Source organism: Prosthecobacter sp., assembly GCF_044226605.1.
Lineage (GTDB): Bacteria > Verrucomicrobiota > Verrucomicrobiia > Verrucomicrobiales > Verrucomicrobiaceae > Prosthecobacter.
Genome location: NZ_JBGAGS010000013.1, coordinates 57672 through 114047 on the forward strand (window position 1 = coordinate 57672; position 56376 = coordinate 114047).

The 56376-nt window shown below is 60.5% G+C and carries 51 protein-coding genes (2 of these 51 running past the window's edge); 26 read left to right on the plus strand and 25 right to left on the minus strand.

From position 1 onward, the window contains the following. Nucleotides 1-754: the 5' portion of a hypothetical protein gene (locus ACILSO_RS18600; protein WP_395738949.1), read on the minus strand. The gene continues 113 nt to the left of window position 1, outside the view; only the first 754 of its 867 coding nucleotides appear in the window; the start codon lies at nucleotides 752-754; its stop codon lies beyond the left edge, outside the window. A 54-nt stretch (nucleotides 755-808) separates the two neighbouring features. Between ACILSO_RS18600 and ACILSO_RS18605 the strand changes: the two genes are divergently transcribed. Together ACILSO_RS18605 and ACILSO_RS18610 are read left to right on the plus strand one after the other, a co-directional pair. Beyond that, nucleotides 809-2107: a PQQ-binding-like beta-propeller repeat protein gene (locus tag ACILSO_RS18605; RefSeq protein ID WP_395738950.1), complete on the plus strand. Its 1299-nt coding sequence runs from the start codon at nucleotides 809-811 to the stop codon at nucleotides 2105-2107. A gap of 47 nt (nucleotides 2108-2154) precedes the next feature. Beyond that, the gene (locus ACILSO_RS18610) at nucleotides 2155-2397 is read left to right on the plus strand and encodes a hypothetical protein (RefSeq protein WP_395738951.1); all 243 of its coding nucleotides are present in this window, start codon (nucleotides 2155-2157) and stop codon (nucleotides 2395-2397) included. A gap of 46 nt (nucleotides 2398-2443) precedes the next feature. Here the strand turns inward: ACILSO_RS18610 and ACILSO_RS18615 are convergent, their stop codons facing one another. Continuing rightward, on the minus strand, nucleotides 2444-3568 hold the full coding sequence (locus tag ACILSO_RS18615) for an SGNH/GDSL hydrolase family protein (RefSeq protein ID WP_395738952.1): 1125 nt from the start codon (nucleotides 3566-3568) through the stop codon (nucleotides 2444-2446). 54 nt (nucleotides 3569-3622) lie between these two features. Then, the gene (locus ACILSO_RS18620) at nucleotides 3623-4189 is read right to left on the minus strand and encodes a hypothetical protein (protein ID WP_395738953.1); all 567 of its coding nucleotides are present in this window, start codon (nucleotides 4187-4189) and stop codon (nucleotides 3623-3625) included. On the opposite strand from ACILSO_RS18620, the gene ACILSO_RS18625 reads away from it, so the two are divergent. Then, a complete protein-coding gene (locus ACILSO_RS18625) occupies nucleotides 4188-4697 on the plus strand; it encodes a hypothetical protein (RefSeq protein ID WP_395738954.1) in 510 nt (169 codons plus the stop codon). The genes ACILSO_RS18620 and ACILSO_RS18625 overlap by 2 nt on opposite strands. Before the next feature lie 111 nt (nucleotides 4698-4808). Here the strand turns inward: ACILSO_RS18625 and ACILSO_RS18630 are convergent, their stop codons facing one another. From ACILSO_RS18630 to ACILSO_RS18640, 3 genes are all read right to left on the minus strand, one after another. After that, nucleotides 4809-5186 (minus strand): hypothetical protein, encoded by a 378-nt coding sequence (locus ACILSO_RS18630; RefSeq protein WP_395738955.1) that lies wholly within the window; start codon nucleotides 5184-5186, stop codon nucleotides 4809-4811. A 25-nt stretch (nucleotides 5187-5211) separates the two neighbouring features. After that, nucleotides 5212-7431 (minus strand): DUF1549 and DUF1553 domain-containing protein, encoded by a 2220-nt coding sequence (locus tag ACILSO_RS18635; RefSeq protein WP_395738956.1) that lies wholly within the window; start codon nucleotides 7429-7431, stop codon nucleotides 5212-5214. Nucleotides 7432-7499: 68 nt separating this feature from the next. Beyond that, nucleotides 7500-8105 (minus strand): single-stranded DNA-binding protein, encoded by a 606-nt coding sequence (locus ACILSO_RS18640; RefSeq protein ID WP_395738957.1) that lies wholly within the window; start codon nucleotides 8103-8105, stop codon nucleotides 7500-7502. Between the two features lie 24 nt (nucleotides 8106-8129). On the opposite strand from ACILSO_RS18640, the gene ACILSO_RS18645 reads away from it, so the two are divergent. After that, complete coding sequence (locus ACILSO_RS18645) at nucleotides 8130-9083, plus strand: site-specific tyrosine recombinase XerD (protein ID WP_395738958.1); 954 nt, start codon at nucleotides 8130-8132, stop codon at nucleotides 9081-9083. Nucleotides 9084-9176: 93 nt separating this feature from the next. On the opposite strand, the gene ACILSO_RS18650 is transcribed toward ACILSO_RS18645, so the two are convergent. Next, nucleotides 9177-10079: a phosphatidylserine decarboxylase gene (locus ACILSO_RS18650; RefSeq protein ID WP_395738959.1), complete on the minus strand. Its 903-nt coding sequence runs from the start codon at nucleotides 10077-10079 to the stop codon at nucleotides 9177-9179. A gap of 103 nt (nucleotides 10080-10182) precedes the next feature. Here ACILSO_RS18650 and ACILSO_RS18655 point away from each other — a divergent pair, with 103 nt between their 5' ends. Further along, on the plus strand, nucleotides 10183-12078 hold the full coding sequence (locus ACILSO_RS18655) for a hypothetical protein (protein ID WP_395738960.1): 1896 nt from the start codon (nucleotides 10183-10185) through the stop codon (nucleotides 12076-12078). Between the two features lie 294 nt (nucleotides 12079-12372). Here the strand turns inward: ACILSO_RS18655 and folP are convergent, their stop codons facing one another. Together folP and ACILSO_RS18665 are read right to left on the minus strand one after the other, a co-directional pair. Then, nucleotides 12373-13221 (minus strand): dihydropteroate synthase, encoded by an 849-nt coding sequence (gene folP, locus ACILSO_RS18660; protein WP_395738961.1) that lies wholly within the window; start codon nucleotides 13219-13221, stop codon nucleotides 12373-12375. Further along, the gene (locus ACILSO_RS18665) at nucleotides 13218-14048 is read right to left on the minus strand and encodes a histidinol-phosphatase HisJ family protein (protein ID WP_395738962.1); all 831 of its coding nucleotides are present in this window, start codon (nucleotides 14046-14048) and stop codon (nucleotides 13218-13220) included. Before ACILSO_RS18665 ends, folP begins: the two co-directional genes overlap by 4 nt. 54 nt (nucleotides 14049-14102) lie before the next feature. Between ACILSO_RS18665 and ACILSO_RS18670 the strand changes: the two genes are divergently transcribed. Then, nucleotides 14103-14756, plus strand: a complete 654-nt coding sequence (locus ACILSO_RS18670; RefSeq protein ID WP_395738963.1) for an HAD family hydrolase — start codon at nucleotides 14103-14105, stop codon at nucleotides 14754-14756. 86 nt (nucleotides 14757-14842) lie between these two features. Then, entirely contained in the window at nucleotides 14843-15703 is an 861-nt protein-coding gene (locus tag ACILSO_RS18675; RefSeq protein ID WP_395738964.1) for a L,D-transpeptidase family protein, read from the plus strand. A 335-nt stretch (nucleotides 15704-16038) separates the two neighbouring features. On the opposite strand, the gene secD is transcribed toward ACILSO_RS18675, so the two are convergent. The 3 genes from secD to tgt are packed head-to-tail and all read right to left on the minus strand — an operon-like array spanning nucleotide 16039 to nucleotide 20003. Next, on the minus strand, nucleotides 16039-18456 hold the full coding sequence (gene secD / locus ACILSO_RS18680) for a protein translocase subunit SecD (protein WP_395738965.1): 2418 nt from the start codon (nucleotides 18454-18456) through the stop codon (nucleotides 16039-16041). Between the two features lie 42 nt (nucleotides 18457-18498). Then, on the minus strand, nucleotides 18499-18840 hold the full coding sequence (yajC, locus tag ACILSO_RS18685; protein ID WP_395738966.1) for a preprotein translocase subunit YajC: 342 nt from the start codon (nucleotides 18838-18840) through the stop codon (nucleotides 18499-18501). After that, entirely contained in the window at nucleotides 18837-20003 is a 1167-nt protein-coding gene (tgt, locus tag ACILSO_RS18690; RefSeq protein ID WP_395738967.1) for a tRNA guanosine(34) transglycosylase Tgt, read from the minus strand. Before tgt ends, yajC begins: the two co-directional genes overlap by 4 nt. 72 nt (nucleotides 20004-20075) lie before the next feature. Between tgt and ychF the strand changes: the two genes are divergently transcribed. Further along, nucleotides 20076-21191, plus strand: a complete 1116-nt coding sequence (gene ychF / locus ACILSO_RS18695; RefSeq protein ID WP_395738968.1) for a redox-regulated ATPase YchF — start codon at nucleotides 20076-20078, stop codon at nucleotides 21189-21191. A 35-nt stretch (nucleotides 21192-21226) separates the two neighbouring features. Here the strand turns inward: ychF and ACILSO_RS18700 are convergent, their stop codons facing one another. Both ACILSO_RS18700 and ACILSO_RS18705 read right to left on the minus strand, forming a co-directional pair. Further along, the gene (locus ACILSO_RS18700) at nucleotides 21227-21781 is read right to left on the minus strand and encodes a hypothetical protein (protein ID WP_395738969.1); all 555 of its coding nucleotides are present in this window, start codon (nucleotides 21779-21781) and stop codon (nucleotides 21227-21229) included. A 76-nt stretch (nucleotides 21782-21857) separates the two neighbouring features. Beyond that, on the minus strand, nucleotides 21858-22535 hold the full coding sequence (locus ACILSO_RS18705) for a hypothetical protein (protein WP_395738970.1): 678 nt from the start codon (nucleotides 22533-22535) through the stop codon (nucleotides 21858-21860). Nucleotides 22536-22675: 140 nt separating this feature from the next. Between ACILSO_RS18705 and ACILSO_RS18710 the strand changes: the two genes are divergently transcribed. The 5 genes from ACILSO_RS18710 to ACILSO_RS18730 all read left to right on the plus strand — a co-directional run bounded on the left by ACILSO_RS18710 (nucleotide 22676) and on the right by ACILSO_RS18730 (nucleotide 31773). Beyond that, the gene (locus tag ACILSO_RS18710) at nucleotides 22676-24055 is read left to right on the plus strand and encodes a DUF1501 domain-containing protein (RefSeq protein WP_395738971.1); all 1380 of its coding nucleotides are present in this window, start codon (nucleotides 22676-22678) and stop codon (nucleotides 24053-24055) included. A gap of 39 nt (nucleotides 24056-24094) precedes the next feature. After that, a complete protein-coding gene (locus tag ACILSO_RS18715) occupies nucleotides 24095-26287 on the plus strand; it encodes a DUF1549 domain-containing protein (protein ID WP_395738972.1) in 2193 nt (730 codons plus the stop codon). A 51-nt stretch (nucleotides 26288-26338) separates the two neighbouring features. Then, entirely contained in the window at nucleotides 26339-29908 is a 3570-nt protein-coding gene (locus ACILSO_RS18720) for a c-type cytochrome domain-containing protein (protein WP_395738973.1), read from the plus strand. Nucleotides 29909-30061: 153 nt separating this feature from the next. Further along, nucleotides 30062-31435 (plus strand): Gfo/Idh/MocA family protein, encoded by a 1374-nt coding sequence (locus ACILSO_RS18725; protein WP_395738974.1) that lies wholly within the window; start codon nucleotides 30062-30064, stop codon nucleotides 31433-31435. A gap of 101 nt (nucleotides 31436-31536) precedes the next feature. Then, complete coding sequence (locus ACILSO_RS18730) at nucleotides 31537-31773, plus strand: hypothetical protein (RefSeq protein WP_294398876.1); 237 nt, start codon at nucleotides 31537-31539, stop codon at nucleotides 31771-31773. Nucleotides 31774-31786: 13 nt separating this feature from the next. Here ACILSO_RS18730 and ACILSO_RS18735 read toward each other — a convergent pair whose 3' ends face one another. Next, nucleotides 31787-33031 (minus strand): glycoside hydrolase family 71/99-like protein, encoded by a 1245-nt coding sequence (locus tag ACILSO_RS18735; RefSeq protein WP_395738975.1) that lies wholly within the window; start codon nucleotides 33029-33031, stop codon nucleotides 31787-31789. 52 nt (nucleotides 33032-33083) lie between these two features. On the opposite strand from ACILSO_RS18735, the gene ACILSO_RS18740 reads away from it, so the two are divergent. Beyond that, complete coding sequence (locus tag ACILSO_RS18740) at nucleotides 33084-34133, plus strand: serine hydrolase domain-containing protein (RefSeq protein WP_395738976.1); 1050 nt, start codon at nucleotides 33084-33086, stop codon at nucleotides 34131-34133. 10 nt (nucleotides 34134-34143) lie between these two features. On the opposite strand, the gene ACILSO_RS18745 is transcribed toward ACILSO_RS18740, so the two are convergent. Then, on the minus strand, nucleotides 34144-35523 hold the full coding sequence (locus ACILSO_RS18745; RefSeq protein ID WP_395738977.1) for a DUF4038 domain-containing protein: 1380 nt from the start codon (nucleotides 35521-35523) through the stop codon (nucleotides 34144-34146). 84 nt (nucleotides 35524-35607) lie between these two features. Between ACILSO_RS18745 and ACILSO_RS18750 the strand changes: the two genes are divergently transcribed. From ACILSO_RS18750 to ACILSO_RS18760, 3 genes are all read left to right on the plus strand, one after another. Then, on the plus strand, nucleotides 35608-36048 hold the full coding sequence (locus ACILSO_RS18750; RefSeq protein WP_395738978.1) for a RidA family protein: 441 nt from the start codon (nucleotides 35608-35610) through the stop codon (nucleotides 36046-36048). A gap of 75 nt (nucleotides 36049-36123) precedes the next feature. After that, nucleotides 36124-37482, plus strand: a complete 1359-nt coding sequence (miaB, locus tag ACILSO_RS18755) for a tRNA (N6-isopentenyl adenosine(37)-C2)-methylthiotransferase MiaB (RefSeq protein ID WP_395738979.1) — start codon at nucleotides 36124-36126, stop codon at nucleotides 37480-37482. After that, on the plus strand, nucleotides 37479-37988 hold the full coding sequence (locus tag ACILSO_RS18760) for a GNAT family N-acetyltransferase (protein WP_395738980.1): 510 nt from the start codon (nucleotides 37479-37481) through the stop codon (nucleotides 37986-37988). Before miaB ends, ACILSO_RS18760 begins: the two co-directional genes overlap by 4 nt. A gap of 5 nt (nucleotides 37989-37993) precedes the next feature. Here the strand turns inward: ACILSO_RS18760 and ACILSO_RS18765 are convergent, their stop codons facing one another. Beyond that, complete coding sequence (locus ACILSO_RS18765) at nucleotides 37994-38920, minus strand: FHA domain-containing protein (protein WP_395738981.1); 927 nt, start codon at nucleotides 38918-38920, stop codon at nucleotides 37994-37996. 270 nt (nucleotides 38921-39190) lie between these two features. Between ACILSO_RS18765 and ACILSO_RS18770 the strand changes: the two genes are divergently transcribed. Beyond that, the gene (locus tag ACILSO_RS18770) at nucleotides 39191-39862 is read left to right on the plus strand and encodes a hypothetical protein (protein WP_395738982.1); all 672 of its coding nucleotides are present in this window, start codon (nucleotides 39191-39193) and stop codon (nucleotides 39860-39862) included. Nucleotides 39863-39914: 52 nt separating this feature from the next. Then, complete coding sequence (dnaE, locus tag ACILSO_RS18775) at nucleotides 39915-43433, plus strand: DNA polymerase III subunit alpha (protein ID WP_395738983.1); 3519 nt, start codon at nucleotides 39915-39917, stop codon at nucleotides 43431-43433. Here the strand turns inward: dnaE and ACILSO_RS18780 are convergent. Next, complete coding sequence (locus ACILSO_RS18780) at nucleotides 43430-44083, minus strand: vancomycin high temperature exclusion protein (protein ID WP_395738984.1); 654 nt, start codon at nucleotides 44081-44083, stop codon at nucleotides 43430-43432. The genes dnaE and ACILSO_RS18780 overlap by 4 nt on opposite strands. 91 nt (nucleotides 44084-44174) lie before the next feature. On the opposite strand from ACILSO_RS18780, the gene rlmB reads away from it, so the two are divergent. Both rlmB and ACILSO_RS18790 read left to right on the plus strand, forming a co-directional pair. Further along, complete coding sequence (rlmB, locus tag ACILSO_RS18785) at nucleotides 44175-44753, plus strand: 23S rRNA (guanosine(2251)-2'-O)-methyltransferase RlmB (protein WP_395738985.1); 579 nt, start codon at nucleotides 44175-44177, stop codon at nucleotides 44751-44753. Next, nucleotides 44750-45472, plus strand: coding sequence for an NAD-dependent deacylase (locus ACILSO_RS18790; protein WP_395738986.1), 723 nt, complete (start codon nucleotides 44750-44752; stop codon nucleotides 45470-45472). The genes rlmB and ACILSO_RS18790 overlap by 4 nt, the downstream gene beginning before the upstream one ends. Here ACILSO_RS18790 and ACILSO_RS18795 read toward each other — a convergent pair whose 3' ends face one another. The 7 genes from ACILSO_RS18795 to ACILSO_RS18825 all read right to left on the minus strand — a co-directional run bounded on the left by ACILSO_RS18795 (nucleotide 45473) and on the right by ACILSO_RS18825 (nucleotide 53793). Next, nucleotides 45473-46270 carry an intradiol ring-cleavage dioxygenase gene (locus ACILSO_RS18795; protein ID WP_395738987.1) on the minus strand — a complete coding sequence of 266 codons (798 nt, stop codon included), beginning with the start codon at nucleotides 46268-46270 and terminating at the stop codon, nucleotides 45473-45475. Between the two features lie 77 nt (nucleotides 46271-46347). Then, nucleotides 46348-47886 (minus strand): alpha/beta fold hydrolase, encoded by a 1539-nt coding sequence (locus ACILSO_RS18800; protein ID WP_395738988.1) that lies wholly within the window; start codon nucleotides 47884-47886, stop codon nucleotides 46348-46350. Nucleotides 47887-47893: 7 nt separating this feature from the next. After that, nucleotides 47894-49204: a hypothetical protein gene (locus ACILSO_RS18805; protein WP_395738989.1), complete on the minus strand. Its 1311-nt coding sequence runs from the start codon at nucleotides 49202-49204 to the stop codon at nucleotides 47894-47896. A 25-nt stretch (nucleotides 49205-49229) separates the two neighbouring features. Then, entirely contained in the window at nucleotides 49230-50489 is a 1260-nt protein-coding gene (locus ACILSO_RS18810) for an MFS transporter (protein ID WP_395738990.1), read from the minus strand. Continuing rightward, nucleotides 50486-52228 carry an endo-1,4-beta-xylanase gene (locus tag ACILSO_RS18815; protein WP_395738991.1) on the minus strand — a complete coding sequence of 581 codons (1743 nt, stop codon included), beginning with the start codon at nucleotides 52226-52228 and terminating at the stop codon, nucleotides 50486-50488. Before ACILSO_RS18815 ends, ACILSO_RS18810 begins: the two co-directional genes overlap by 4 nt. Nucleotides 52229-52263: 35 nt before the next feature. Next, entirely contained in the window at nucleotides 52264-53310 is a 1047-nt protein-coding gene (locus ACILSO_RS18820; protein WP_395738992.1) for a formylglycine-generating enzyme family protein, read from the minus strand. A gap of 66 nt (nucleotides 53311-53376) precedes the next feature. Beyond that, nucleotides 53377-53793, minus strand: a complete 417-nt coding sequence (locus ACILSO_RS18825; RefSeq protein ID WP_395738993.1) for a c-type cytochrome domain-containing protein — start codon at nucleotides 53791-53793, stop codon at nucleotides 53377-53379. A gap of 113 nt (nucleotides 53794-53906) precedes the next feature. On the opposite strand from ACILSO_RS18825, the gene ACILSO_RS18830 reads away from it, so the two are divergent. From ACILSO_RS18830 to ACILSO_RS18850, 5 genes are all read left to right on the plus strand, one after another. After that, nucleotides 53907-54251: a nucleotide pyrophosphohydrolase gene (locus ACILSO_RS18830; protein WP_395738994.1), complete on the plus strand. Its 345-nt coding sequence runs from the start codon at nucleotides 53907-53909 to the stop codon at nucleotides 54249-54251. Continuing rightward, nucleotides 54248-55288: a 16S rRNA (cytosine(1402)-N(4))-methyltransferase RsmH gene (gene rsmH / locus ACILSO_RS18835; RefSeq protein WP_395738995.1), complete on the plus strand. Its 1041-nt coding sequence runs from the start codon at nucleotides 54248-54250 to the stop codon at nucleotides 55286-55288. The genes ACILSO_RS18830 and rsmH overlap by 4 nt, the downstream gene beginning before the upstream one ends. 36 nt (nucleotides 55289-55324) lie before the next feature. Continuing rightward, nucleotides 55325-55585, plus strand: a complete 261-nt coding sequence (locus ACILSO_RS18840; RefSeq protein ID WP_395738996.1) for an antitoxin — start codon at nucleotides 55325-55327, stop codon at nucleotides 55583-55585. Then, on the plus strand, nucleotides 55572-56015 hold the full coding sequence (locus tag ACILSO_RS18845) for a type II toxin-antitoxin system VapC family toxin (RefSeq protein WP_395738997.1): 444 nt from the start codon (nucleotides 55572-55574) through the stop codon (nucleotides 56013-56015). The genes ACILSO_RS18840 and ACILSO_RS18845 overlap by 14 nt, the downstream gene beginning before the upstream one ends. 67 nt (nucleotides 56016-56082) lie before the next feature. Beyond that, on the plus strand, nucleotides 56083-56376 hold the beginning of the coding sequence (locus ACILSO_RS18850; RefSeq protein ID WP_395738998.1) for a LamG-like jellyroll fold domain-containing protein. It continues 2880 nt past the right edge of the window; the window shows 294 of its 3174 coding nt (coding positions 1-294); its start codon is at nucleotides 56083-56085; its stop codon lies beyond the right edge, outside the window.

Consider the following 56376-nt stretch of genomic DNA (forward strand, 5'->3'; position numbering starts at 1 on the left):
ACTCCACCTGAATGGCGCTCACCGTGCCGCTCTTGCTGGAGCCATGCGCCGTGACGTCATAAGCGCCACTGAAGTAACCCGCCAGGAAAGCCGGGTTTGATTTTGACCCACTCGGCATGCAGCGGAATCCACGGAACTCAAGCAACGCCCCCAGGCTCTGTGGCCCCCGTAGCAACTGGGCAAAACTCTGCGGGGAGCGCTTGTCCAGGTCCCGAATGCTGGTGGAGGCGATCAGCGCCGCATCAGCATTGAGTTCAGCATCCGAATGCTTCAGCACCTCCGCTTTGACCAAGTAGCCAAGTTCAACCCGCTGATCGAGATGCCGGTGTCCATGAATGTCCAGCAGCAGGCCCATGCCGCTCTTCTTCATCACCGCATTGCAGGCCTTTTGCGCACTGTCATGAAAGCGATGCCACGCGGCGATGGCGGTAGGATCTCCCTGAGCCGCTTCTTCAAGATCCCGATTTGGATCAAGTTTCGACCGGCTCAGCCGCGAGATGATGACATGCGGCTTGCCGCCATAACGCGCCGCCAGTTCCTCAATGATCATCTCAGAGAGGGGGATCGTGTTGGAATCGATACCTGTGACACCATAACGACGCGCGAGGAGACTTTCGGGCTTCAAAGTGCCGCCATGAGGCACAGTCAGCACGATGGGCAGCGTCCCGGTGCGCACCTCGATGTACGTTTCCAGCTCCGGTGTCTGGGCCTGCAGTGCTGCGGCAAAAACAAAAAGAAAAAACGGGATGCGCATGGTCAGTGCTAGTGAAAGACAGTTCTTCGCCGCTCGCCACGTTTTTTCTCGCCCATGCATTCCCGTCTTTTCCTCCCGCTTCTCCTGCTTGCTTCGGTTTGCCACGCTGGCGACTGGCCCGAATGGCGCGGCCCTTCCGCCCAAGGTCAGGCCAGCGCCTCCGGCCTCCCCGAAACTTGGAGCGAGACCAGCAACGTCGCGTGGAGAACAGAGCTGCCAGGCCGCGGTCATTCGACGCCCGTCATGTCGGGCGAGCAGATCTGGGTTACCACCGCCATCGAAAAACCGGCTACGGCAGAAGAGGCCAAACGTCGTCTCGAGTCCAATACGGGCGACCAGCCGCTGACCGTTCTTGGTTCGGTAAGTCTGCACGCCCTGTGCCTGGACCGCAGCAGTGGCAAGATCTTGCATGACGTGGAATTGCTTAACGTGAAGGAACCTCAATGGGCCCATCAGCTCAACAGCTACGCCTCACCCACACCCGTGCTCGCAGCGGGGCGCCTGTATGCCCACTTCGGTTCCTTCGGCACCGTGGCGCTCGACACGAAGACTTTGAAGGTCCTGTGGAAAAACGAGGAACTGCACGTCATGCACGAGAACGGCCCCGGCTCCACCGCCGTTCTGCACGGCGACCGCCTTATCGCGCATTTTGACGGCAGCGATCAGCAGTTCATTGCAGCCTTTGACACAAACACCGGCAAGCTCGCCTGGAAAACACCCCGCAGCGGCGACATGGACCCCCGACCCCAGCAGCGCAAAGCCTACGGCACCCCGCTGGTCGTGACGATCAACGGCAAGCCTCAGGTCGTCAGCTCCGCCGCCAACAACATCTATGGCTATGACCCGCAAACCGGCGCTGAATTGTGGAAGGTTCACTACGGCGACCTCGGCTTCTCCATGTCCACCGTGCCCGTGGCCGATGACCAGCAGATCTATTTCAGCACTGCCTTCGGCAAGTCAGCAATGGTCGCCCTCAAATATGCCGGCCTGAAGACCCCTGAGGTAGCCTGGCGTAACAACAAGAACGCCCCCAAGATGTGCTCCCCCGTGCTTCACAACGGCCTTCTCTTCTACGTCGATGACGGCGGCATCGTCAGCTGCGTGGACACCAAAACCGGCGAAGCCTTCTATCGCGAACGCATCGGCGGCAAATACAGCGCCTCCCCGATTATCGCAGACGGCAAACTCTACTTCTGCAGCCGCGAAGGCGTTGTGACCCTTGTAAACGCCGCCAAGGAATTCAAAATCATCTCCCAAAACACCCTCGACGGCCCCATCATGGCCAGCCCGATAGCCGATGGCAGCGCCCTGTTCATCCGCACGGACAAGGCGCTGTATAAGATCGGGAAGTGAAATGCCGCCGCGCTTGCACCGAGTCTGGTGATGCATAGCTTCCCATCATGATGACGGTTGCCCAAATTCAGGATGCGATTCGTGCGCTGCCACCGGACAATTTCATGGAGTTTTTCGACTGGATGAACAGACGCTATGATGAGGTGATCGAGGAAGGGGGCTACGAATCTCCTGAACTCGAAGCAGCCATGCTCGCGGCGCTGGACAGTCCTAGCTACCCACTTGATGATGCCTTGCTGGATTCGATTCGAAAAGGCAGGCCTTCCAACAAAGCTGCAAAGAGTAGCTGACCTTCCCCGGCGATTGCTGGAACCGCCGGGGTCGGAGTGAGGTGAATTACTTCAGCGCCTTGCGCAGCACAGGCTCAAAGATTTCGGCCTGGCGGAGGAAGCCGAGGTCGGTGCCGTGGGAGGCGTCGTTGGAGCCTTCGGCGTCGGTGCCGTAGAGGGCGTCTCCGCCGATGTAGTGGAGGTTGGCGACTTTTTCGGACTTCAGCTGCTCGTAGGCAGCCTTGAGGGCCGCGTGGTTGTCATCGTGGAACTTGGCTTTGGCGGGGGTGATCCAGGAGTTCGTGAAGCGGCGGTCTTCGACGAGGATGATGGGGATGGTGGTGTGCTTGGTGCGCAGTTGCTTCACCAGCGGCACGCATTTAGCGGTGACGTCGGCGGGGCCCATGTTGGGCAGGCAGTCGATCACGATGACGGAGGGGTCGAGTTCATTGATGAGATCGCCGACGGCGGCGTCCATGCGGCCATTGCCGGAGAAACCGATGTTGATGACGGGGCGGTCCAGATGGCGGCCAAGAATGGCGGTGTGCACCATGCCGGGACGGGACGCATTGGCTCCATGAGTGATGGAGGTGCCGTAGAAGACGACCGGCTTTTCACGCGGCTTGAGGCCTTCGAATTTCGCACCCGCTGGGACGCCGATCTCGAGTTTCTCGATGCCGTTGTAGAGCGGCAGGTAGGCGGCGAATTCGTGCTCGCCGGGTGCGAGATCACTGATCATCACGGCTTCGACATGCTGAGCGCCCGGTTTCGTGCAGGTGACCCACTTCCACTCACCTTTGGCGTCACGAGCATACAGATCGAGACCGCTGACGCCGGTGGCAGGCATCGCTGGCATGGCCAGATTGGCCTTGGAGAGGTCGTAGCGGCAGAAGATGGCCTTGGCGTCCGTTTTGAAGCGCACCATCATGCCGGCGCTGTCGCGGCTGAGGCCCCACACGGCGGGGGTGACGGTCTTTTCGGCCTTAGCTGGAAGGCGGTCAAACCAGCGCTTGCGCTCCTGGTCTCCCCATCCACGCCCCTCGACGCCCCACGTGGTTACATCATTCCACTGCGCATCGGCGGCGACGGTGGGGCCTTTAGGTTTGGCGGCAGGTGTCGGCGCCTTGGGCGCGGCCGTTTGGGCGAGCAGCGAGGTGCTGACGAAGAGGGCGAGGAGGATGACTGGTTTCATGAGAGCGCATCACTACGTCGGGCGACGATGCGTTCTCACGCCAATTGCACGGCGTTAGCCGCGCACCTTGGCCAGCGCTTTCTTCGTGGCCTCGTAGGCGGTCTTTTCCCAGGTGGGAAGGGAGGCGCGAGCAGTGGGATCTTTGAGCAGGGGGACGGGGCCCGGCGCGGTGGCGAGATCGCTGGCGACAGCCTTGCCGCTGCGCACATGGGCGAGGAAGCCGACGCTGACACTCTGCCTGTGGAAGTTCGGAGTGACCCAAACCCGGACGACAGCACCGAGACGGTTGGCAGCGGCGAATTTTTTGACCTCGGAACGTTCGTTGAAGGGGTTCAGGTGGGAAGGCACCTGCTTCATCGATGAGAAGGGGGCGTAGTTGAAGGCACGGCTGTCATCCAAGGCGCGCTCCACACCACGCTGGACGGCTGCGTGCACACGGAGTTCTTCAGCGGACCCCGGTCTGGCATTGGACTGCGCATGACCGTGCGGAAACTCTCCGCTGGGGCCGATGCCGATGGCGCCGGTGCGCACATTGTGAAGGCGGCTGAGGTTGCCCTCCGTGCATGATGACAGGGCGGCAGCAGCGAGCAGGAGCAGCAGGTTTTGACGGAATGTTTTCATGCCGTCCTATGCCACGGAGGCGTGGTTTTGTCATGCGTTAAAGGGCATGGACCACCGGGTGAAGTCTTCACTTGTCGTCCGCCAGCGAGCCCGTTTTGTTGTGGGGGAAGAGGAGGAAATACAGGCCCACGGAAAAGAAACCTATGCCAAGCGCGGCGATCAAGGTGCACAAGGCGAGAATCTCACTCGTAACGACCTCAAAGAAATTGAAGGCGCCTATAAACACGCCAAAGGCACAGAGCATCAGTGCCAGGCCGGCAGCCGTCTGTTTGAGCGCAGCATGCCTGATTACCGACATGCGTTCAGCGCGCGCTTTGTCATACATCTGCTGTCGCTCAGCCTCGGGAATGCCATTGACCTCCATGCGGTGCAAGACATCGGCACGCGGTTCGTCGGAGAAGACCATGCGGCGGACTCCTTCGTAGATGCGTTCTTTGTGTTCCTCTGTCATTGGCGAGTACAAACAGAAGCGCATCCTGCCTGCAAAGCAAAAACTCACGGGCGTTGACAGGACATCCCAAAATGAAGGGCTTCTTTATGCGCTTTCGAAAAGATTTCTTACCGGCACGCAGCTATAGGATTGCCCAGGCTTGAGATGATGCGAATCCTTGGCAGAGGATCAGTCGTCATCAGCCAGCGAGCCATTCTTCGTGTGGGCAAAAAAGAAGTAGAACAAACCTTTGGAGAAGAACCACAGGCCAAACACCGTGGCGGCTGCGTTTAAAACCAGAAGAGGGCGAATAACAGCCCCCATGTACAAAAATACTCCGCAGGCACCCGCGAGCAGTAGCAGGCCAAACCCGAGAGCCGCCTTCTTGATGGAGTCGGACCTGATCATCCCCATTCGTTCGGCACGGGCTTTGGCGTACATCTGCTGTGCTTCCGCCTCTGCGATCCCGTTGACTTCCAGCCGATGAAACACGTCTTCACGGGGCTCATCCCAGATGACCATGCGTCGGACTCCTTCGTAGATCCGGTCTTTTTGTTCGTCCGTCATGAACCCATAAAAACAGGCGGGCCTGTTACCTGCAAAGCAAAAACTCCTTCGCGTTCACGAGGCTCCAGGTGATGTCTTCGAGGGCGAGGCGGCGGTCTTTGGTGGAGGAGAGGAGGGATTCGATGACTTTGGCTTCGTCGGGGGTGGGGGCGCGGGTGAGGAGGGCCCAGTAGAGATCGCGGGTGACGGCGGCGTTGTCGGGTTCTTTGAGGAGGGGGTAGAGGCGGTTGTATTTTTGGGAGACGACGCTGCTGACGATGGGGCCGCTGATGAACTGGAAGATCTGGCCAATGGAGGTGTCGGCGCCGCGTTCGCATTCGCAGGCCAGCTCGCGCTTGGGGCGGCCGAACTGAACGAGGAAGGCTTCGGGTGACATGGGGTCTGGACTGCCGCGACCATTGGCTGGGCCGGGGATCTGGCTGGCGCGCATGCCGCGGCTCCAGTCTTTGAACTCGGGGGTGACGCGAAGGGATGAGTAAAGCGAATCGATGAGTTGCTCGGCGCTGAGGCGGCGGGGCAGGTGGTGGGAGTAGTTGAGGAGATCGGCGGCGTTGGTGTCGTTTGGGGTGCTGTCGAGCTGGTAGGTGCGGCTCAGCATGATGGTGCGGATGAGATGGTGCAGATCGAAGCCGCTGCGGATGAGATCCTGCGCGAGTTCATTGAGAAGCTGCGGATGGCTGGCGGGATTGGTGAGGCGCATGTCGTCCACGGGATCGACGAGGCCGCGGCCCATGAGGTGGTACCAGATGCGGTTGGCCTGGGCTTTGGCGAAGAGGGGGTGCTGCGGGCTGGTGAGCCACGCGGCGGCGGCCTGGAGCTCGTCTTCCTTTTCGGCGAGCTTGGGCATGTCGGCACCGAGGAAGCGGGCTTTGGCCACATCGCCGGTGCGTGGGTTTTCGATGTTCAGCTTGGCATTGAGGAAGACGACCTGCTCGCCGTTGAACTCGTGCTTGTCGCTTTTGTCGCGGGGCTTGATGTTTTCGAGGAGCTTGTAGTCCACCTGGGCAAAGACGGCGGACCAGTTGTAGTAGTCGTCCTGCGTCCAGCGGTCGAAGGGATGGTTGTGGCACTGGGCGCATTGCAGGCGGGTGCCGAGAAACACCTGCGCGGCGGTGGTGGCGCGGAGTTCGGGGGTGCGGTTGGCGCGGTAGAAGTTGGTTTCGGGTTCGTGGTAGGTGCTGCCACGAGATGCCAGCATGGCGCGCACCATTTCATTGATGGGACGGTTCCTGGCGATGCCGTCACGGATCCAGCCGTGGAAGGCCTTCAGTCCTTTGGTGTCGAGGGTGCGGGATTCGACCTTGAGAACGTCTGACCACTTCAGGGTCCAGTAGTCGGCGAACTCCGGGCGCACCATGAGGCGGTCGATCAGGCGTGCGCGTTTGTCGTGGTGCGTGTCGGCGGCAAAGGCGCGTGCTTCGTCGGCGGGGGGGATCATGCCGCAGAGGTCGAGCCAGGCGCGGCGTGCGAAGACTTCATCGCTGCACAGCGCGCTGGGATTCATGCGCAGGGTCTTGAGCTTGGCGAAGATGTGGGCGTCGATGTGGTTGCTGCGCTGCGGATTGCTCCAGGCGAAGGCCGGGTTGGCTTTCACAAAGGTGAGGCGCACGGGCACGGATTGATTGAGGTAGCGCACGAGCACGCCTGGCTCGCCAAACTGGAGGCGTTTTACGAGGCCGCTGCGGCTGACTTCGACGAGGCCGTTTTGCAGTGGCTCGTAGATGGCGCGATCTGTGATGTCGCGCTGAGTGCCGTCGGCAAAGGTGGCCTGCACTTTGATCTGCACTTTGTCCTGCGGCTCGTCCAAAACGAGTTCGGTGGGGGTGACGGTGAGTTTGGTCAGCTTGGGGGCGGTGCCGTCATCGCGTGGCAGGCCGGCGGAGATCCAGTCTCGCAGCACCTGGTATTCCCAGGCTTTTGGATCGAGCTTTTTGCCGCCTTCGTGGGCGATTTGATTGGCGCCTTTGATGAGGATGAGGCTGCGTTCTGGAGTGAAGAGGTTCACGCGGCGGCCGGAGGCATCGCGGGCGAGTGCTTTGAAGTCGAAGTCGGGATCCTGGCCGCGGAGGGAGAGCTTGAAGCCGCCTTTGCCGGTGGCATTGCCATGGCAGGTGCCGAGGTTGCAGCCGGCCTTGGACAGGGCGGCCATCACGTCATTGCGGAAGGACACCGCTTCGGCGGCAGAGGCCGACGACAAAGCGACGGCGCTGAGCGCAGAAACAAAGCTGGAGAAATAACGATTCACGGGGCCGGTGATAACGGCCTGGCAGCAGGTTCTCTTCCAAGAGAGCAGGGCAAAGACCTGCTCAAATCTTAAAACGGAATGTCGTCGTCTTCCATGCCGTCGGTGATGGGGCCTTCACCGAAGTCGTCGTGCTGCGGCTGGGGTGCCGGAGCGGGGCGCTGCTGGGGGCGCTGCTGCTGGGGGGATGGGCGCTGCTGAGGACGCTGCTGCGGGCGATTGTAACCGCCGCCGCCACCTCCTCCACCGCCGCCAGAATAGCCGCCGCCGCCGCCTCCTCCGCCACCACCGGAGTAGCCGCCTTCATCGTCACCACCGCCACCGCCTTGATTGCGGTCGCCGCCGGGGCTGCCGAGGAATTGCATCTGCTCGCCGACGACGCGCATGCGGGTGCGCTTCTGGCCGGTCTGCTTGTCCTCCCAGGAATCCATCTGCAGGCGGCCTTCGATGAAGACGGGGCGGCCTTTGTGCAGGTATTTGCCGGCGAGTTCGGCCATCTTGGCCCAAAGGACGACGTCCACGAAGGTGACTTCCTCCACCTTTTCGCCGCTGTCGGAGGTGTACACGCGGTTCACGGCGAGACCGATGTCGCAAACGGCGCTGCCCTTGGGCGTGTAGCGCACTTCGGGGTCGCGGGTCAGATTGCCGATGAGCATGACTTTGTTGTAGGAGGCCATAATGGGGCATCTTTGCCGTTCCCCATGCCAGAGGGCAACAATTTTGTCATTTGGGGTGCGCAAACTCGTGCCATGCTGTGGCAGATGCTGGAATTTATCGATGGCTTCATTCTCCACCTGGCGACCGAGCGCGGCCTGTCCGCGAACTATCAGCTCCTGGTGCGCCGGGTGCTGGAGGCGTTTGCGGATTGGTTTAAAACGAAGCACGACTCCACCAGCGTGGGGGCGGTGACGACGGAGCATGTGGCGGGGTATCTGGCGCAGCGGAAAAAAGACGGGATCGCGGCGTCTTCGGCGCGGGTGGAGCTGATTGCGGTGAAGATTTTTTTTCGCTGGCTGACGGCGCGCAAGCACATCGCGGCTGATCCTGCGGACCCGATTTTGCCGCCTAGGCAGGAGAAGCACCTGCCGGATTCTTTGAACGAGCAGGATGTGAGAAAACTGGTGGAATCGGTGAACGGCACGGGGCCGCTGGACCGGCGGGATCGGGCGATTCTGGAGCTGTTTTATGCGAGTGGGGTGCGGCTTTCGGAGCTGGCGGATGCGCGACTGGAAAATTTGAGTCTCGAAGAAGGATGGATCCGCGTGACGGGGAAGGGCTCGAAGACGCGGCTCTCGCCGGTGGGTGGCGCAGCGCGGGAGGCGATCACGGCGTATGTGAGGCATGCGCGGCCGGAGCTGGTGGGGCCGAAGACGCAGAGCCACATTTTTATTTCACGCAACGGGACGAAGCTGACGACGGCACGCATCCAGCAGATTGTGAAGGAGCGTGCGGCGCTGTGCGGGCTGGGTGCTGCGCGGGTGCACCCGCATCTGCTGCGGCACAGTTTTGCCACGCATCTGCTGAACAACGGGGCGGATTTAAGGGTGATCCAGGAGATGCTGGGGCATGCGGACATTTCGACGACGCAGATTTATACCCATGTGGATCAGGCGCGGCTGAAGGAGGTGCATCGGAGGTTTCATCCGAGGGCGTGAGATTCTCGGGTGCGGGCTTCAAGCACGTAGGACGGGCCGGAGGCCCATCAACCATGGACAGCCGGGACGGCTATCCTCCGAAGGGGCGCTGAACTATGTGCATGCGTTGGCAGCGATGTCGCCCATGCGGGCATAGACTTCGCGGCCTGCGCGGCTGTGTTCGAGGAGGTCGTCGGAGAAGCGGATTTTGCCGGGTTCGAAGATGGTGATGAAGCAGGAGCCGCCGAAGCGGAAGTAGCCTTTTTCAGCGCCTTTTTCGACGGGGGTGTCAGGCGTGTAAGTTTGGACGATGGAGCCGACGCAGGTGGCGCCGACTTCGAGGAGGAGGACATCGCCGAGGGCCGGGTTGCGGAGGAGGGTGATTTCGCGCTTGTTTTCCCAGTGAATGCTGGCGCGGCGGCGCAGGGCGATGGGGCTGACGGAATAGAGAGGGCCATCGACAGGGCGGGCGGGGCCGGGCGTGCCTGCGCAGGGGAAGTGAAAGCGGTGGTAGTCCACGGGGCAGAGGCGGGAGATGAGCATGCTGCCGTGGGCAAAGCGCGCGGCGAGAGCGGCATCGCGCAGCAGGGCGGGGAGGTCAAAGCGGGTGCCTTTGATGAAGAAATCGGTGCAGGCGGCGATGTCTGGCAGCACGAGGTGGCGACCGTCTGCGGGGAAGGTGATGACGTCGTCTCCAGGGGCGATGGGGCGGGCCTGGGGCTTGAGCTTGCGGTAAAAAAATTCGTTGAAGGTGCGGAAAGAGTCTGGGCTGTCGGCGAATTCGCTGGTGTCCAGGCCGTAGGTGGCCAGGAAGGGGGCGACTTTTTCCCGGCTGGCGGGAGCGTCCATGCGGCTGCCGTACCATTTGGAAAAGGCGGCCCGCTTCACCAGGGCGTGCAGGGGCAGGGCGCCGAGCGGGTTTTCATAGGTGAAGCGCAGAAAACCGTCCCCGTAAACCGCCTCCGTTTCGAGACGGCCGGTGAGGCGGTTGAAAAAAATGATGGGGTCGGCTGGCATGGGACTTGTTCACATAATGCCAAGACAAGAAAACGCCACACGAACAAAAGTGGCGACAAATCCGATTCGAGGCATAGTCCCGGCCCCTTCCAGCCTGAAACGTATGACCGAACCCGAAGCCAGCCCCGAAACCCAGCCGCCGATCGAAAGCGGTCTGGTGGACCTTTCCGATTTGAAAATGATGCCTGCTTGGGTAGGCGAGTTCGGCAAGGAAGAAAAGATCAAGCAACGCTATGCCGATGCCGAAGACCGCCCGCAGCGCGGTGGCCGTGATGACCGCCGTGGCGGTGGTGGCGGCGGCTTTGGCGGACGTGATGATCGCCGTGGCCCGCCTCCGCGCCGTGACGGCCCTGGCGGTGGTCCGCGTCGTGATGGTCCCCCTGGTGGCGGAGGATTTCGCCCAGGTGGTGGTGGCCAAGGTGGCCAGCGCCGTGATGGTGATGACCGCCGCGGACCTCCGCGCCGCTTTGGCGATCGTGATCGTGGCGGCCCGCCGCAGCGTGAGTGGGTGGAGATCCCGAAGGATGTGCAGGTGACGATTTTCCCTGAGGACAAGGCGGTGGACGCGCTGACGGCGCACGTGCGTCAGACGGGGCATGCGTTCAGCATGTTTGACGCCTCGCGTCTCGTGCTGGCCGGTGGCGACCGTTTCATGGTGCGCTTCCGCTGCGCTGAGGAGCGGCCCACGGGTTTTTATCATGTGCCTGCGGACGGCAGTCTTTTCCTCTCACGCGATGAAGCGCTCAATCATGTGCTGCGCAGTGCTGCGCTGGATGAGTTTTATCGGGTGGAAGAGATCGAGCTGGAAGCGCCGAAGGGTGAGTTTGCCTCGGTGGCGGTGTGCGGCATGAGCGGTGAAATCATCGGGCCGCCGAGCCATCACAGCTATCAGACGGGAGTGATGCGCCTGCATCGTGAGCGTTTTTCCAACATGTCGCTGGAGGATTTCAAACGCCGCATCCGTGTGGAAGCGAATCCAGAGCTGGTGGCGAAGTGGAAGGAAAACATGAGCAAGGGCCGCCGCTGGGTGTGCCTGAAGGGCGAAGTGCCGGAAGGCGGCGAGCCGCTGGCGCTCAGCTCACGTGCCGACATGGAGGCGCATTTCCGCCGCACCTTTGGCAATGATGCCGTCATCGAAGTGCGCGACGCCACGGTGCCGGGCAACATCGACAAGCAGAAGCTGGCGCATGTGTTTTTCATCATGCTCCGTCAGTCGGTGGATGCGGCGCGGAAGCATCTGTTTGAAATTTCGCAGAAGCTGGGCGCTGGTCTGGAACGCCGCGGCATGAAGCTCTTCAAGCGCCGCGCGGGCAAGCAGTTCGTCTGCCGTGTGAAGCCGCGTGCCATCGAGCCGGGCATGGTGTTCTCTGACCGCCTCGCGCAGATCGTGGAAAAGCTCAAGGTGAGCCATGGCCTGCCAATGCAGAAGCTGGTGGAGTCGATCGTGCCTTCGCCTGAAGCGCCGGAAGGAACGGATCCGAATGCGCCGAAGCATCCGACGGAGGAGCAGATCGCAGTCATCAAGGACATCCGCTGGCTGGCCAATGAAGGCTACGTCATTGAGTATAGCGACGGCATGGTGTTTCTCGGCGTGCAGGGCGAACCTGCGGCGGCGAAGAAGGAAGGTCCTGCCAAGGGGAAAGCGGAGGCTGGGGAGGGTGCGGAAGCGGTCGCCCCTGCAACTGAGGCGCATGCTGAAACGGCGGCCGAAGTGGAAGAAGAGCTGGCGGAGCCGCCAGCTGACGTGGCTCCGGTGGAGGAGTCAATGGCGGAGGAGCTGATGGCCGAAGAGGCCCAGGTAGCACTGGCAAATCCGCAGGCGGAAGAACCTGTGAAGGCTGAAGCTCCTCCAGAAGCACCCGCCAAAGAAGCCGAACCCGCGTTGACGAGTCCCCCTGTGGAGGAATCGATCGCGGAGGAAGCTCTGGCGGAGGCTGCTGAAGAGAAGCTGGCGGAGTCATCGCAAGAGGAAGCTTCGAAAGAAGACGGCGCTGCTTGATTTTCAGCACTGGGAATTTTTGGATGCTCTCGAATGTCTTGTGACGTTCGAGAGCTTTCCGGCCTGCGGAAAGCGGTGGCTGCGTTCGCACCTTCCTGCGCGACCGCATTGATTGATTCGCTGTGCTCACCCTACGGGCTCCTTTCAGTCGTCTGTCTCACTTCGTTCGGCTCGCTATCGCTCACCCCTTCGGGGCAGCATACTGCTGTCTACCTACGCTACGCTTCGGTTCCCAATGTGGCTGATTGGCGATGAGCTGGTCTGGGGGATGCGTGTGCGCTTTTCCAGAACGAGCTAAAGCTCGCGAGTACTTTCCACGGCCCACAGCATCTTCACGGTTTGGACGGCGGCTTTGACGTTGTGGACGCGGAAGATTTGGGCGCCGCGGGTCATGCCGGCGGCGATGCAGGCCTGGGTGGCGGGGTCGCGCTGAAGGGCGGGAATGCCGAGGACATCTCCAATCACGGTCTTGCGTGAAACCGGGAGAAGGATGGGGCGCTCAAAGCGGTGGAGGCGTTTGAGCTCGCGATAGATGGTGAGATTGTCGTCCTTCTGCTTGGCAAAGTCGATGCCGGGATCGAGCATGATGTTTTCGCGCGGCAGGCCGACGCTTTCCGCCAGGACGAGGCGCTGCTCAAAGAAATGATCCAGCGTGTCCATGATGTTCTCATACTGCACGTGTGTGTGCGGCACTTTGGGCTGACCGATGCTGTGCATGATGAGCAGTCCCGCGTTGTGCTCGGCGCAGAGCTTGGCATTGAACGCGTCAGGAAGGCCGCTGATGTCGTTGATGAGGTCGCCGCCATGGGGCAGCACCTCGGCGATGACGTCGCTACGCCAGGTATTGATGGAAAGCAGCGGGGCATTGAAGCGTGCGCCGAGTTCAGGCCACTTCTCGATGAAGGGCAGCAGGCGGTCGATTTCCTCCGGCACGCTGATGGCTTCGCGGTTGGTGCGGGCGCTTTCCGCGCCGATGTCGATGATGTCTGCGCCATCCTGAAGCTGCTGCTTCGCCTGGGCCAGTGCCAGCGTGGGGTCCAGGGTGCCGTCTCCGCAGAAGGAGTCGTCGTTGATGTTGACGATCCCCATCACCAACGGGCGGCGGGGGAACTCGATGCGGTGCTGGCGGGCTTGGAGGATCATAGCGGCCACCTTTCTGGAAGGGGAACGATTTTGTGCTGACGTTTTTCAAAGCGCACGGTGGTGGTGTAACCAACGCTGCGGACGAGATCGAGGGCTTTGTTGAAATCCACACCGACATCGGTGGGGAGGTGGGCGTCGGAGTTGATGACGATGGGCACGTTGGCTGAGAATGCCATCTCGAGCATTTCGCGGGCGGGGTAGATCTCGCGCACATCTTTGCGCAGGCCGGCGGTGCTGACTTCTAGGATGCCGCCGGTGTCCACGAGGGCCTGGATGACGGGTTCGTAGTAGTGGCGCAGATCGCCTTCGGGGCGCAGGCCGAAGCGTTTGGCGAGGTCCGGGTGCGCGTGGAAATCAAACTGCTTGGTGCGGATCATCTGCTCGTAAAGCTTCCAGTACATGCCCCACATGTGCTCGATATCGGAGGCGGTTTTCCAGCGGGAGACGTGCTTGGGGTCATCCACGGCGATGCCGTCGTGGATGTAATGCACGCTGCCGATGAGGTAGTCCCATTCGGCCATCGCTGCGGTTTCATCGATCCACTTTTGATAGCCTTCGAGGTGGTCGCATTCGAGGGCGAGACGAATGGGGAAGTCTGGCAGGGCGGAGCGGGCTTCGTTCACGAGTTCGAAGTAACGTGGGAGATCGGAGAGGGGCATGCGCCAGTTGTCATAGATCTCCGGCATGGGGTTGTGGTCGGAGAGACCGATCTCCGCGAGGCCGATGCTCTGGGCGTGACGGGCGTAGTCCACGGGATTGCCCTCGGCATGCAGGCAAAGGGGCGTGTGCGTGTGGTAGTCGGTGAGCATGGGAGCTTTTCGCTGCATTGGGCGCGCTGGCAAGTTGATCGCGGGCTCATTTCGCGGCATGGAGGTGGGACCATGCCCACGCTCAAAGCTTTTATTTTCGACCTCGACGGCACTCTGATTGACTCGCTCGCGGACATCGCAGAGTCGATCAACCGCATGCTGGATGCCCGGGGCTACCCGCGCTGTGAGAAGGAGGTGTTCAAGCAGATGGTGGGAGACGGCATGGAGAAGCTGGTGGAGAGGGCGCTGCCGCCGGCGGTGCGCAGCGAGGAGTTGATCAAGGTCTGCACGGAAGAGTATCGCGCGCAGTATGACCTGATCTGGCAGGAACAAACGCGGCCGTATGAGGGCATCGTGGAAATGCTGGCCGAGCTGAAAAAGCGTGACGTGAAGCTCGGGGTGATTTCAAACAAGGCTCATCGATTTACTGTGCCGATGACGGAGCATTTCTTTAGCGCGGCGGTGTTTGATCACATCCTGGGCCAGCGGGCCGAGGTGCCGCGCAAGCCGGATGCGGCAGGCGCGCATGAGATGGCGGCCTTTCTGGGTCTGAAGACCGAGGAGATGGCGTACGTAGGGGATTCGGGCATCGACATGCAGTTTGCCAAGAACAGCGGCATGCGCGCGGTGGGTGTGCGCTGGGGATTTCGAAGCGAAGAGGAGCTGCGGGAATGCGGGGCGGACGTCCTTATTTCGCATCCGGCAGAAGTGTTCGATCTTTGTTAAAAATATTGTTCCCGCTGGTACTTGAGGGCGTGAAACAGGCCTCGTAATGTACCGACACTGTGAAATTCAAAATCTCCCTGTCCTTGATGCGTGCCAGTTTTTTGCTCGGCACGGTGCTGCTGGCCTCCTGCCAGTCGTTTCGCAAAAAGCCCCCGGCTCCCCCGCCAGAAGCGGTAAGAGAAGTCTGGAAATATCCCGGTGAATGGACAGGCGGGAAGCGGCCCATCACGCGCATGATCGTCAACGTGGACGTGCAGCGTGCCACGCTCTACAGCGGCAAGGACATCGTGGGCTGGACTTATTTTGCCAGCGGCATTCCCAGCTTTCCAACGCCCACCGGCGACTTCAAAATTCTGGAGAAGGTGAAGGACAAGGTCTCTAACCTCTACGGCAAAGGCTTCGACAAAAATGGCAAGCTGGTGAACTCGGACTTCAAGCAGGGGCGCGATCTGCTGCCGGAAGGCGGCCGCTTTGAACCTGCCAAGATGACGTACTTCATGCGCCTCACGGGCGACGGTGTGGGCATGCACATCGGGCCGATTCCGAAGCCCGGGCGGCGGGCATCGCATGGCTGCATCCGCCTGCCGTCCAAGATGGCGCCGATCCTCTTTGAGCACACTGCGGTGGGCACGCCGGTGACGGTGACCGGGAACGGACCTGATTACCAGACCTACCTCAAGCAGTCTGCTGACAAGGCCAAGGCGAATGCGGCGAAGCTGGCAGCGGCGAAACAAAAAGCGGGCGAAGCAGCAGCCGCAGCCGCAGCGGCCACCTCGCTGGCGCCGGATGATCCCAACGGACCCAAGGGCGGAGTGGTGGCCCCTCCGGCCGGCACGACGCCTCCTGGCGTGACTCCTCCTCTGGGCGCACCTCCTGGAACTCCGGCCTCCCCGCCGGTCGAAGTGAAGCCTGCGGAGCCGGTGAATCCGCCGCCTGCCGGCAACTGAACGGTCGGTTGATCGATACCATCTCATCTCCTTGAGGGGCGGCTGCGAGGCCGCCCCTTTTTGTGCCCATTTACGGTCACGGTTGAACCCGATTTCAGCTTGTCATGGAAGCCCCCCCGGCAGGGCCAGCGCGGCGATCTGTGAGGCGAGCGTTTTTAGCAAGAGGCAGAGCCATGAGGCCGAAGCTGGCGCTGGGACGAGGATTCCAGGGACGCGCGCAGCGCATCCCGACCCGCCCGTCACCCGGCGTTTCCCAAGGCCGCAAAAAAATCAGCCCAGTTGCGGGGGCAACTGGGCTGAAAGAGTGTTCCGCTGGCGTGGCAGAAGGACCGAATTTACTTCTTGCCGCCTGAAGCCGCGGCCGCTGCGGCGATGGCCTGTTCGGCCTTCATCTGTTCGATCTGCGCATCGAGCACCTGGCGCTTGAGGCTGGTGCCGGTCTTCTTCGCATACCACAGCACGAGCGGGGAGGCGATGAAGATGGAGGAGTAGGTGCCGAGCAGCACGCCGATGGTGATCGGCATGGCGAACTCGAGCATGGCAGGATTGCCGAGGAAGAGGAGCACGATCATGGGCGCGAGGGCTGTCGGGCCGGTGAGGAGCGTACGGGAGAGGGTCTTGCAGATGGCCTCGTTCATCATCTCGCGCATGCTGCCGCCGCTGCCTTTCTGGATGGTCTCACGGATACGGTCAAACACGACGATGGTGTCATTGATGGAGTAACCGGCGATGGTGAGCAGCGCGCCCACGTGGATGACGCTGAGCTCCTGGCCGAAGAGCACGCACAGGCCCGGCACCATGAGCACGTCATGGAAGAGAGCGATGATGGCGCCCAGCGCGAAGGCCACTTCGTAGCGCAGAAGCAGGTAGAGGAAGATCGCGATCAGGGCGGCGAACATGGCCCACATGGACTGGTAGGCGAGTTCGGAGCCGATGACGGAACCGACGGTTGCGATGCTGGTGCCCAGCACGGTGTCGCTCTTCCAATGGTTGTTGATGGCGTTCTGAATGACCGTGCCGCTCTTTTCCTCGCAACGGATGCTGATGTTCGTGGCGCCGCTGGCGTCCGTCTTGCGCTGGGGGTAATAGGTGCCGATATCTGTTTTGCCGTCCTCCTGCTTGAGGCCTTTGAGCACAGCGTCAAACTCGCTGTCGGCAATGTTCTTGCCCTTGACGAGCGTCACGTCCACGCGGCTGCCGCCGCGGAAGTCGATGCCGAAGCTTTCTTTGCCCTTGATGGCCAGAGTGGCGAAGGAGATGGCGGTGACGACGAGCGAGGCGATGATGAACTTCGGCGCCGAGGAAAGGATGTCGAAAACCTTGTCGGGAATGATCTTGGTGGTGTGGATCTTGTGAAGGATGCCCTTGTCCACGACCCACATGAAGATGACGCGGGTGACGATGAGGGCGCCGACCATGGAGGAGATCAAACCGACCATGAGGGTGACGGCGAAGCCTTTGACGAGACCGCCCGAGATGACGAACAGGATCACGGCGGAGATAAGCGTGGTGATGTTGGAGTCAGCAATGGCGGAGAAGGCCTTCTCATACGCCGCCTCCAGGGCGCCGACGAGGGTCTTGCCAGCCTCCATTTCCTCACGCAGTCGTTCGTAGATCAGCACGTTGGCGTCCACCGCCATGCCGATGGTCAGCACCACACCCGCGATACCTGGCATCGTGAGCGTGAAGCCGAAGAGGGCCATGGATCCGAAGAGGATGGCGATGTTGATGACGAGACCGACGATGGCCACGAGGCCGGCGAGTCGGTAGATGAACATCATGAAGCAGGTGGTGATGATCAGGGCCGCGATGCCGATCCACTTGCCCTGGTCGATGGAGGACTGGCCGTAGGCCGAGGACACCGAGCTTTCCGAAAGGATGTTCATCGGATTCTGCAGCGGATTGCTCAGCAGGGTGGCCAGGGAGTCGGCTTCCTGCTGGGTGAAGCCAGCGGCGCTGCCACCGGAGATTTCCGCACGGCCGCCATACTGCCGGGCCTTCAGGGTGGGGGCGGAGTGGATCTGGCCGTCCACGATGATGGCCATCTCCTTCATGTAATGGATGGAGGCGAGGTCATCAAAAAGCTTGGCGCCGGCGCTGTTGAACTGCAGCGCCACTTTGTTGCCCTGGGCGTCGACAGTGCGGAAGGCGCTGGAGACGTATTTTCCTTCAATGTCCGCTGTATCGCGCACGAGTTCGGAGCGGACGGGGGCGGTGCTGTCTTTGGCGGGGGTATACTTCATTTCCACCCAGCCTGGCTCCTTGATGCCGCCACGAGCCCGGATCTGCTCCAGCTTGGCCTGGCTGTCCGGATGCACACGGCGGAATTCGAGGTGGGCGACGGTCTGAATCTTGGTGCGCACCTCCTTGATCTCATCTTCCGTGATGCCGGGCATCTGAATCACGATGCGGTCACCGCCTTCAGGCTGCATGGTGAGGTCCTTGGAAGCATCAGGATTGAGGCGTCGCTCCAGAATGCCGATGGCCTGCTGGACGTCGTTGCTGGTCACCGGTTTGGGCGTGCCGTCATCATTCTTGCCGGGGGAAAGCTGGACGATGAACTCGCTGCCGCCCTGAAGGTCGATGCCCAGCTTGAGTTTCATGACTTCCACCGTGTAAATGGAGGCGATGGCGGTGACGGCGACAAGCAATGTGCCCACCAGCCGCTTGGTCTTATGCACGGCGGTGCCGACATAGACGAGCAGCATCATCAAAATGGAGGCACCGACAAGGAAGGTGGCGAAGGGATTCATGGACAGGTTGGCGGATGGTTGGGAAAACGGGGCGGATTAAACTCAGGCGGGCGTCGCTTCGACGACATCAGACTTTTTCGTCACAGCGGCGATCTTGGCGCGCTCAAACTGGACTTTGACGTTGTCAGCGATCTTGACCATGACGGTGCGGTCCTTGATGCTGGTGATGATGCCGTGCACGCCGCTCTCCATGATGACGTGGTCGTCCACGGCGACGCTGGCGATGAGCTTCTGATGCTCCTTCATGCGCTTCTGTCCCGGACGGATGGCCACGAAGTACATCATGACGAACATCAGGATCATCATGATCATGGGATTGCCGAGCGGACTGCCATCTCCGGCCTGGGCCAGCATGGGGGAATGGGTGAGAGAGATGAACATCATGATTCGGAGGCTGCAGAGTGGGACTTGTATTTCGCGACGACCTCTGCCCGGAACTCAGAAAAACAACCCTGTTCGATCGCTTGACGTGCCCTGGACGTGAGGGACGCGTAGAAATGCAGGTTATGCAGAGAAATCAACCGCAAACCCAGAATCTCCTGAGCCTGGACTAAATGGCGGATGTAGGCCCGGGAAAAGCCCTGGCAGAGGGGGTGGGTGTCTTCGGAGATGGGGCGGAAATCCCTGGCGTAGCAGGCGTTACGCAGGTTCATCATGCCCTCGTGGGTGAAGGCGGTGCCGTTTCGTGCCAGGCGGGTGGGCAGCACGCAGTCAAACATGTCGATTCCCCGGGCGATCAGCTCGATGACCTGCGGCGGGGTGCCCAGGCCCATGGCGTAGCGGGCCTGATTGGCCGGGAGGTGCGGGGTGGTCCATTCGGCGATGCGCATCATGTCCTCCTCCGGCTCTCCCACGCTGAGGCCACCGATGGCGTAGCCGTCAAAACCCATGGACACCAGTTCGCGGGCGGACTTTTCGCGCAGCTCTTTATAGACACTGCCTTGTACAATACCGAAGTGCTGCTGCGCACCGCCGCCGGTCTGGGGGCGGTGTTCGTCGATCCAGGTACGGCAGCGTTTGGCCCAGCGGAGGGTCAGGTCCAGGCTCTTTTCGGCGTCCCTGGCCTCGCAGGGGTAGGGGGTGCACTCGTCGAAGAGCATGGCGATGTCCGAGCCGAGGGTGGCCTGGATCTCCATGGAGGTCTCCGGGCCGATGAACATGGGAGTGCCGTCGAGGTGGTTTTGGAAATGGCAGCCCTCTTCTTTGATCTTGCGCAGTTTCGCCAGGGAGAAGACTTGGAAGCCGCCGCTGTCCGTCAAAATGGGGCGGTCCCAGTTGGCAAAGGCGTGCAGGCCGCCCGCCTCCTTCATGATCTCCATGCCAGGGCGTACAAAGAGGTGGTAGGTGTTTCCCAGGATGATCTGGGAATTGAGCGCCTTCAACTCGTCCGGGTGCATGGCCTTCACCGTACCCTGAGTGCCCACAGGCATGAAAACCGGAGTCTCCACCACGCCATGGGGCGTCGTCAGCCTGCCACGGCGGGCGTGGGAGGCAGAATCGGTGGTGAGGAGTTCAAAAGACATGGAGGGCGGAAAAAGGGCGCGCATTCTCGCCGATGTGCGGATAAGGCGCAACGTCGCCTTGCTCATTTCTCATTCCGCCCTAATCTCGCCGCCCTTATGCTCAGAGCCGGTATTGTAGGCCTTCCCAACGTTGGCAAATCCACCCTTTTTAATGCTGTCACCCGCACCCGCAAGGCGGAGGCGGCCAACTATCCTTTCTGCACCATCGAGCCGAACACCGGCGTGGTGACCGTGCCGGACGAGCGGCTTGCCGTTCTTTCGAAGCTTTCCGGCTCCCAGAAGCTGGTGCCTGCCGCGATTGAGTTCGTGGACATCGCCGGTCTGGTGAAAGGGGCTGCCCAGGGCGAAGGGCTCGGGAACAAGTTCCTCAGCCACATCCGCGAGGTGGACGCCATCGTGCATGTGGTGCGCTGCTTTGAAAACGGGGACATCACCCACGTCAGCGGCGCGATTGATCCGGTGACCGACATCGAGGTGATCAATACCGAGCTCATCCTTGCCGACATGGACGCTGTGCAGCGCCGCAAGGACAAGGCCGAAAAGAATGCCAAAAGAGGCGAAAAGGACGCAAAGGCCGAACTTGCCCTCTGTGAAAAGCTCATCCCCCACTTTGACGCGGGCAAGCCTGCCGTGACGCTGGAATGCACGGATGATGAGCGCAAGCTGATGAAGACCTTCTTCCTCATCACCTCCAAGCCCTGCATCTTTGCCTGCAACGTGGCCGAGAATGAACTGGCCGCTGCATCCACGGATCCGGACAACCACCCTTTCGTGGGCAAGGTGCGCGAATACGTGCGCCATGCGCATGAGGCCACCGCCGTGGTCGTCAGCGCCGCCATCGAAAGCGAACTGACCGACCTGAGCGATGAAGAGGCGAAGGCCTACCTGGCGGACATTGGTGTCACGGACAGCGGTGTGTCACGTCTGATCAAAGGAGCCTACGATTTGCTGGGCCTGCAGACCTACCTGACCACTGGTGAGAAGGAAACGCGCGCCTGGACCATCACCAAGGGCATGAAGGCTCCGCAGGCTGCGGGCGTCATTCACGGCGACTTCGAGCGCGGCTTCATCGCCGGCGAAATCGTGCACTTCAACGACCTCGTGGAACTCGGCTCCAACGCGAAAGCGAAGGAGAAGGGCAAGTGGCGCATTGAAGGCAAAGAGTACGTCATGCGCGACGGAGACGTCGTGGAATGGCGCTTCAATGTGTAAGGTGCCGCGGGCATCCCGTCTGTGGCTCAGCTCTGTTATTTCGGCGTCGGCTCTTTCCACACGCGTCCCTGACCGGTGCGGAAGGAGCGCTCCAGGCTTCCGAAAAGTGAATTGAGGATTTTTTCGTCCTTGATGGAAAACTCCACCGTGTGCGCATGGGTGGAGACGGGGTAGTTTTTCACCACCTTCGGGGTCACCAGATCCTGCGAGACACGGCCGGCGGCCTGCTCGTAGAGGCCCTTCGCTTTTTCCAGGGCCTGAGTACCAGCGTTTAGTGTGCTGCTGCCCGAGTCGGGCTTGTACGGCTCCAAAAAGTAAAAGCGGACGACCTGCGCCGAGTTCAGTGTGAGGTTCACTTCCACCACGCGTGCCACGCCGTCGGAGATGTACTCGTGTTTCGACAGGGCGATGATCGAATTGCAGCGCACGATGTAGTTGCCCCCTCTCAGGCGTCCATCCCACAGGCCGTCCTGCGTCACGATATCCTGCGGCATGTTCGGGTCGGCCTGCGACTGGGTCGGTGCGGTGGTCTGGGCCTGCACGGAGAGGGAGAGCAGCAGCAGCGAAAGGGTGGTGAGGAGTGCTTTCATGGAAATGGATCTTCAGACTAGCATGAGGAGAACGGGGTTGAACACCCTTTCTTGGGCGACGTTGCCCCTTTCCGCGTCATGAGGCACGCAGCCGGGCCAGGCATTGTTTCAAACAGGAGTGTTGCTCTGGGGATAACCCGATTCTGGGCCGGATGTTACGCAGCATGGCCAGACCCTCTTCGATTCCACCCGCCTCTCCCCGGTGCAGCAGCAGTGCCAGCGCGGCGAGGCCGGTGCGCCCGTGGCCTTGGGCGCAATGAATGAAAACGTGCTCGTCGGGCTGCAAGGTGCGCAGCGTGGCCACCAGTGTTTCAACGCTGGGTGCGCTGGCGTCCAGAGTCGGCAGCAGGATGTAGCGGATGCCGTTTCGCACGGTGGCAGGCTCGGCAAATTCGGCGGTCATGTCCAGAATTGTCGTGATGCTGGCGGGGCGCTCATGTCCGCTCACCAGTCTGCGGCCCACCGTCAGTGTGGCATTGATCTGTTGGGTTCTGGGTTCCGGCAGCAGGAGGCACAGGCGCCAGACTCCCCAGGTGAAAAGCAGGTAGGGCAGGAAGAGAAGCACGCGTGCTGGCGCGAGGCTGCCATCCCCTTGTTTGCCAAATACCGAGGCATCACGCCGAGCGTAGGCGAGGCCGAGCAGGATCATGTCGATGCCAAGCCACAAGATGATCCAGGTCCATCCGCCATCATAAAGCCAGGGTGTGAAGCACATCAGCAATCCGAGGAGGAAAAACAGCGTGGCATGCTTCATGGCGGTGGCGATTGTAACAAAATCCGCCGCACGCGGCAAGCCGCCCTCCGCCCGAACCTGCCAAACTCAAAGCGGCATCGTCCATTTAGAAGCGTTGCCGACTGGCGTATTAATAAGCAGTCCACCACCCCGCGCGCACCATGTTCAAGTTCTCCGGCCAAGGCTCCATCACCAATTGCGACGGCATCACACGTCGAGACTTCCTGCAGGCAGGCGCGCTCGGCGCCATCGGGCTGACGATGCCCGGATTCGCCAAACTGAAGGCAGAAGGAAAGGTTGACCCGAAGAAGAGCAACAAGGCCTGCATCATGATCTTCAACCTGGGCGCGCCCAGCCAGCAGGACCTGTGGGACATGAAGCCGGATGCGCCGAGCGAGATCCGCGGCCCCTTCAAACCCATCCGCACGAAGAGCAATGCCTTTGAGATTTCCGAGATCCTGCCGCTGCATGCGAAGATCGCGGACAAGTTCAGCCTGGTGCGCTCCTGCTACCACACCGCCGCGGCGGTGCATGACACCGGGCACCAGATGATGCAGACGGGCCGTCTTTTCACCGGTGGTGTGAACACCCCGCATGTAGGCAGTGCGCTGGAGTTCCTGCAAGGCCGCCGCAGCGATCTGCCGGCACATGTGATTCTGCCGGAGACGATGGGCCCCACGGGCGGGAACATGCCGCATGGCCAGGACGCGGGGTTCCTCGGAAAGTCTTACGACCCCTTTGTGCTGAATGCGGATCCCGCCGTGAAGGATTTCAAAGTGCCGGACCTGCTGCCGCCGAAGGAGATCGGCGAGGTGCGTCTGGAGCGCCGCCGTGAACTGCGTGAACTAGTGGACAGCAGTGTGCGCAATTTTGAATACAGCGAGCAGGCGAAGCTGATGGATTCGAATTTTGAATCTGCCTACCGCATCATGACGAGCTCGCAGGCACGGGAGGCTTTTGACCTGACCAAGGAACCGATGAAGGTGCGCGAGCGCTATGGCCTGAACCGCTTTGGTCAGAGCTGTTTGCTGGCGCGTCGTCTGGTTGAACGCGGCGTGCGCTTCGTCACCGTGAACACGTTCATCACGGTGTTTGGCGAGATCACCTGGGACATCCACGGCTCGAAGCCTTTCACCAGCATCGAAGGCATGCGCGACATCGTGGCTCCGATGTATGACCAGGGCTACAGCGCACTCATCGAGGATCTGTTCCAGCGCGGCATGCTGGATGACACGATGGTGACGTGTCTGGCGGAATTTGGCCGCACGCCGAAGATCAATCCTGCTGGCGGCCGTGATCACTGGCCGAACTGCTGGACGGTGAACTTTGCCGGTGGCGGCGTGAAAGGCGGCCATGTGGTGGGCAAGAGCGACGACATCGGCGGCTACCCCACCGAGCGTCCCGTCGCGCCGAAGGAAATCGTGGCCACGATTTATCAGGCCATGGGCATCGACCTTACCACCGAGCTGCCCGGGCCGCAGGGACGGCCGTATCCTGTGGTCGACTTCGGGACGCAGGCGATCAAGGAGCTGTTTGCCTAGCACGAGCTTTCGAACTCCCAACTTCATCACGTCTCACCCATGATGTTTCGTTCCTTCATCGCCTTTGCGGTTCTTGCTTCGGCAAGTGCGGCCGAAGTCCCGTCTTTCCGCAACACCATCCAGCCCATCCTCACGCGTTATGGCTGCGCGATGGGTGCATGCCATGGTGCGGCTGCGGGGCAGGGGGGCTTTCGTTTGTCGTTGCGCGGGTTTGATGATGAGGGCGACTGGATCTCCATCACGCGCAGTGCGAACGGACGCCGGCTGACGCTGGAGGATCCGGCGCGCAGCCTGCTGCTGCTTAAGGCGGTGAAGGCTGTGCCACACAAGGGTGACAAGCGCTTTGAGGTGAACTCGCCGGAGTACAAGGCCATCGCAGACTGGATCGCGGCGGGTGCGCCGGGGCCGCAGGCGAGTGATTCGCTGATCGTGGCGCTGGATGTGGAGCCTAAGCAACTGGTGACGAAACCCGGGACGACTCTGAAGCTGAAGGTGACGGCGAAGTTCAGCGACGGGCACAGCGAGGATGTGACGCGCTGGGCGAAGTACAACGGTGTGAACGCCAGCGTGGCCACGGTGGATGAGCAGGGCGCGGTCAAAACCACCGGGCGTGGTGAGACGACCATCAGCGCCTGGTATCTGAGCCGGCTGGCCATCTCCACGCTGGTGGTGCCGAGTGATGGTGTGATGGACAAGGCAGCATTTGCGCAGATGAAGCCGCGCAATTTTATCGATGAGCATGTGCTGACCAAGCTGCGTGCGCTGAATATTCCGCCCTCGGTGCGCTCGGAGGATCATGAGTTTCTGCGGCGTGCGTTTCTTGACACCATCGGAGTTCTGCCATCGCTGGAGGAAACCCGCGCTTTCCTTGCGGACAAAAGCGCTGACAAGCGTGACCGGCTGATCGAGGCGCTGCTGCAGCGGCCTGAGTTTGTGGATTACTGGTCGCACCGCTGGAGCGACCTGCTGCTGGTGAATGGAGACAAGCTGATGCCGCAGGCCATGTGGTCCTACTACAACTGGATCCGCCGCAATGTGGCCGCCAACACGCCCTGGGATGTGATGGTGCGCGATCTTCTGACTGCCACGGGCAGCACGCTGGAAAATGGCGCGGGCAATTTCTTCATCCTGAACGACGAGCCGACCAAGTGCGCTGAAACGATCAGCGTGGCGTTTCTGGGCACGTCCATCGCCTGCGCGAAATGCCACAACCACCCGATGGAGAAGTGGACGAACAACGAGTACTTCGCCTTTGCCAACATGCTTTCCCGTGTGCGTACGAAGAACGGCGCACAGGCCGATGAACGGGTGCTTTTCTCCGCTGCGGATGGTGAACTGGTGCAGCCGCTGACAGGCAAACCGCAGCCGCCGCACCCGCTGGATGTGGCCACGCCGGTTTCGATGACTTCCACCGAGGATCGCCGCGTGCCGCTGGCAAAGTGGCTTACCGGCGCGGACAACAAGCTTTTCCAGCGTGCGATCGTGAACCGTGTGTGGGCGAACTTCTTTGGCTCCGGACTGGTCGAGGCCGTGGATGACCTGCGCGTGACGAATCCTGCGAGCAACGAGCCGCTGTTTGCCGCCGCATGCGAACAGCTGGTGAAGGCGAAGTTTGACCTGAAGGCTCTCATGCGCGCCATCCTGCAAAGCGAAACCTATCAGCGCAGCAGCGTCACGCAGCCGGAGAACATCACGGATCTCCGTTACGGCTCGCACTACGTGCCGCGTCGTCTGAAAGCCGAGGTGCTGCTGGACACGGTATCTCAGGTGACAGCTGCGCCCACGACCTTCAAGATCGACAAGCGCAACGCCAACCGTGGTACCAGCGAGAGCTACCCGATGGGCTTTCGTGCGCTGCAGCTTCCGGACAGCAACATCGCCAGCTACTTCCTCAAGAGCTTTGGCCGTGCCGACCGCGTGGCCACTTGCGAGTGCGAGCGCACCAATGAGCCCAGCATGGCCCAGGCGCTGCACATCGCGAATGGAGAGACGCTGAACCAGAAACTGGCGCAGAAGGACAACCGCCTGGATGCGCTGCTGACGAGCAAGCTGAGCAACGAGAAGGTCATTGAAGAAGCCTACCTGATCGCGCTGACGCGGTTGCCCACCGAGCGTGAGTCTGCCAAGGCGGCCGACATGCTGGCCAAGGCCTCAGCCGATGACCGCCGCACGACCCTGGAAGACATCTTCTGGGGGCTGATGAGCTCGAAGGAGTTTTTGTTTAATCACTAACAGGAGTGTTTCATGAGTTTTACCCGTTTCATTTTTCTCCTGTCGATTTCCATGGCAGCAGCCTACGCCCAGACCGTGGACTACACGAAGCAGATCGTTCCGCTTTGGGACACGTATTGCATCGACTGTCATGATGACACGGATGCAGACGGGGAGTTCCGCCTGGACACTTTTGCCAACCTGATGAAGGGCGGCAAGGAGGGGTTGGCGATTGTGGCGGGCAAGGCGAATGACTCGATGCTGGTGAAGTTTTTGGAAGGGCATTCGGGGCGCGGGGGGAAGAATGAGTTCATGCCGCCGGGGAAGCGTGAGAAGCTTAAGGCGGAGGAGATTGCGCTGATCAAAGCCTGGATCAATGCGGGGGCGAAGGGGCCGATGGTGGCGGAAGCGAAACCGATGCCGCGCGAGGTGATCACGCCGCAGATCAAACCGACAGTGGCGCCGAAGCATGCGGTGCAGGCGGTGGCGTTTTCGCCGAATGTGCAGTTCATCGCGGTGGGGCGTTATGGTGAGGTGGAGCTTATTAATCCGGTGACACGTGCGGTGGTGCGCAAGCTGACAGGCTTCAAGGGCAAGGCCAATGCGGTGGCGTTTTCACCGGATGGCGCGACGGTTTATGCCGCAGGCGGTGAGGCCGGAATTGTGGGCATCGTGAAGAGCTGGAAGACGAGCGATGGTGCGCCGCTGCAGTCTTTTGACGGACATCTGGATGCTGCTTATGCGCTGGCGGTTTCGCCTGATGGCAAGATGATCGCCACAGGAGCCTATGATCAAAAGATTCGTCTTTGGGATGCGGCGACGGGAAAGGAGATCGCGCTGCTGAAAGGGCACAATGGAGCGGTGAATGGCCTCTCATTTCGTGCGGATGGCAAGGTGCTGGCGAGCGCCAGCGCAGACCGCACGGTGAAGCTGTGGAGCATCCCGGCCGGGCAGCGGCTCGACACGCTCTCCCAGCCGACGAAGGAACAGACAAGCGTGGTCTTCAGCGCGGATGGCAAGCATCTCTTTGCCGCAGGCGGGGACAACCGCATCCGCCAGTGGAGCATCAGCGGCGATGCCAAGGAAGGGACGAACAAGATCATCACCAGCCGATTTGCGCATGAGGGCGGCATTTTGAATCTGGCGCTTTCGATGGACGGCCACCTGCTCGCCTCGACCTCGACAGACAAGTCGCTCAAGATTTGGAGCACGGCTGACCTCACCGAAAAGGTGCCGCTGGAGAAGCAGCCCGACTGGTCGCCGGCGCTTGCCTTTACGGATAAAGCACAGCTTGTGACCGGTCGTGTGGACGGCAGCCTCAGCATCTATGAGTCGGCCACCGGCAAAGTGGTGATGGCCCCTGCGCCTGCGAAGCCGGCGATGGCCGTGAAGTCGGAGCTGGTGCGGATCGCACCCCGCGCGGTTTACATTGGAGGAGAGCTGATGGTGAGCCTTGCGGGAAAAAACTTCGCTGAGGACATGCAGGTCATGGCTTCACATCCAGGCATCAAGGCGCAGCTGGTGAAGAGCACGGTCAAGCCGAACACGGCGAGGGTGAAACTCACCGCAGGGCCCGAGGTGCCACGGGGAGCTTATGATGTCTGGCTGAAGAGCGCGGCGGGCGACTCCGAGCGGCTGAAGATTTACGCCGATGACATCGCCCCCGCTGTCAGCAAGGCGGCAGACTTTGCCGGAGGTGCGCAAGCGGTGGCCGCGCTGCCAGCCAGCCTGTGGGGAACGCTGACCGAGATCGGCCAGCACGATGCGTATCAGTTCAAGGCAAAAGCGGGAGAGGAACTGGTGTTCGACCTCGCCGTGGCGCAGGTCGGCAGCAAAGCAAAATCTCCGACGCTGGAGATCCTGGACGCACAGCACACCGTGCTTGCCGTGAATCGCGGGCTGGACAGCGGCACCGATCCATTCCTCGCCTGGAAGGTGCCTGCGGATGGCGATTACATCGCGGTGGTAAGCAACACCACCATGGATGGCAGCGCGGAGCATGCTTACCGCCTCACGCTTGGCGCGCTGCCCTATGTCACGGCCTGGTCGCCGCTGACCGCGCAGGCCGGAAGAGAGACTGCCGTATCTCTCATCGGCCATCACCTTGGAGGCAAGGGCACGGTGACGATGAAGCCCGACAAAGAGGGTGTCATGAACGTGCCTTTGGATGCCAGGGTACTCCGCTTCCGCTCCGTGCCTGTGCTGCGGGTGAGCGCACTGGCGCAGGCGGAGGAAGTGGAAGGCAATGATGACTTCGCCAAAGCGCAAAACATCCCCGCACCTGCCACGATGAATGCGTGCCTTGCCCAGGCCCATGACATCGACTGCTTCGCCTTCGACGCTAAAAAAGGCCAGACGTGGATCATTGAAACGCTGGCGGACATGGCGGGCTCTCCTGCCGACACGAAGCTGGAAGTGCTGCACGCCGACGGCAAACCGGTGCAACGCATGCTTCTGCAGGCCGTGCGCGACAGCTACAACAACTTCCGCAGCGTGGATGCCAACAACCCGGACATCCGCCTGCAAAACTGGGAGGAAATGGAGCTGAACGAATACGCCTATTTCAATGGCGATGTGATGAAGATCATCCGCATGCCACGCGGCCCGGACGGCGGCTGCTTCTTCTACACCTCCGGAGGCAAGCGCCGCGCCTACTTTGACACCACGGCCAATTCGCACTCGCTCGACGAACCCTGCTACATCGTGGAGCCCAGGAGCATCGGCAGCACGATCGTGCCAAACGGTCTTCCTGTTTTCACGCTGAACTACGCCAATGATGACAGCGGAGACCGCAAGCTTGGGAGCGACTCCCGGCTGACCTTCACGGCACCTGCGGACGGCCGCTACGTCATCAAGGTCACGGACACCCGCGGCTGGGGCGGGGAGCGGTATGTGTATGCCCTTGCTGTCCGCCAGCCCGCGCCTGATTTCAGCGTGAAGCTGGCCGGGATGAATCCGACGGTGATGCCGGGTGCGGCGGTCGGATTCTCCTTCCGCGCGGAACGTGTGGACGGCTTTGATGATCCCATTCAGATCGAGATCACGGGCCTGCCCGCCGGCTATTACGCCTCGTCTCCCATTTTGATTGAAGCAGGGCATGATCTCATCAGCGGCAGCCTGCGTGCCGCGCCGGATGCTCCGGCCAACGCTGACTGGAGCAAGGTCAAGATCACAGCGAAGTCGGGGAAGCTTGCGCATGATGCAGGAACCTTTGGCAAGGTTACGCTGGGCGCCGCGCCGAAGTTCATCATCGTCATGGAGCCGGATGCCGGGGGCAAGGCCGTGATGAGAGAGATCAAAGACGAGACGAAGCCTCTGGAGATCACGCTTGTTCCAGGGCAGACGGTGAAGGCGTGGATCCGTGCGGTGCGCATGGGCAATGACGGCATCCTCAACCTCGATGTGCACGGCCTGCCGCATGGCGTGATCGTCGATGACATCGGCCTCAATGGCGTGCAGATCCGCGAGAAGGAAAATGAGCGCCCGATTTTCTTCCGCGCCGCCAGCTGGGTGAAGGACCAGGATGCGCTGATCCACGCCGCGCTCAGTTCTGCGCGCAACGAGCATGACAGTGCAGCGCTGCAGACCAGCTTTCCGATGCTGCTGAAGATCCGCAAGCCGGCAGGTGTGGCGGGGAGGTGAATGCCCGATGAACGCGGCAGCGTCCTGGAGCGCTCCAGTTCTCTGGAGCATTTCGTGGACGGCTGGACGTTCGAAAGAGCCGGAGGACCGGCGCACGCCAGGACGCTGGCGCGGCTGACAGAGTGCCGTGGGCACCAGCGTTCACATTCCATCATGAACCGCCGCCACTTTTTCCAGAAATCTCTCGCTGCCACAGCCTCTGTTTCCGCGCCCGCTATTCTGAGCGCGAAGTCACCGAATTCGATGTTTCAGGTGGCCTCCATCGGTGTGGGCGGGATGGGCGGGGTGACGATGATGAGCGTGATGCGCCATGAGAAGGTGCGGCTGGTGGGCATGTGCGATGTGGATGCGAAGACGCTGGAACTGGCACGTGGCGGCAATGCCACACGGCGGAAGGAGCTGCAGGATCCGGATGCTGCAAAGCGGCTGGAAGGCGCGGCGGTGTTTCGGGATTACCGCGAAATGATCGCCAAGCTGGGCGACAGCGTGGATGCGGTGACGATCGGCACGCCGGACCACATGCATGCGGCCATGGCCGTGACGGCGCTGCGGGCGAAGAAGCACGTGTATTTGCAGAAGCCGCTGACGCATCACATCCATGAAGCACGGGTACTCGGGGCTGAAGCGGCAAAGGCCGGAGTCACCACGCAGATGGGCACGCAGGGACATTCCACCGTCGAAACGCTCATGGCGGTCGATCTCATCAAAAGCGGCGCCATCGGCAAGGTGAAGGAGGTCATCTGCTGGGAGAACAAAAAGACCAGCTGGTGGCCCAAGGTGGCGGAGCGCAAGGCGCAGGCAGACCCGGTGCCGGAGAATCTGGACTGGAACCAGTGGCTCGGCGTCGCCAATGAAGTGCCGTTTCTCGAAGGTGCCTACCACCCGTCCATGTGGCGTTCCTGGGTGGATTTTGGCGTGGGCATGATGGGAGACATGGGCTGCCATTACTTTGACGTCGTCTCCTCCTGCCTCGGCCTCATGGCGCCCACCCGAGTGCGGTGCCTGGATGAAGGCAGCAAGGGGGACTTGTACGCGCTGAAGCGGCATCTGGAGTATGAGTTTCCCGGCACCTCCTTGACTGCTGCCGACAAGATCAAGATGACCTGGACGGACGGCGGCTACCCTTACGATTCCCGCGTCATCAAGCCCTCCGTACTGACCAAAGACACGCCGAGCGGCATCTTCTTCATCGGAGAAAGCGGTGGCATCTTCAAGCCGCACTCTCAGCGCCCTTGGCTGGTACCGGAGGAAAAATTCACCGGCTATGCCTACCCGAAGAACCGAATCGCCAACCACTACACCGATTGGGTGGACGCCTGCATGAAGGGGGAAAAGGCCGCCGCAGACCTGCCGACCTACGGCTGCCCGCTCACAGAGGCCGTGCTCCTCGGCGTGCTGGCCGAGCGCAATCCAGGCGGCTGGATCGAGTGGGACGCCGCTGCCGGGAAGGTGACGAACCGGCCGGAGCTCAATGCCCAGCTGGTGAGGAAATACCGCGATGGCTGGAGCGTCGAAGGGCTGGGCTGAGGTTGCTTAACCTCCGCAAAGCAAGCGCAAAAATCAGCGCAAGTTGTTCATTACCGACGTTGCACTCGGCCAATGTCGTCGTAGCATCGTAGTATTACTTCATGAGCGCGCATGAGCACAAACCAGACTCACGTCTGAAGCAGGCTGAAAAGATCGCCACCCACCCGGAGCAGTACAAAGTCTGCGAAGGCTGCGGCTCCATCGTGGTCACGCGTGCCATCACTTGCCCGAGCTGCCATGCCTACCTGTTTGACGCCACCTCGGTGCGCGTGATCGCGCAGGCCAAGGAACTGGCGCTGCGTGCCGCTAATTCGGTGCTGGCCTCGGATCTTTCCTGAGTCTGCGCTGCGCTCAGCGCTTCGGCAGGGTGTCCGATGTTTCCCCGCGCAGCAGTTTGCCCAGCATGCCCGTGAGCCAGAGGTAGTGATCGCTGGGCAGATCTGGCTCGGCAAGGAAGCGGCTTTCGCCGACGGGCGGGTTATTGTCGGTTTTAAAAATGGCGGTGCCTTCGTCCATCTCGTCAAACATGGCCACGTAGAGCATCTGTGCACCGGCCCGCTTGGCCGCGAGTGCCTGGGACCAGAGAAATTCGCCGCCGAGGCGGGGAATGGCATCAAACTTCGCCGGCTGGTTCCGCGACTTCGAGAGATTCGTCCAACTGAAGCCGGGGAACAGGACAGGCAGGTAGTCCACCTTGTGCTCGGTGCACCATTCGATGTCTGGCTTCAGCACCTTCTCTCCATTCTTTGAGGCGTCCTGCGGCTTGCCGAAGCGGCCCACAGCCCAGGGACTCACAATGTCCGCCCGGGCGATGAGTTCGTGCAGTTTGGGGTCTTGGATGGTGTCCCTTTTCGCCTCGAGCGAGCGCCAGTAGTAGGGGACGCCGAGCATGATGGAGCAGCCGCCGAACTCCCGGTCCTCACGCAGAAAGGTGATCAGGCGGGACCACTCCTCCAGCATTGGAGCGCGGTCATTGAAACCAAGTCCCCAGAGAGCCACGAGGGGTTTGCCGTGGTGTTTGAAATAGCTGGCGCTTTTAGGATCGAGACGCTTTTCGGACAGAAGGCGCTTCCAGTCTTCGATCACCAGTTGAATGTCGCCTTCCTTGATGCCGCTGAGGTCATACATCAGCGTGATGCCGCGCCCGTTGGCTGCGGCGGCGGTCTGGCAATGGGCCAGCACACCGTCCATTGGCTCGCGAAAGCGCTTGTCGCGCGTGGTGGTGGCAAAGCGCTGGATGAAGGCGCCGTCGATGCCGTAGTCGCGCATCCATTTGAAATGAAGCTGGATGACGGCGGGGTGGACGGAGCTGAAGACCTCGGCGGTGCTGCCGTCGGCATGCTTGAAAGGGGTGGGCACGCGGGCCTCTTTCGGCAGTTCGCTCACGTCCGGCCACATCTCGATGTGGGCATGCCCCGGCTCGAGGATCTTGCTGCCTGCCGCGTAGTGGTGCCAGCCGTTGTTGCTGCCGTCGCCTTCGCAGCGGAACCAGCCCTGGTAGCCGCAGACCACCTTGCCCGTGAGCGTGCTGGTGTCCACGGTCTGGGCGCGGGCGCTGAGAGCGAGCAGGACGGGGAGAATGAGAAAGCGGAGCATTCAGGATGTTTTCATTGACGGCGGGCGGGCGTCAAGGTGTGATGTGCTGCGTATGAAACGACGCGCCTTTGTGAGCTCCCTTGCTGCGTGGCCCATGGCGGGCGCGGCTCTTCCTGAGTCTGAAGAGGGAAAGATCCGCAGCATTGCCGAAGGTTTTCTGCGCGAGCAGGGCATTCAGGGCATGAGCATCGCGTATGGCCGGAACGGCAAAATCGAGTTTGAGGGAGCCTATGGTTTTGCGGATGCGGAAGGCAAAGAGGCTGTCACCCCGAGGCATCGTTTTCGCATCGCGAGTGTCTCCAAACCCGTCACGGCCACGGCGGTGATGATGGACATCGAAAAAGGGCTGCTCAAGGCAGACAGCAAAGTCTTTGGTCCGCAGGGCATCCTCGGGGGCGATTACGGCGGAGACGTGGCGGAGGTTACCGTGGACCAGCTTCTCACCCACACCAGCGGCGGCTGGGCCAATGACAAGAATGATCCCATGTTTAAAAAACCCAGGATGAATCACGCCGAGCTCATCGCCTGGACGCTCGCAAACCAGAAGCAGACTCACAAGCCGGGAGAGCACTTTGCGTATTCAAACTTCGGCTACTGCGTGCTCGGCCGGGTGCTGGAGAAGGTGCACAAGATGCCGTATGACAAGCTGATCTCGGAGGAGGTGCTGTCGAAATGCGGCATCACCAGCATGAAAATTGGCGGCAATACACTGGCGGATCGACTGCCCCGGGAGGTCATGTACATCACTCCCGAAGACGACGCGGCCTACCTCATGAACGTGGCTCGAATGGACTCCCATGGCGGATGGACTGCCACCGCAGGGGATCTGGTGCGCTTTGCATCACAGCTGCCACTGTTGCTCAATCCGGATTCGATTCGCAGCATGACCACGCCCGGAGCGGGCGGAGGCTACGCACGTGGCTGGAATGTAAACAAGGTGCCGAACTGGTGGCACAACGGCTCGCTTCCAGGAACGACGACGATCATGGTGCATACCGCGAAGGGGCTGTGCTGGGCCGGGCTGCTCAATGGGCGCAAGGATGGCCTGGGTCTCGCGCTGGACAAGCTGATGTGGCAGATGAGCGGAGCGCTCAAGGCGTGAGATTGTCGGATCAGGATTTCTTTTTTCGAAGCAAAAAGACCCAGTCTTTGGTTCGGCCAATGACCTGCCCGGGTGCGTCTTTCCATTCAGAGGCAGCTCCGAAGAGTAAAATTCCGGAGGTGACGGTCAAGTGGCCCATGGGTTTGCCAGTGGCTGGATCCATGCTTATGGCCTCCATGTCAGCCGGTTTGAAGGACAGCTTGCTGAAATCAGGTGCAATGCTGGTGGTCTGCGCATCTGGCACATATACGACCACGAAGCTCCCGTCCGTGGCGACGGCGCACATCGGCGGATTGGTGCCCGAATAGCTGTTCAACAGGAACGAATCATCCCGCCGCAGCTTCGTCCAGTCGAGGCCCTCCATGAATTTCTTCATCACCCCCATCTGTGCCGCGCCTGGGAGATCCAGCGCCTGCTGCCAGGGCGTGCGCGCGTCTGTCTGCGCTTTGCGCTTCCTGAGATCATGAAACTGCCAGATGCTGTGCGTGCCATACACATGGCCGCAGGCGCCGCTGAGGACGCTCCACCACGCGGCGCGGCGCACATCGTAGTCGTCAAACCACTCGGTGGGCTTCTTGTCCTTCATGAGGCCGCGCACGGGATGGTCTTCATAGCAGGGCTCGCCATCCAGCGTTGGCTTGAGCGCGGGCAGGGCGAGGTTTTTCGCGTTCATGTCGTAGTTCGCCTTGGCGCGCTGGGCGTGTCCGCTTTGAAACATGTGAAAGTCCAGCCAAGGCTCGTCGGGCCAGTAGTCGGACGAATTGGCGCCGCCTTTGGGATGGAAGGTGATGAGGTGCCTGCCGCCATCCCCCTTTTTCAAACCGGCCGCCATGGCGCGGATGATGGCCCGCTGGGCATCGTTATCCACGGAGCGGTCGCCGCCGAGAATCCAGATGATAGGTTTGTCCTTGTAGCGCTTCGCGAGCCACTCGCAGTAGGTGGCGGCGTTTTCGGGAGTGAAGATCTCCGGGCCTTTGCCCCACTTCTTGTTCCATTTGTCACCCCAGGTCGGCAGCATGGCGGTGTAGAGGCCGAGAGATTCAGCCTTGTTCACGATCCAATCGACGTGCTGGAAGTAGGCTTCGCGGGGCTTGGTCGGGTCGTTGTTTTCCAGCGGCATCTCGCCGTAGGCGTTGGGCTGGTCGAATTCATGCTCCGCCAGCGCCACGGCGAGGATGGTGTTGAAGCCCTTGCCGGCGCGGTTTTTCAAATAGAGGTCTGCCTCTTCACGCGTGAGCCGGTGAAAGAGCTCCCAGGCAGTGTCGCCGAGGAGGAAGAACGGTTTGCCATCAGCGGTGGCCAGGTGCCGATGATCATCGGCCACTTTGAGATCCGGCAGGGCGGCGCGGGCGGAAACTGCAAGGGCGAACAAAAAGAAGGCGAAGCGCATGGCGAAGATATTGGCAGAAGAGCGCGCTCAATTGCCAGTTTTCGTTTTCCAAATCGTATTCTGCATCCACTTCTCATTCCCACTATGACACCCCAGCAAAAAGCAGAATCCCTTGGCCTTGTTTTCACCAAACAGCCCCCCGCTTACCTGAACCTGTGCATCCGCAGCGGCAACCAGCTCCTCACCTCCGGCCATGTGAGCGATCTGAAGGGCAAACTCGGTGCCGGTGTGTCCACGGAAGACGGCTATAAGGCCGCCAAAAACTGCGCCGAGAAGGTGCTGCGCTCCGTGTGGGACACCCACGGCACGCTGGACGGCCTCAAGGTCATCAAGGTGCTCGGCTGCGTGAATTCGACTCTGGAATACAGCGATCAGCACCTGGTCATCAACGGCTGCTCCGACCTGCTGCACGAGATTTTCGGCAAGGAAGGCGACGGCTACCACGCCCGCAGCGCCCTGGGTTTTGCCCAGCTTCCCACCGGCGCGGCCGTGGAAGTTGAGGCCATCTTTGAGATCAAGGGCTGATCCCGGGGCGGGGCCAAAGCGCCTTAAGGTTGTGTTTTGGGCGGGAAGGGGTATTCTCCCGACCCCCCAATCCCAATGCCCCGCGTCCACATCAAAACCTACGGCTGCCAGATGAACGAACGCGACACCGAGCAGGTGTCGCAGATGTTTGTCGAGCGCGGCTACACCATGACGGCGCGGGACGAAGACGCCGATGTGGTGCTCATCAACACCTGCTCTGTGCGCGATCAGGCGGAGCAGAAGGCGCTGGGAAAGATGGGCATGGTCCGCCGCCGGCGCATCCCGCTGGTCACCGGCTTCATGGGCTGCATGGCGCAGAGCCGCGGCAGCGAACTGGTGGACAAGGCGAACGTGGATCTGGTCGTCGGCACGCAGAAGTACCACCGCGTGGTCGACTACGTGGACGAGATCATCCGCGCCAAAGAGGCAAAGCAGATGGACGACGAGCGCTTTTCCATCGTCGACGTGGAGGAAGAGGCGGCCTCGCAGAACACCATCCGAGACCACACGCTGAAGGAGAGGCAGGCCAGCGCCTTCGTCAGCATCATGCAGGGCTGCAACATGAAGTGCACTTTCTGCATCGTCCCTTACACCCGTGGCGGCGAGCGCGGCCGGCCCATCGCAGACATTGTCGAAGAAGTGAAGCGTCTCGCGGATCGTGGCGTGAAGGAGGTGACTCTGCTCGGCCAGATCGTGAATCTCTACGGCAGGCATGAGTTCCCGGCTGTGGATGGCAAGAGCCCCTTTGTGCAGCTTCTGGAGGCGGTGCACGAGATCTCGGGCATCCAGCGCATTCGCTTCACCAGCCCGCACCCCATTGGCTACAAGAAGGATCTCATCGAAGCCTTCACCTATCTGCCCAAGCTTGCCGAGCACGTGCATCTGCCCGTGCAAAGCGGCAGCGATGCCATTTTGAAGCGCATGCACCGCCCGTACACCGCGGCGAAGTTCACCGAGCTTGTTCAGCGCATCCGTGCTGCACGTCCGGACATCGCGGTGACCACGGACGTGATCGTGGGCTTTCCCGGCGAGACCGAAGAGCACTACCTGGAGACGCGCCAGATGTTTGAGGACATCAAATTCGACAACGCTTTCGTGTTTCGTTATTCCAAACGTCGTGGTACGCCCGCAGCGGAGATGGAGGACGCCATCCAGGTGCCGGAGCGTGTGAAGGAAGAGCGGAACCAGGACCTGCTCGGCGTGGTGAACCGCATCGCTCTGCCGATGTATGACGCGCTGGTGGGCAGGGAGGTCGAAATCCTCTGCGAAGGCCCGAGCAAGACCAATGAGCTGCGCCTCACCGGCCGCACGGGCTCCAATCGCATCGTGGTTTTCGATGGCAATCCCGAGCGCCACATCGGCGAGATCTTTAAAGTGCGCGTGGCGGAGGCGGGGCACTTCACTCTGTTCGGAGATCCCGTGCTGAATGCATGAGCACGACCTTGAAAATCGATCTACGCCCGCTCACGCGTGAGCATGCGCCGTCGTTTTGTCAGTTGGTGATCGCGCTCGCGGAATTTGAAAAATTAACGCCACCCGATGAAGCCGCGCAGGCACGTCTGGTCGAAGATACTCTGGGCGCCAGACCGCGCATTGAAGTCTGGCTGGCCTTCGTCAACGACGATTCGCAGCCCTGTGGCTACATGATCCTGGTGGAAACCTATTCGAGTTTCCTCGCGCTGCCGACGCTCTACCTGGAAGATCTTTTTGTCCTCCCTGAACGCCGCAAGGGTGGAGTGGGCGGTGCATTGCTCAAAAAGGTCGTAAGCCTCGCGCACGAACGTGGCTGCGGCCGTGTCGAGTGGACCGCACTCGACTGGAACGTGAACGCGCAGCAGGTCTATGAACAGCGCCTGGGAGCCAAACGCATGAGCGAGTGGTTTCTCTACCGGATGACTCGCGACGACATGCAGCGTTTTCTAAAAGGCGAAGCCAAGTAGTCCCGTTAAAAGGACATCGTCGGCACGTCGATCAGCGAATACACTTCCACAGGGTCAGGCTGTCCCTTCACCGGATGAATGCCGGCGTTTTGGTAGAGGCGCAGGCCTTCGGGCCAGCCGTTGAGAAACGGCGCACCTGCGAGCACCGGCACCTGCAGCTTGCGGGTCAGACTCTCGATGCGGAAGGTCACGTTCACGGCTTCACCCACGGCAGTGTTCACGCCGCGGCCCATGGCGCCCAGGGCCACGTCCCCAATGTTCAGCCCGATGTGGCAGTGAACTTCCAGATTCATGTTTTCCTTCAGCCACTTGCGCTTCGGGGACTCACTGGCTTCAGGGCTGCTGAGAATCTTGGCGGCCTCGGTGGCCTTCATACGTGAGCTCACGTCATCTCCCGGCCAGTAGGCAAAGACACCGTCGCCAATGAATTTGTCGATGATGGCATCACGCGTTTTCAGAACTTTTTCGCACTGCGCATACCACTCACGCAGCATGGCGGCCACTTCCTCGGCGCTGAGCTGGGAGGAAATGGTGGTGAAATTGCGAAGATCTCCCACCAGCAGGGTGGCACGAACGGTTTTCACCGGCAGCGCGATGGTGTGGAGCGACTGCGTGCTGACATTGCTCGTCTCGCTCGGCGGGCGTTCTTCCTCCTGGCTGTCAAAAATGAAGGTGCTGGTGCCAAACTGCACCCGGTCTCCGTGGCGAAGCGCTCGCGCCGTAGTCACCGCCACATCGTTGACGAAACTGCCGTTGGCACTGCCGAGGTCGGAAACCCAAAAAAGCTGCCCGTCCCGCCGGATGGTGGCGTGCTGGCGCGATACTCCGCCGTCCACCAGCCTGATGCTGGCATCAGGGCTGCGCCCGACCAGATTGAAGTCCTCGAGAGTGATCTCGAGTTCTTTCTCCAGTGATTTTAGTACGGCTCCCATGAATTGGTTAAACAGAATGCTCTTTTGAAGCAATTTACGCGCCGCAAGTCAAGCGCGGTCATGATCCTGCTACAAGGTTTTTCGCAGGTTCTTTCGACAACTCAGAGTCCACCTGAAAAATCAGGGGCCGTCTTCTGCGAGTTTTTCTCGTTGGAACGACGATATATTTGCCATTGACATGGGCATCTCCACCATGGGTGCATGTTGCAGTGGATCTTTCGCAGGCGTTTGATGGGGGCCGTATCAGCGGCTGCCCTGGCCTTCGTCAGCATGGCGCAGGCCCATGTGGTGCCGAATATGACCGTGGAGGCGGAATTCAGCGCTTCGGGAGCGTACTCATTGCGCATCAATGTCGATCCGCGTGCTTTCCTGGCTGCAGACCCCACATCCATGCCACCTGTTCCGGCCTCGTGGTACCGGGAGCAGACGCCGTCACAGGTCGCAGCGACCCACGAAAAGGCTCTGGAATATCTCGTCAGTGCCCTGGTGCCGTTGTTCAACGGTCAAAAAGTCCCGCTCCCAGCCTGTGAAATCCAGGCCATAGACGGCAACGACAACACCCCGCTCCAGGCCGAAACCCAGGAGGTGCATTTGCTCGCCACCGCCAAAGGTCAGCTGCCACCTGGCGCAAACACCTTTCAGATCGACTACTCCAAAGCTGCCAGCATCCCCCTGATTCTGGTGCAAATGCAGACGGGAAAGGCCGAGCCGCGCCCCAGGGTGGTTTTCCCTGGGGAGGTCAGTCCAGCGTATCCGCTGAAGGCGGTGGTGGCGCAGGCCGCTGCGGGCGCTCCTGCACCCCCGCCGCAGCCTGCCAGTCAGATTTATCTCGTCATCGCAGTTTCGGTGGTGTGCATTCTCATCATCATAGGCTGGCGTCTGCTCGGCTACTACCGCCACTATCATCGCGCACACCGCAAACCGGGCGCCGAAAAAATGTGAAAAACTACCTCTTTCATGCATTCCAAGCGGGGTTAATTCTATCCCCCGCCGCATGTCAGATTCCTTCGTCCATCTCCACCTTCACACCGAATACTCACTGCTAGACGGAGCAGTGCGCATCGACGAGCTGGTGAAACGCGTGAAGGAGCTGAACATGCCTGCCGTGGCCATGACCGACCATGGCAATCTCTACGGCGCCATCGACTTCTACATGGCGGCGAAAAAGGCCAAGGTGAAGAGCATCATCGGCTGCGAGGCCTACCTCGCCCCCGGCTCCATGATGGACAAAAACGAAGTCCCGGGCCGCAAGCGCTCCTCCCACCTCACGCTGCTGGCCTCCAGCAACGAAGGCTTCGAAAACCTCTCCAAGCTGATCACCAAAGGCCATCTCGAAGGCCAGTGGTACAAGCCTCGCGTGGACAAGGACGCCCTGCGCGAGCATGCGAAAGGCCTCATCTGCCTCAGCGGCTGCATCAATGGCGAGATCAACGAACTCCTCCTCTCCGACCGTAAGGACGAGGCGGAGAAAAGCCTGCTGGAATTTCGCGACATCTTCGGCCCCGAAAATTTCTACCTCGAAATCCAGGATCACAATATGGAGGCCCAGCGCAAAAGCGCGCGGCAGATGATCGAGTGGGGAAAGCAGTACCAGCTCAAGACCGTCGCCACCAACGACGTGCATTTCCTCAACCGCAGCGACCATGAGTCCCACGACATCATGATTTGCATCGGCACCGGTGCCAGCATCTACGATCAGAACCGCATGACCTATTCCCCGGAGGTCTATTTCAAGACCGCCGAGGAGATGCGCGCCCTCTTTGCCGAAGTGCCTGAGGCCTGCGATGCCACGCTGGAAATCGCCGAGCGCTGTGACGTCAAGATCCACCTCGACTCCACCAGCATCGACCGCTACCCGCAGTATCCGATGTCCGACGGCGGGGACCGCAATGAATACCTGCGCAGACTGACGACGGAGGGCCTGGAGCGCCGCTATGGCCGTGATCGCGCGCTGAATGACGAGGTGCTGCACCACCGCATGGAGGTGGAGCTGGCGCTGCTGAAGGAGAAGAACTTCACCAGCTACTTCCTCATCGTCTGGGACTTCATCAACTGGGCGCGAGAGCACGACATCCCCGTTGGCCCCGGTCGTGGTTCCGCCGCAGGCTCGCTCGTCGCCTTCTGTCTCGGCATCACAGATATTGACCCGCTTCGTTTTGAGCTGGTGTTCGAGCGATTCCTCAATCCCGAGCGTGTCAGCCCTCCTGATATCGATATCGACTTCTGCCAGACGCGCCGTCCGGAAGTCATTCAGTACGTCCGTGAAAAATACGGCGACCTCAGCGTCTGCCATATCATCACCTTTGGCACCATGGGCGCCAAGTCCGTCATCCGTGACGTCGGTCGCGTGCTGGGCTGGAGCTATGGCGACAGCGATGCGCTGTCGAAGATGATTCCGAACGAGCTGAACATCGACCTGAAGGAGTCGGTCGAGAAGAATCCCGACCTTGCCGCCAAGCTGGAGGCTGACGGTAACGCGCAGGAACTCTGGCGGCATGCCACCTTCCTGGAAGGCCTCACGCGTGGCACCGGCGTGCATGCGGCGGGTGTCGTCATCGGGGAACGCCGCCTGGACAACTTCATCGCCCTCACGCGAGACAAGGAAGAAGCCATCCTCTCGCAGTATGCGATGAAGCCCCTCACCGAGCTGGGCATGCTCAAGATGGACTTCCTCGGCCTCAAAACGCTGACGGTGATCCACGAAGCGGAGCACTGGATCCACAAACGAGTGCCCGGCTTTAAAGTGGCCGATGCGCCACTCGAAGACACCAAAACCTTTGATCTCATCAAGCGCGGCGAAACAGTCGCCGTGTTCCAGATGGAATCTGGAGGCATGGTCAACACCTGCAAACAGCTGGGGCCGGACACCATCGAGGAAATCATCGCTATTCTCGCGCTGTATCGTCCCGGCCCGATGCAGTTCATTCCCGACTACATCAAGCGCAAGAAGGGTGAGGAGAAGGTGGACTACCCCCACCCGCTGCTGGAGAAAATTTCGAAGGAGACCTACGGCATTCTGGTTTACCAGGAGCAGGTCATGCAGGCGGCGAACCTTCTCGCCGGCTTCTCACTCGGACAAGCTGACTTGCTCCGACGTGCCATGGGTAAGAAGGACGCCGCTGAGATGGCCCGCCAGCGTCTTATCTTCGTGGAGGGCTGCCTGAAGACGAACGAGATCCAGGCCAAGCTCGCGAACTCCATCTTCGACTTGCTCGAAAAATTCGCGCAATACGGTTTCAACAAATCCCACTCCGCTGCCTACGGGATCGTCACCTATCGCACGGCCTACCTGAAGGCGAACTTCCCTGTGGAGTTCATGGCGGCCGTGTTGAGCTTTGAAATCAGCAATCCCGACAAGATCGCCAACTTCGTCAGCGAATGCTTTGAGATGGACATCAAGGTGCTGCCCCCTGACGTCAACAAATCGTCCCTGAAGTTTGCTCCTGAAAGATTTGAAACCGAAGGCGAAGCGCCCAATGCCATTCGCTATGGTCTCAGCGCCATCAAAAACGTCGGCGAAGGCGCCATGGAGGCGGCCATCGCCGAACGTGAAAAGAATGGTCTCTTCCTCAGTCTCGAAGATTTCGCCGCCCGCCTCGACAACCGCGCGGTGAACAAGAAGCTCATGGAGTCACTCGTCAAAGCCGGGGCCTTCGACTTCACCAAAGAGTCGCGCTCTGTGATGTTCGCCAAGCTTGAGCAGGTGCTCGCCTCAGCCGCCAGTCTGCAGAAGGACCGCAAATCCGGCCAAGGCGGCCTCTTTGATGACTTCGATCTGGCGCAGCCGAAAAAGAAAAACGAGGCCTCAGCGCCCGCGGTGGCCTGGACGACGGACGAAATTCTGGCCTTCGAAAAAGAACTCCTCGGCTTCTACGTCAGCGGCCATCCTCTCGACAGCTATCGTGGCCATTTCGATTCCTCCAAGGTCATCAAGATTGCCTCCATTGCGGATATTGATACCAAGGAAAAAGCGAGCACACACTCCATCGCCGGCATCCTCAGCCAGCTCGAAGTGAGGTACTCCAAAAAGGATAACCGCCCCTTCGCCACCTTCAAGTTTGAAGACTTCACCGGCCAGATCGAGATGATGTGCTGGAGCGACGACTACGAAAAAACGAAGGACGTGCTGGCCAATGGCGCCGTGCTCGGCCTCCGCATTCGTGTCAGCAAAGACCAGAAGACGGACGGAAATCGTGTCACCATGAACAGTGCGCAGCCGCTCAAGCCCAAGGCGGCGAAACCGCGCAATGCCGGCGACCCCGGTCCTTCCGAGCCCCCGCCGCCAAAGCCGCCCGCTCCGCCCAAGCCAATCGTGCTGAGGCTCAACACCAGGCAGCATGACGAAACGGACCTCGAGCGCATCCAGGAGGTTCTGCTCGCGCATCCCGGCACTTTGCCTGTCTTCCTGGAGATCTCTCAAAACGGCCACAAAGCCCGGCTCGAGCTCGATGAAAGTTTTCGCGTCACTTCCAGTCCTGAGCTTCGTCGTGCGCTGGTCGTCTGGCTGGGCTAGTTCAGCGGAACGTTTACTTTTTCGCCAAGAAACTTCGGCTGCGTGCCCAGCACGTTCACGTCCAGCACCGCTTTGACGCAGGCCAGCTTCTCCCGCAGAAAGGTCTTCACTGAAAGCTTCACCGGCACATCCTTTGCATTCAAACCGTAGGCCTCGATACCAAACGCGCGTGCCAGGTAAATGGCGCGCGCATTGTGAAATCTTTGTGAAACAAAAATCACACGCTGCTGCCCGAAGACCTCTTTGGCCCTCACCACCGAGTCCAGCGTGCGGAATCCCGCGTAGTCACACACGATCTTCCCCTCTGGCACACCCAGCTTGATCAGCGCCAGCTTCATGTCCGTGGGTTCGTCGTAGCTGTGCGTGCCGTTGTCACCGCTCACGATCAGCGCCTTCACCTTGCCCGATTTGTAGAGCGCCGCGGCAGCCTCCATGCGGTATTTGAAGAAGTAATTGTTCCACCCGCCCGCCACATGGGCGGCGGTCCCCAAAACCACAGCGGCAGGTGCCTCCGGCATGGCCTTCGCATCACCAAAGCAGCGGCCCTCCGATCGCTTCGCGATCCACCATTCACAGCCGAAGACGATGGCAGGCACCAGTGCGGCCAAAACGGCGATTCGCAGCCACCAGCGCTTGAGGAATGTCTTCATTCCAAACTCCTCAAGTCACTTCACACAGCCTGCAAGCTGCCGCTTCTATCATTTTGCCAAATCCCATTCTCAGCGCACTATCCGGAAACACATGCGCCCGAACCGCCCCGAACAACCCGTCGCCCGCCAGAACCGCCACGCCCGCTCAGACAACCAGGTGCGCGTCTATGAGGAGGGCGATATTCCTGCCATTCTCGAAGGCAAGGAAAGCCCCCTCGTGCTGATCCTCGACTGCGTGCAGGACCCGCACAATCTCGGTGCCTGCCTGCGCACTGCGGATGCTGCCGGCGTCTGCGCCGTCATCATGCCCAAGGACAAAACCGCGCCCATCACCGAGACCGTGGTGCGCGTGGCCTGCGGCGGTGCGGAAAACATTCCGCTCATCCGTGTCACCAATCTCGTCCGCGCCATGGACAAGCTCAAAGAGCTCGGCATCTGGCTCGTCGGCACCGCCGATGAAGCCACCAAGAGCCTCTACGATCTCGACCTCAAAGGCGGCATCGGCATCGTCATGGGTGCGGAAGGCCCCGGCATGCGCCGACTCACCGGCGAGCATTGCGACTTCCTCGTCAAGATCCCCATGGCTGGCAAAGTCGAATGCCTCAATGTCTCCGTCGCCACCGGTGTGTGCTTGTTTGAATGCGTGAGACAGCGGCAGCCAAGAAAATGAACAAGGAAAAGAACATCGTTATCCTCACCGGCGCAGGCATGTCTGCCGAGTCCGGCGTGCCCACCTTTCGCGGCGAGGACGGCCTTTGGGAGGGACATCACATTGAGATGGTGGCATCGCCTGAAGGCTTCGCGCGTGATCCGAAACTGGTGCATCGCTTCTACAATCTGCGCCGGGCCGCTTTGCATACGGTTGAACCCAATGCAGGCCATCTCGCTCTGGCACGCTTGGAGCGTGAGTGGAAAGGCAAGTTTCTGCTGGTCACCCAAAACGTGGACGATCTGCACGAACGCGCCGGCAGTGAAAAGCTCATCCACATGCACGGCGAGCTGCGCAAGACGCGTTGCAGGAATTGTGGTGATGTTTGTTCGTGGGTCGAAGACTTGTCGTCCAGCACGCTGTGCAATGCCTGTGGTGAGGCTGGTGACATGCGCCCCCACATCGTCTGGTTTGGCGAGATGCCCTTCGAGCTGGAAACAATCACCACTGCTCTCCACAGCGCCGACATCTTCCTCTGCATCGGCACCTCCGGTGTCGTGTATCCCGCCGCAGGCTTCGCACGCGAGGCGGCACGAAATCCCGCCTGCCGCCTCGTGGAGTTCAACATTGAGAGCACGGAGATTTCACGCCAGTTTCGCGAGCGCGTCATCGGACCCGTAGCGACGGAGCTGCCCCGCTTCGTGGAGCAGCTCCTCACAGACGATCACCAGCAGGCTTGATTAAAATGACGGCCCAAAGAGCGCGTCCTTGATGTCCTTATCACCCGCATCCGCACTGTCGCGACGGCGCTGCGGCGGACCACCGGGGCCTCCAAGTCCACCGGGACCCCGGCCACGCTGTTCGCGTTCTTCCGGCGTCTTGCCGATCACGATGTCCCAGGTGCCCACAAGTTCCTTGCTGTCCGCGCTCATCGGCTTGAATTCACGAATGACGGAGAGGCGCTGCTCCTCCGTGCCCATGCTGCGCAGGATGCCATCGCGGTCATTTTGCGGCACACCCGCGATGAAGAGCTGCGTGGTCAGCATGCTCTTGTCGTTCTGCTTCACCCGGATGTGATAGTGAATCGTGCGCCCGGTGTAGAGACCCGGCTTGATGGTGCGGAATCGGTACTCGCCCTTCGCGTTCGTCTCCACCTTGCCATAGCCTTGGAACTGCGGATCGCGCTCCTTGCCCTGCTGCGTGCCGCGGCTGTGGATGTAGCAGCCGTTGTTGTCAGACTGCCAGAGTTCCACCAGCCCGTTCTGAATTGGCTTGCCATCCACATCCAGCAAACGACCGCCAAACTCCGTGACGACGCCGCTCGCAGGTGCTTTGCCACCCGTGATCATCGTCAGGTCATTGTCCTGATCCAGCGGCAGATGGTCGGGGTAGTAGGGTCCCTCCGTCGCGCGTGGCGTCAGCGTTAGCGCCTCGGCATACACGCTGCCAGTGATGATTCCGCCGGTGGTGAGAAGCAGGCTGTGCAACAGCCTGCGACGGCTGAGAGGAATGTGGAAAGGATGGATCGTGGAGTTCATGGGGGATGAAGAAGATGCTGCTCAAACCACCCACATGGAAAATGGTTGCTGCCTCCCCGCATTGTTTTTTCAAAGGCCTACTGCTGAGCGCGAAAGCTCTGCATCACCGGCACAGCCGTTTGCAATTTCGGCTCAATGCTGCGGCCCCATTGCCACGCCACCACGGTGATCTCGACCGGCCGCTTCGCGCGTGGCGGCAGCGGCGTGAGGCGCAACTCGTCTCCCACAATCTCCGCTGGACCTTCACGCACAAAAAAGCGTACCTTCTCTCCTGCGCTGGATTGCGCACGCAGCTTTAAGTCCGCCCTGATCGGCTCAAACTCGATGCTCTGCGCCTTGCCCTCGGCATTGCGCAGAGGGAAGCGCAGCACGGCCTGCTGTACCGCTCGTTTGAAGCGCGCATCTCCGGGGTGCTCGGCCTGAAGCCAGATTTCATAACCACGCGCGATATTGTCCAAACCCTGGCGGTCAAACCGCAGCGCAAAGGTGTCGGCGCTAAGTTTCTCCACCGGCCCGCAGATCGGCGAAATCGTGATGAGATCGCTGCTGTCCGGATGTGACACTGCGCTGCCAGCCTTGAGCTTTGTCCAGCGCTCGGGCCTGCCTGCAGGCACGGCATCGAGAAAGGCGCCTTCGACTTTGAAGGTCATGCCATCGCCCTCAGGCAGCCATTGCAGCGTCACCTGCTGGTGCGTGCCATCCACCTGCTCTACGATCCGGCCGTTTTGCTTGTAGCCGAGAAGCTGAGCCTCCTTGCCCGCATAGGCACCCTGCAGGCGCTCCGTGGCCCGGGCCTGCTCTTCATCAAAGCACCAGAAGGTGTCCGTGGGATTCTGACGTGGGGGCTTGTCCATGCGCCAGCGGTCCACCAGTACGCCCTGCCGCGTCGCGTCCACCGGCCGCTCGGGATGTCGCGCCGCGGCGCGGATGTAGTCCGCGATGAAGCGGATCATGGACTCATGATGATCAAAGTGCCCGCCACCCGCATCGGCCAGCATCGAGAGCGGTGCGGCCGGGTATTTCTTCCGAAACGCCTGCGCCTTGCCCGCACGTTCATCCGCCCATTCATACTCGCCGCTCACCAGCAGCAACGGAACGCCCGACGCCGCAAATTTTTCAATCCATGGCTGCTTCTCAGGCCACGCGCCTTTCAGTGAAATCGCCGCCAGCGTGCGCTGCGGAAGCTGTGCCGCAAACAGATACGGAAACTCTGCCATCGCCGAATGCCCGATCGGCACCACAGGCACCGTGGCCAGCTCATCATAGCCCGATTTCTCCGCCAGATCGCGCAGCATCGTTTCAAAGCTGGCCACATCCGCCGCATCCAGTTTGCCACTGCCACCGAACGGCGGCGTGATCCACACGATGGCAAAATTCAGCTCCGCCATCGCCTGGCGAAACACCGCGCTCTCAAACACCGGTATCTCCAGCATGTTGTGCTGCGCCAGCACCACGCCACGCACCCGCTCGCACGTCGGCGGGATCCACAGAAAAGCACGCGGCGGTTCCTGCGTCTCCTTGCTGATCACAGACGGCATCGGCACAGACCATTGATACTCTGCGCCGAACAGAGGACTCGCGAGCAGCAGACTGAAAAGAAGAACAATGCGGTTCATACGGTGGTCAGTTTGCCTGGATGACGATGTCCTTGCCCTTGTTCTCCTGCACCGGCCCCTGCGTAAAAATTTGGCACTTCTCCGCCTTCGTGCCGATCACCACCGGCATGCTCGTCTGATTGCGCAGTATCAGGCCTTTTGCGGCTCGCTCGCTGCCTGCCGTTGCGTTCTCACCCATGCTTGGCGGCGTAAAGCCCACGAGAATAGGCGCCGCATGCACACGCCGTCCTTTCGCAGTGATGGTCACCTCGTTGTCGCTGCCGTAGATGGCGGCGATGTCATGCACGTTCACCTTCTCTCCCTCGGTGGGCAGCAGTTGCACCTCCACCTTCGCCTTGTCTCCCTCCACATACAGCAACGGGCCAAACTGCGCGTCTCCCTTGCATTTCACCAGCACGGCTCCGGTCGAAACCCAGAATGCACGCTCACAGCCCGTGGCGCTGCAGTTCTCCAGCTTCGGCGCCGTCTTGGTGCGCAGCTCAAAACCGCCACGCATGTTCTTCGCGCTGCAGTTTTTGAACACGAGTCCGCGGTGCGTGGTGTAGGTGCGGAAGGCGTCTTCACTCAGCGCCTTCATGTAGCCGGGTTGAATGCGCTTGGTGCCGCTGCGGTTCATGACTTCGCTCATGAACTTGCGCTCAAACGCCATCCCGGAAGTCTCCGCTAGCATCTCGTCCGTGCGCCGCATCACGCCTTCCACGTGGCAGTTTTCAAACAGCACATCATCGCAGTTTTCTTGGAGATAGAAGCCGTGGCCAAACGCCTTTTGGAAAACCTTGCAGCCAATGAACTGCGAGCGGCTGCCAGTGATGTGTACGCCGCAGTGCTTGCGCCCGCCTTTGCCAAACAGGTCGCCATACCCGTAAGGACTGGAACCTTCCACATGGATCGTACAATCGCGCAGTGTGTTTCCTTGTCCCGTGACACCGAGCACCGCACCGGCAAAAGCCGTGCCTTTGCCCAAGCTCGTGATCGTCAGCCCTTTGAGCGTGTTGTTCTTTCCGCTGATCAAAAACTCATCCGTGTGAATGGGCGAGTGCAACTTCTCACGCAGAGCCGTATCCAGCTCGATGATGACGCCTTCAAGATCGAACGTGTTGTCGCTGCCGCTGAAGGTAATGAACTGCCACTGCTCCTTTTTACGCCGCTCGGCGATGGACGCCGCTGGAATAAAATCAGCCAGCCGGTACGTCCCCGGCTTCATCTTCACTTGCTGCCCGCTCTGCGTCGCGGCCTGTGCCAGTTCTGCAAGGCTGGAGATGTCAGCCGCAGCCGTGCCGATCAGGGCCAGAAAGATAAAAAGGGATCGAAGAATCATGAACGGGCCATCAATGCACCGCGGATCACCCGATGCCGAGCTGTTTTTCGATGTCTTCCAGCGGCACCCCTTTCGTCTCCGGCACCATGAGCCGCACCCACACAAGCTGCAGCACCATCATCCCGCAGAAGAAAACAAAGACCCAGCCTGGCGGAAAGGCGGCGACCATCTTCGGAAAAAACGTCGTCAACAGCGCGGCAAAAATCCAGTGCGTAAAGCTGCCGAGCGACTGCCCTCCAGCGCGATGCTTGTCCGGAAAAACTTCCGCGATAAACACCCAGATCACCGCCCCTTGCCCGACGGCATGCGCTGCAATGAAGGCAAAGATGCACGCAGGAACGATGGCAAAGTGCTGCGTGAAAAACGCCCACGCGCACAGCCCCAGCGAAGCAATATAACCAAACGATCCGATATACAGCAACGTCCGCCTACCCAACCGATCAATCAGCCACAGACCGACAAACGTGAAGACGAGATTCGTGATGCCAATGCCGACCGACTGTAGCAGCGCGGCCTTGGCACCGAGTCCCGTCAGCTCAAAGATGCGCGGTGCAAAGTAGAGGATGGCATTGATGCCGGAGAGTTGATTAAAAAACGCGATGAGGAAGGCCAGCAGAATCGGCACCCGCAGCCTTCGGCTCCAGAAGCCTTCCTTTCTGACGTATCTCATGGCTGCGGCGGTTTCCCGTCCACCGAGCCAACGCGGACTTTCAGGAATGCCAAGGCACAGCAGCAGATAAATCAGCGAAGGAACCGCCGCGACGCCGAGCATCCAACGCCACGCATTTTCGCCGATGCCACCCAGCAGGTAGTTCGACAAAAAGGCCACGACGATGCCGAAGACGATATTGAATTGAAACATCCCCGCCAGCCGTCCGCGATGCTCAGGCGGCGAAATCTCCGCGATGTAAAGCGGCGCCGCAATGGTGGAGATGCCGATGCCGAGCCCGCCGATGAAACGTGCAAGGATGAGCGACCAAACCTCCGGTGCAAGGCCTGACCACACCGCCGAAATCAAGTACAGCGCGCCCACCAAGAGGAGCGTCGGCTTGCGCCCCCAGCGATCCGTTGGCCAGCCGCCGATCACCGAGCCAATCACCGTGCCATACAACGCCGAAGCCATGGCAAAGCCATGCATGGCATCACTCAGCTTCCACAGCGTCTGAATGGTTTTCTCTGCTCCGGAGATCACCACGGTGTCAAAACCGAACAAAAAGCCAGCCAGCGCGGAGACAACGGACCAGTAAAAGATGCGTGCGACTGACGGGGATGGGGCTGAGTTCATGGGTTGGAGGAGGTCGGAGCCGGCAGCACCATAACGGATTTCTGACCCGTCACTTGCATTTCATACCAGCCGGGAAAGCCACGCCATTTTACGGAACCCTTTGCGTCTGTCTTCAGCGTGACCTCGGTATGCCACCTGCGACCGATCCATTCTTCCAGCACTTCGCCTCGCTTGCGGATGCTCCAGTCCTTGTTCCAGGACGCCGCCTCGGGCTTCCAATGTGAACCCTCCCAAAACCCCCAAAACAGAAAACTCGTGTAAGCCGGGTGGCTGAAGACAGAGATCAGCACATCGCGCGTGTAATCCGCCGCCAGTTCCTCATCGTCTGTGGTCACGATGTCATACTCAGTGATGCTTTGGCGCTGTACGACTTTCGCAAAGCGGTCCGTCACCTCCAGCAGATGCTCCGGCGATGGCAGGTAGCTCTCATGAAAGTGAGCCTGATTCCCCAGCCCCGCCACGGTGAATCCCGCCTCATTAAGCGCCTGAATGTAAACAAGCGTGTCATCGCACTGCGGCCCGGGACGAAACACCTGATCCTCATTCACGAAAAACGGCAGCTTCGTCAGCGACCGCGCCAGCGCGAAAATGTCGCGATCCAGCTTCTCCAGCCCGGGTCGCTTGTTCAGCATGTCAGCCCCGTTCCAGGCGATGGGGTGATTGATCACATCCCACTCCACCACTCGATCCTTCACAAACTCCAGGCGCTCCTTCACGCTGGCCAGCGTGCGTTCGCGGATGACCGTGCTGTCCTTGATATCATGCAGATTAAACGGCGTGGCAACCTGCATGAGGTAATGCCCGCGCACTGGGATGTGACGCTCCGCGAACCATTCAAAAGCCCGGTTCAATTCCGCATTCCGCTGCGTCTTGCGCTTCTCATCAAAGTCCGGCGACCAGTTGCCATCCTTCAGATCATTCTCAAACACCACGATGCTGAAGAGGCGGTCCACGATCTCGCGATAGCGTTTGTCATCCTCGCTCTCGCCGCTGAAACGCTTCGCCACCACTGCGGAGCCAAATCCAAACGCATGCCGGCGCAGGCTCAGCTTCACCTCCGCATTGGCCGCCGGTTTACCATCATCACCCGTCACGATCATCGAGAGATCTGCCTTGCGATGCTGCTCGATGCGCTCTAGCGCCGTCTTGCGCCAAGGGGCATCCGGCTCACGCCCGGCGTAGCTCTTCTTGATTAGTCGTGCGCGTGGGAAATTGCTCACTGCCACATCGGCCGGATACTTCAGCACCCGAATGCTCTCAACCTCGATGCTTTGCTCTTTCTGACCACACAGCAGCACCACGGCAGCCTTGTCTGCTGGCACATCCGCATCTGCCACGAACAGCACCGGCTGCTCTGTCCACTCACGAAAAACAGCCACGCCGGGTGTGCTGCCAAACGAGGTGTAAGGCGCGGCTCGCAGCTGCAACTTCGCCATGACCTCGCCAGTTTCCGCAGCGCCGATGACGCGCGCCTTGATGATCGCCAGCACCCGCTCGTTCTTCGCGATGCCATCGGCTATCGGGGCCGTGAACTGCGCCGTGTAGGGTTTGGCGGCATCGGGCTTGGTGATGGTGATGCGCTTGCCACGGGTCAGGTTTTCAACCGTTCCGGCACCTTTGGACGCGGAAGCCTGCAAAACCACCGCACCATTGGCTTCCATGCCGCCTGGGGGAATCTCCAGTGCGTGCAGTCGGCAGAGCGTGGTGGAAAGGAGAGCGGTCAGAAGCAGACGTTTCATGGTGAAGACGCATCTACCGCTGCTTGGGCAAGCGCTCAAGGAATCATCGCGATGCGGAAACCCACGGAGTGATAACCACCGCTGCGCGCACGTCCTTCGCCGGTGCAGAGGCTCTGCCCACTGCGCCCGGTGGAGTACCAGCTCCCGCCACGCACATCGTTCACCTCCTTACCCTTCTCTGCCCCATTCGTTGCCACGATGACACTGCTCGTCCATTCATAGGCATTGCCCGCCATGTCATAGCAGCCGTAGGCGCTCTTGCCACTTTCATACGTGCCCACCGCAGTCGTGAAGCCACCGTTGTCAACGAGGTTGCGGTAGATCTGCGTGTTCACAAAACCGGTGTTCGTGTTGTGGTCGATCCAGCCGTTCACTCCACCATCACTGGTAAGGCTGAAGACCTGACCATTGCTCGTCATGATGTCCTCCACGCGCCCTTGTTTGCCTGCTTCCTTGGATTTGTCCACGTAGCTCGTGATCGTCTTCGCCTCCTTGTCCAGCATGTAGGCGGTGCATACGGCGTTGTAGTTGAAATGCGTCTGCAACTTGCCTCCGCCATAGCTGCTGTCCTTGTCGTTTCCCCACGGATAAAGAAACGCCTGCGGACCACGCGCCGCCTTTTCCCACTGCTCCGCACTTGGCACCACCACCTTCCAGCCCGTCTCCTGACTGATCCACTGGCAATAAGCTTCGGCATCGACAAGCGACACAAACAGCACCGGATGCGCCGCCTTGCCTTCTGGATACGTGCCATTCTTCCAATAGCGCGGCACTCCGCGATGCTTCGTCGCATCCACAAATGCTTTGTATTCGGCATTCGTCACTTCAAACCGCCCCATGGCAAAGCCGGGAAGATCACGCTCTTCATTCCTGCCAAAGGTGAATTTGCCCGCGGGCACAAAGACCATTCCTGCGGGAATCTGAATCGTCTTCGCGCCGTCTTTTACCTCCACCGTTGTCTTGTCGATCGGCGAAAGAATGGGTATGCCGTTGCCAGCTTTGGCAATGGGATCAGATGCGGCAGCGCTTGCAGCCACGAGATGAAAAATGCAGAAAGCAGTGCGGCAGCGGGACAGGTTCATGAGCAGGTGATGCCCATGAACCCGGTTATCGGGAAGAGGTTGCTCGCGTCCGCCAAATTATCCCGGCTACTTCCTGGCCTTCTTATGTTCGGGGGTGATGGTGCCGTCTTTGCCTTCCGGCCAGCTGGCGCCTTCAGCGATCCACTGGCGGACAAGGCTTACTTCATCCTTGGGAATGCGGTGTCCGGTGGCGGGCATCGCTTTCACGTCTTTGGGCGGCAGTGTCAGCACCAGATAGAGCATGCTCTTTTCGGCATTTTTAGGCACGATCACCGCTCCTGCTTTGCGTTTGGCGAAAGCCAGCGCACGCGTTTGCAAATTGAGCTCGCCCAGCAGTGTCTCGGAGTTGTGGCACTCCACGCACCGGTCGGCCAGAATCGGTTTGATCTGTTTCACAAAATCCACCGGCGGCTCGCCTGCAGCGTGGAGGGCGGTGGCAAATGAGAGGAGGGCGGCGAGTGCCATTTGAGGCTGAATTTTCATGGAGAAAGTTTCTCCGATTTGCCGGTCGCTGTCTCAGCGTGGCTTGCGGCCCGTTGGGCGCATCTTGTCGCCTTCCCGGTTGCTCCTGCCTGCTCACTCCTGCATCATGCCGCATGACCATTGAACAAATCACCGCCCGCATCTGCGCGTTTCGGGACGCACGGGACTGGATGCAGTTTCACAGCCCAAAGGAGATGGCCATCGCCATCACCGCGGAGGCCGGGGAACTGCTCCAACACTTCGTCTGGCAACAGCCTGATCAGATCGACCAGCGGGTGAAGGATAAGATGCCGGAGCTGAAGGATGAGATGGCCGATGTGGGCATTCTGCTCTTTGAACTCGCACAGAATCTTGGCATCGATCTCGGAAAAGAGATGCTGGCCAAGATCGAGCGCAATGAATCACGCTACCCCGTGGCGAAGGCCCGTGGTTCCAACGCCAAATACAACGAGCTGTGAGCGAAGGCGAAGTCCCAACACCCCACCGCCGCCGTCCACGCTACTCCGGCAAAAATCCGCGTCGTTTTGAGGACAAGTACAAGGAGCTGAATCCCGAGCGCTATGCCGAGACCATCGCCAAGGTGCGTGCCTCCGGCAAAACACCCGCCGGGCAGCATGTGCCGATCTTGCTGAACGAGATCATGCGCATTCTGGCTCCGCAGCCCGGTGAGCGAGCCGTGGACTGTACACTTGGCTACGGTGGACATGCTTCAGCACTGCTCAAGGCTGTGCAACCCGGCGGCACTCTGCTCGCGTTGGATCAGGATCCCATTGAAATCGTGCGCACCGAGGCGCGTCTTCGCGCAACGGGTTGTGAAGAAACGGCGCTCGTGGTGAAGCGCATGAATTTCGCCGGATTGCCCCGTGCTCTCGGAGAACTCGGCTGGAGCGATGGGGTGGATGTGCTGCTGGCCGATCTCGGCTGCTCCTCCATGCAGTTCGACAATCCAGCCCGTGGCTTCAGCTTCAAGCACGACGGCCCGCTGGACATGCGCATGAATCCGCAACGCGGTGCATCAGCGCGCGAGTTTCTGCAAAAGGTCAGCGCCGAAAAACTCACGGCTATTTTGAATGACAATGCCGATGAACCGCATGCGAAACTGCTCGCCCAGGCGCTGGCTGCTTCTGATTTCGCCACCACGCGTTCCTTTGCCGAAGCGGTGCGGCGTGCGCTGCCGCATCGGGTGGATGAGGAAGAGCGAGAGGCCACCGTGCGCCGCGTCTTCCAGGCTCTGCGCATTGCCGTAAACGAGGAATTTACTGCGCTGGACACCTTCCTGCGCCAGCTTGCCACTTGTGTGCGCTCCGGGGGGCGCATTGCTATCCTGACCTTCCACTCCGGCGAAGACCGCCGCGTGAAGCACCTCTTCCGCGAGGGCCTTCGCAGCGGCCTTTTCACCGCCACCAACGACGAAGTCATCCGCCCTTCCTCCCAGGAAACCCGCGATAACCCGCGCGCTGCCCCCGCGAAACTGCGGTGGGCGGTGAAGGCGTGAATTGACAGAAAGCTGGAAAACCAGCAAACTGGCTACATGAAAACGACCCTCGATTTGCCCAGCGATCTCGTTCGTGAGATCAAGCTGCGCGCTGTGAATGAAGGAGGCAAACTCAAGGACACAGTGGCTGATCTACTGCGCCGGGGGTTGAGGGACAGCCGAGCCAGAAAAGGCACGAAGCCAGCCCGGGTGAAATTGCCGCTCGTTCAATGCAGCCGCGCAGCAGTGCTGACGCCGGATCAGGTGGCCGCCGCATTGCTCAAGCAGGAAACCGAATGGCATCATGACGCTGCCTGACACCAACATCTGGCTGGCGCTGGCTCTTTCCAAACACACGCATCACGCCGCTGCCAGTGCATGGCTTGATGAACAAGAGGAAACAGGCAGCATTTTCTTCTGCCGTTCAACCCAGCAGTCTCTGTTGCGACTGTTGACCACCGCCGGTGTCATGTCCGTCTATGGCAACTCCCCCTTGAGCAACAAGGACGCCTGGGAGGTTTATGAGTCTTTCATTGCTGATGATCGCATTGAGTTCCGGCAGGAATCTTCTGGATTGAATGCTATCTGGAAAAAGCTTGCTGCCCGGCGCACGAGTTCACCCAAACTCTGGATGGACTCCTACCTGGCCTCTTTTGCAGTGGCCTCAGGCATGCAGTTGATCACGACCGACAAGGCGTTTACTCAGTTTCCCGGCCTTGATGCACGAGTGATCCAGGCTGAGGTCTAGGTTTTGGTCACAGTGGGTGGCGATTTGTGTTGAGCAAACGTCACACTTCTCTTCGTATGAGTGAGCCATGTCTCCAACCGCCCGCTTCATTCTTCTGTGTGCCTTTTGTTTCCCCTGGATGGCACTTGGCGCATTGCAGGAAACTTGGGAGACGGGGTATGCGAAGGAGGATGTGACGGGGGCGCATGTGCTTGGGTATTGGAATTTTGACGGGGAAGCGAAGGATGTGGAACTGCATGGAGCGGTGGTGAATCCGAAAGGAAAATTTGGCGGGGCTTTGGAAGCGTTTCCGGGGTTTCCGGTGGAGGACAAGCGGCATGCGGCGGTGGTGGCGGTGAAGCCGGTCAAGGGGGCCTTCACA

Coding starts and splice junctions, on each gene's coding strand:
- ACILSO_RS18605 (WP_395738950.1), top strand. CDS start 809: ATGCATTCCCGTCTTTTCCTCCCGCTTCTCCTGCTTGCTTCGGTTTGC.
- ACILSO_RS18610 (WP_395738951.1), top strand. CDS start 2,155: ATGATGACGGTTGCCCAAATTCAGGATGCGATTCGTGCGCTGCCACCG.
- ACILSO_RS18615 (WP_395738952.1), bottom strand. CDS start 3,568: ATGAAACCAGTCATCCTCCTCGCCCTCTTCGTCAGCACCTCGCTGCTC.
- ACILSO_RS18625 (WP_395738954.1), top strand. CDS start 4,188: ATGCCGTCCTATGCCACGGAGGCGTGGTTTTGTCATGCGTTAAAGGGC.
- ACILSO_RS18620 (WP_395738953.1), bottom strand. CDS start 4,189: ATGAAAACATTCCGTCAAAACCTGCTGCTCCTGCTCGCTGCTGCCGCC.
- ACILSO_RS18630 (WP_395738955.1), bottom strand. CDS start 5,186: ATGACGGACGAACAAAAAGACCGGATCTACGAAGGAGTCCGACGCATG.
- ACILSO_RS18640 (WP_395738957.1), bottom strand. CDS start 8,105: ATGGCCTCCTACAACAAAGTCATGCTCATCGGCAATCTGACCCGCGAC.
- ACILSO_RS18645 (WP_395738958.1), top strand. CDS start 8,130: ATGCCAGAGGGCAACAATTTTGTCATTTGGGGTGCGCAAACTCGTGCC.
- ACILSO_RS18650 (WP_395738959.1), bottom strand. CDS start 10,079: ATGCCAGCCGACCCCATCATTTTTTTCAACCGCCTCACCGGCCGTCTC.
- ACILSO_RS18655 (WP_395738960.1), top strand. CDS start 10,183: ATGACCGAACCCGAAGCCAGCCCCGAAACCCAGCCGCCGATCGAAAGC.
- folP (WP_395738961.1), bottom strand. CDS start 13,221: ATGATCCTCCAAGCCCGCCAGCACCGCATCGAGTTCCCCCGCCGCCCG.
- ACILSO_RS18665 (WP_395738962.1), bottom strand. CDS start 14,048: ATGCAGCGAAAAGCTCCCATGCTCACCGACTACCACACGCACACGCCC.
- ACILSO_RS18670 (WP_395738963.1), top strand. CDS start 14,103: ATGCCCACGCTCAAAGCTTTTATTTTCGACCTCGACGGCACTCTGATT.
- ACILSO_RS18675 (WP_395738964.1), top strand. CDS start 14,843: ATGCGTGCCAGTTTTTTGCTCGGCACGGTGCTGCTGGCCTCCTGCCAG.
- secD (WP_395738965.1), bottom strand. CDS start 18,456: ATGAATCCCTTCGCCACCTTCCTTGTCGGTGCCTCCATTTTGATGATG.
- yajC (WP_395738966.1), bottom strand. CDS start 18,840: ATGATGTTCATCTCTCTCACCCATTCCCCCATGCTGGCCCAGGCCGGA.
- tgt (WP_395738967.1), bottom strand. CDS start 20,003: ATGCGCGCCCTTTTTCCGCCCTCCATGTCTTTTGAACTCCTCACCACC.
- ychF (WP_395738968.1), top strand. CDS start 20,076: ATGCTCAGAGCCGGTATTGTAGGCCTTCCCAACGTTGGCAAATCCACC.
- ACILSO_RS18700 (WP_395738969.1), bottom strand. CDS start 21,781: ATGAAAGCACTCCTCACCACCCTTTCGCTGCTGCTGCTCTCCCTCTCC.
- ACILSO_RS18705 (WP_395738970.1), bottom strand. CDS start 22,535: ATGAAGCATGCCACGCTGTTTTTCCTCCTCGGATTGCTGATGTGCTTC.
- ACILSO_RS18710 (WP_395738971.1), top strand. CDS start 22,676: ATGTTCAAGTTCTCCGGCCAAGGCTCCATCACCAATTGCGACGGCATC.
- ACILSO_RS18715 (WP_395738972.1), top strand. CDS start 24,095: ATGATGTTTCGTTCCTTCATCGCCTTTGCGGTTCTTGCTTCGGCAAGT.
- ACILSO_RS18720 (WP_395738973.1), top strand. CDS start 26,339: ATGGCAGCAGCCTACGCCCAGACCGTGGACTACACGAAGCAGATCGTT.
- ACILSO_RS18725 (WP_395738974.1), top strand. CDS start 30,062: ATGAACCGCCGCCACTTTTTCCAGAAATCTCTCGCTGCCACAGCCTCT.
- ACILSO_RS18730 (WP_294398876.1), top strand. CDS start 31,537: ATGAGCGCGCATGAGCACAAACCAGACTCACGTCTGAAGCAGGCTGAA.
- ACILSO_RS18735 (WP_395738975.1), bottom strand. CDS start 33,031: ATGCTCCGCTTTCTCATTCTCCCCGTCCTGCTCGCTCTCAGCGCCCGC.
- ACILSO_RS18740 (WP_395738976.1), top strand. CDS start 33,084: ATGAAACGACGCGCCTTTGTGAGCTCCCTTGCTGCGTGGCCCATGGCG.
- ACILSO_RS18745 (WP_395738977.1), bottom strand. CDS start 35,523: ATGCGCTTCGCCTTCTTTTTGTTCGCCCTTGCAGTTTCCGCCCGCGCC.
- ACILSO_RS18750 (WP_395738978.1), top strand. CDS start 35,608: ATGACACCCCAGCAAAAAGCAGAATCCCTTGGCCTTGTTTTCACCAAA.
- miaB (WP_395738979.1), top strand. CDS start 36,124: ATGCCCCGCGTCCACATCAAAACCTACGGCTGCCAGATGAACGAACGC.
- ACILSO_RS18760 (WP_395738980.1), top strand. CDS start 37,479: ATGAGCACGACCTTGAAAATCGATCTACGCCCGCTCACGCGTGAGCAT.
- ACILSO_RS18765 (WP_395738981.1), bottom strand. CDS start 38,920: ATGGGAGCCGTACTAAAATCACTGGAGAAAGAACTCGAGATCACTCTC.
- ACILSO_RS18770 (WP_395738982.1), top strand. CDS start 39,191: ATGGCGCAGGCCCATGTGGTGCCGAATATGACCGTGGAGGCGGAATTC.
- dnaE (WP_395738983.1), top strand. CDS start 39,915: ATGTCAGATTCCTTCGTCCATCTCCACCTTCACACCGAATACTCACTG.
- ACILSO_RS18780 (WP_395738984.1), bottom strand. CDS start 44,083: ATGAAGACATTCCTCAAGCGCTGGTGGCTGCGAATCGCCGTTTTGGCC.
- rlmB (WP_395738985.1), top strand. CDS start 44,175: ATGCGCCCGAACCGCCCCGAACAACCCGTCGCCCGCCAGAACCGCCAC.
- ACILSO_RS18790 (WP_395738986.1), top strand. CDS start 44,750: ATGAACAAGGAAAAGAACATCGTTATCCTCACCGGCGCAGGCATGTCT.
- ACILSO_RS18795 (WP_395738987.1), bottom strand. CDS start 46,270: ATGAACTCCACGATCCATCCTTTCCACATTCCTCTCAGCCGTCGCAGG.
- ACILSO_RS18800 (WP_395738988.1), bottom strand. CDS start 47,886: ATGAACCGCATTGTTCTTCTTTTCAGTCTGCTGCTCGCGAGTCCTCTG.
- ACILSO_RS18805 (WP_395738989.1), bottom strand. CDS start 49,204: ATGATTCTTCGATCCCTTTTTATCTTTCTGGCCCTGATCGGCACGGCT.
- ACILSO_RS18810 (WP_395738990.1), bottom strand. CDS start 50,489: ATGAACTCAGCCCCATCCCCGTCAGTCGCACGCATCTTTTACTGGTCC.
- ACILSO_RS18815 (WP_395738991.1), bottom strand. CDS start 52,228: ATGAAACGTCTGCTTCTGACCGCTCTCCTTTCCACCACGCTCTGCCGA.
- ACILSO_RS18820 (WP_395738992.1), bottom strand. CDS start 53,310: ATGAACCTGTCCCGCTGCCGCACTGCTTTCTGCATTTTTCATCTCGTG.
- ACILSO_RS18825 (WP_395738993.1), bottom strand. CDS start 53,793: ATGAAAATTCAGCCTCAAATGGCACTCGCCGCCCTCCTCTCATTTGCC.
- ACILSO_RS18830 (WP_395738994.1), top strand. CDS start 53,907: ATGACCATTGAACAAATCACCGCCCGCATCTGCGCGTTTCGGGACGCA.
- ACILSO_RS18840 (WP_395738996.1), top strand. CDS start 55,325: ATGAAAACGACCCTCGATTTGCCCAGCGATCTCGTTCGTGAGATCAAG.
- ACILSO_RS18845 (WP_395738997.1), top strand. CDS start 55,572: ATGACGCTGCCTGACACCAACATCTGGCTGGCGCTGGCTCTTTCCAAA.